Consider the following 56,093-nt stretch of genomic DNA (forward strand, 5'->3'; position numbering starts at 1 on the left):
GTTCCTGGGGACAGGAACAGTTTCCGGGCCAGCCTTGCGACGGGTTCCCCGCCCCGGGCCAGACTCAGCACCTCCTGTTCCCTGGCGGTCAAGGGGTTGGGGCCGCTGAACAGCAGATCGTTGGCGAGCTGCGGATCCACGGTACGAAGACCCGCGTGGGCACGCCGCACCACCTCTGCAAGCCGCGCCGCCGGGGTGGTCTTCACCACGAAACCGACGGCCCCCGCGTCCACTGCGCGCTTCAGATAACCGGGACGATCAAAAGTGGTCACCATCACCACCCGCACCCCGGGAAGCTGATCCCGGACCTGCCGGGCCGCTTCCACGCCATCGATACCTGGCATCTGAATGTCCAACAGACACACATCAACCCCGGTTTCCCGGGCCGCGGCAACCACCTCATCACCTCGCCCCACCTGAGCAACCACCTCAATGTCGGGTTCGAGGTCGAGCAGCGTTCCCATGGCCCCGCGGACGAGCGCCTGATCGTCAGCAAGCAGCACCCTGATCACCACATCGCCACCACCTCGAAGCCTCCGAGCGGGGATGAACCGCAGCGAAACTCACCGCCGGCCGCGGCCACTCGCTCCCGCATTCCAGCAAGGCCGTTGCCCTCTCCCCCGGCATATCCGTCACCGTCGTCGACGACCGAGAACCTTCCGGGGGCAAAGGAGATCTCGACGCGTGTGGCGTGCGCGTGGCGCAGCACGTTGGTGACTGCTTCCCGCAGCACCCAGCCGAGCACGAGCCCGACAGGCCCGGTCACCTCGTGCGGATCCCCGGTGACGGCGACCTCAAGACCACCCGAGAACAGCGCGTCGCGGACGCCGTCGAGTTCCTCCTCGATGGTTCGCCCGCGGTGGTCGGTAACGCTGCGCCGCAGTTCCTCCTGGGCCTCGCCCAGGAAGATCCGGGTCCGGGCCAGCTCGGCGCGGGCACGTTCCGGGTCGGAGTCGAACAGGCGTTCCGCCAGCTGAAGCTGGAGGTTCGCCACGGTCAGGGAGTGCGCGAGCAGGTCGTGGACGTCGCGGGCCATCCGTTCTCGCTGCTCCAAGGCGGCGCGCCGCCGGGCCTGGTCGGAGATGACGATCCCGCTCTCGATCGTCTTCACGGTGAGCAAGCCGAGAACGGCGACGAGCGCGGTGATGAGCATGTTGACGCTGTTGCCGACATCCGGTTCGTTCATCAGAGCCAGAATCAGGAAACCGGAACCGACCAGCACGACAACGGCAGGCAGGCGTACCGGGGGCCACAGGCCGTAGCTGGCGAAGGTGACCAGGAAGGGCAGCAGACTGATCGCGTCAAGGCCGATGGCCCAGCAGAGCACCCCCATCACCGCCAGCACGAAACCGCCCCGCAGCAGCTGCCAGCGCCTACCAGCCGCGTCGAGCTGGCTCCCCAGGTCTCGGAAACCCGCGAGGTAGACGGGAACGAAGAGGACCAACGCGAGCAGGCCCACGAAGCAGCGGACCCGGTCCTCCAGCGCCATCAGGGAATGAACCGGGAAAATGAGGCACACCAGCCAGACGGAGGCGATCAGGACCCCGACGCGGGGGCCCTTGACCGCCTCCAGCAGCCAGTTCCTGAAACGTTTCACTGGCGCTTCCTGGAGCGTCTCTGGCCAAGCACCGCCAACCCGGAGAAGACCAGCAGCCAGGCGAGATAGTTGGCGACCGGCAGCCAGATCGAGTCGGTCTGAAGCGGATCGGTCTGCTGGATCTCACCCTCGACTTGCGGGTACCTCACGAGGTTAACATAACCGTACATGGGGGTGAACCTGGCAATGTCGAGCATCGCGCCGGTGAGGGGCATGAACATGTTCCCGAGGAAGGCCAGGAAAACCACGGTTCCCGACGCCACGCCGGCGGCGCTCTCGGATTTGAGCAGCAATCCCATCGCCAGCCCGTAGACCCCGAACAGCCCCGCACCGAGGATGCCGATGGCCCAGGAAGCCACCCAGACCCACCAGGCATCGGCCTTGGCGCCGGTGAGGGCCCCGACGATGAACACCAGGCTGGAGGAAAGGGCCCCGAGCACGAGGGCGACCGCGACCTTGTTCGCGACGAAACCCAGCGGCTGCTGCTTGGTCAGGGCCAGCTGGCGGCCCCAGCCCAGCATCGACTCAGTGGCCGCCGTGGCGGCGATGGCGGTGGCGGCGATGACGGCACCGTATGCCCCCATGGACGACATGACGTAGAACCCGACCGTGCCCCGGCCCCACTGGACATCGGAGTACTGGGCCCTGCCGAACAGCAGGTACATGAACACCGGCATGGCGAAGGTGAACAGCAGGTTGGTGACGTCCCGGAAACAACGGACCAGGTCAATGCGGATGTAGGTGAGATTCACGTTGATCACCTCGTCTCCGTGAGGGCGAGGAAGGCGTCCTCCAGGCTGGGGGCGACCACCTCCAGGTCGTGGGCACCCCGCTGCAGCAGGGCCAGCGCCAAGGCGTCGGAATCGGGAACCATCACGCTGAGACGGGATCCTTCCAGAGTGGCGTTCCTGCCGAGGAGTGTCCGGAGTTCCGCCACCAGGGCATCTGCACGATCCACCGGCAGCAGGGCGGTGACATGGCGGTGGCTGGTCAGGGCACGGATCTGATCGACCGTACCGTCGGCGATGATGTTGCCCTTTGCGATGAGCACGATCCGGTCGGCGAAGTTCTGCGCCTCCTCCAGGTAGTGGGTGGCGAACACGATGGTGCGGCCCCTTTCCGCCTGCTGGTGCATGGCTTCCCAGAAGTCGCGCCGGGCGGTGACGTCGAGTCCCGCGGTGGGTTCGTCGAGGATCAGCACCTGGGGGTCGGTGAGCAGGGCCAGGGCGAACTTGATCCGTTGCTGTTCCCCGCCGGAGCAGCGGGAGACGCGTCTCAGGGCGATCTTCTCCAGCCCGGCAACCGACATCACCGCCCCGATCCGGGAGGTGGCATCCTGCAGGGCGGCGATCGCCCGGATGGTCTCGCCGACGCTCATGTCACGCAGCAGACCCCCCGTCTGCAGCACCGCCCCGACCATTCCCCGCCGGATGGCCTCCCGGGGTTTCAGATCGCAGACCCGAGCCGTTCCCGAGGTGGGGCCGGTCAGCCCCAGCACCATGTCGAGGGTGGTGGTTTTCCCGGCCCCGTTGGGACCGAGGAAGGCGACGACCTCCCCCGGCTCTATGACCACGTCGATTCCGGACACGGCCTCGACGAGGCCGCTGGGGCTGCGGAAGGTCTTTCGCAGCTGCTGCAACTCAATGGCGTTCATGTACTCAGGATCACAACCGGCCAGGCCCCGGACCCGGGGCGGCAATCACGATTCCGGCATGACAAATATCACGCCCGGTCTTGCGAACAAGGGTTCAGGCTCCCCGCCCGATACCCTTGGGCAGCAGCGCCCGGTCCCAGCCGAGCAGGCGTTCTGCGTGGTCAAAGGCGAACCGATCGGTCATGCCCCCGACGTAGGTCACGGCCCCGCGCACAGCGTTCTCGGTGCGGTACTCGGCAGGCAGTTGCTCGGGGTGTTCCAGGAAGTACTCGACCAGCCCACGCAGCACATCCACCACCGTGCGGGACTGCGCCACCGACTCGGGACGGGTGTAGATGCGTTCGTAGTTGAAACGGCGGAGCTCCCCCAAGGCCTCGGCGGTCAGCGGGTCCATGCCGACGGTGCCGGTGGTCATGGTGGTCTCGATCACGGCCCCGATGAACCGTGCCAACTGGATGCGGCGCTCGGTGCCGACCACCTCGGTCACCGCCGGGGGCAGCTCGGCGGTGGTGACGATTCCCGCCGCGATGGCGTCCTCCAGGTCATGGGCGCAGTAGGCGATCCGGTCGGCCCAGCTGACGATCTCCCCCTCCAGGGTGGCGGGTGCGGGTCGTGACCAGGAGTGGTTGCGGATGCCGTCGAGGGTCTGGGAGGTCAGGTTCAGGCTTTTGAGTACCACGTCGGCACCCCACGGGCCGTGGTCGTAGCCCTCCGGCAGGAAGGCGTCGAAGGCATCCTCGGAGGCGTGACCGCCGGGGCCGTGACCACAGTCGTGGCCGAGCGCCATGGCATCGGTGAGGACCGGGTTCGCCCCGATCCCGCGGGCGATGGCGACGGCGCACTGCGCCACCTCTATGGCGTGGGTCAGCCGGGTGCGCTGGTGATCGGTCGGGTGGACGACCACCTGGGTCTTGCCCGCCAGCCTCCGGAAAGAGGCCGAGTGGACGATGCGGTCCCGGTCACGTTCGAAACAGGTGCGGAACTCGCAGGGTTCCTCCTCCCGCTGCCGCTGCCCCGCGCCGGAGGCGAAGGTTGCCGCCGAGTTGAGGCTGAGCCTTTCCAGTTCCTCCCTTTCCTCCCTGCGCCTGGGTGGGTAGGGCATGACCCGGGCCTCGGAGTCGCGGTGGGCCACCACCACGTCATCGCCGTGGCCGTGCATGGTCCTGGCCCATTCGCGGGCTCTGGGGAGCGGTTCGTTCATCGGGGAAAGCCTACGAGGTCCCGGAAAGCCGCACCTCGTACACTCACCGGTTCGGGCGGATTCAGCGTTCGTCGCGGGGCAGCCATTTCGTGAGCTCGTTGCCGGTGTAGAGCTGACGCGGCCGGCCGATCCGCTGAGCGGGATCGTCGTTGACCTCTTTCCAGTGCGCTATCCATCCCGCGGTGCGCCCGATGGCGAACAGCACCGTGAACATGTCGAGGGGAATCCCGATGGCCCGCAGAATGATGCCCGAGTAGAAGTCGACGTTCGGGTAGAGACGACGCTCCGCGAAGTAGTCGTCGGCCAGTGCCGCATCCTCCACCTCCCGGGCGATGTCGAGCAGCGGATCGTCGATGTGCATCGACTCCAGGAGCTCGTGGGCGGCTTTCTTGAGGATCTTCGCGCGCGGATCGAAGTTTCGGTAGACGCGGTGCCCGAACCCCATCAGCCGGACCCCGGATTTCCGGTCCTTGACCCTCGCCAGGTAGGAATCCACCGACATGCCCTCGTTGCGGATCTGTTCCAGCATCTCGATCACACCCATGTTCGCACCACCGTGCAGCGGCCCCCAGAGGGCCGTGACCCCCGCTGACACGGCGGTGAACAGGTTCGCACCACTGGATGCGACCATCCGCACCGTGGAGGTTGAACAGTTCTGTTCGTGGTCGGCGTGGAGGACGAAGAACATGTTCAACGCGTGGGCCACCTCGGGGGTGACCTCGTACTCCCGGTAGGGCACGGTGAACATCATGTGGAGGAAGTTCTCCGCGTAGGGCAGGTCGTAGCGTGGATAGGCAATGGGCTGGCCGATGTGGCTCTTGTAGGAGGCCGCCGCGATGGTTCGGGTCTTGGCCAGCAGCAGCGCCGCAGCCCTGCGGAACCCGGCCTCCCCCGTGATGTGGATCTCGGGCAGGTCGTAGGCCTGGATGGCGTTGATCATCGCGGAGAGGATCGCCATGGGGTGCGCGTCGACGGGGAAACCGTCGAAGTGTTTGCGCATGTCGCGATGGAGGGAGGAGTTCTCGGTCAGCAGCTGGCGGAACTCGTCGCGTTCGTTGTCGTCGGGGAGATCACCGAAGATCAGCAGCTCCGCCACCTCGATGAAGGAGGAGCGGGCGGCGAGATCCTCGATGGGAACCCCGCGGTATCGCAGGATGCCGTTTTCACCGTCGATGAAGGTGATGGCCGAGCGGCAGGAGCCGGTGTTGCTGTAGGAGTCGTCGAGGGTGATCAGGCCGGTGGTGGAGCGCAGCTTCGAGATGTCCACCGCCCTCTCCCCCTCGGTTCCGGTGACAAGGGGCAATTCGTGGGGGATGCCGTCGACGATCAGGGTCACGGTATCGGACATCGTGGCTCCTTCGTTTCTCGGGGATTCGATCACCGTATCCAGGTTGTGTGACGTCCCTGTTACGAAACGGTGAAGGAAATCCGTCGCTTATCCCCCGCTGACACCATCCTCGGCATCCGTGAGGTCGAGTTCGCAACCTCTGGTGTCAGAATACCAGCCGTGGGGAAGGACGACCCTGCCTCTGGGACCTCCCTGCCGGCCCCTCGGGGTGCCGAGTTCCTGGACCGGGAAGGGCTGGTCGGCGTCGAGGAGACCGACCAGCGTGCGCAACTCGTCGAGCGAGGCGACCATGGCGAATCGCCGCCTGAGTTCCCCGACGGGGTATCCCTTGAAGTACCAGGCCATGTGCTTGCGCAGATCCACCACCCCGCGTTCCCCCCTCAGAGCGGTCAGCAGCTCGGCATGACGGATGATCATGGCGCCGACCTCCCCCAGCGTGGGCCGGGCGCGCCGGGGTTCCCCGGCGAAGGCGGCCGCCAGGTCGCCGAACAACCACGGCCTGCCGAGGCAACCGCGTCCTATGACCACCCCGTCGCAACCGGTTTCGGCCATCATCCGCAACGCGTCCTCGGCCTCCCACAGATCACCGTTGCCCAGCACGGGGATGCTCACCGCCTGTTTGAGTTCCGCGATCCTGGACCAGTCCGCCCTGCCGGAGTAGGCCTGCTGCACGGTCCGGGCGTGCAGCGCGATGGCGGCGGCCCCCTCCTGTTCCGCGATGGTACCTGCGTCGAGGAAGGTTTCGTGGGCCTCGTCTATGCCGATCCGGGTCTTGACCGTGACAGGAACTCCGAATTCGTCGGCGGCCCGCACCGCCGCACGGATGATGGCACGCAGCCGGTCGCGTTTGTAGGGCAGCACCCCTCCCCCGCCCTTCCGGGTGACCTTGGGGACGGGGCAGCCGAAATTGAGGTCGATGTGGTGGACGCCGTGCCCGGTGATCAAGATCCTTACTGCCCGGGCCACGATCTCAGGGTCCACGCCGTAGAGCTGCACCGAGCGGATGGTCTCGCTCGGGTCGAAGACCAGCATGGAATGGGTCTTGTGATCGCCTGCGACGATTCCCCTCGAGGTCATCATCTCGCACACGTACAAACCGGCCCCCTGCTCCAGGCAGAGCGCCCGATAGGCGGCGTTCGTGATCCCGGCCATCGGGGCCAGCACCACCGGGAGCCCCACCACGACGGCGTCGCGTCGACTGGGTGCGTGCAGGCGTAACGGCTCGGTCACTCCGGTTCCCCTTCCATCTTTCGGACCGGGAGATTCTACGCGTGGTTGGATGGGGCCATGAATCCGTTGCTGACCGCCTCGCCGTTGCCCTTTCAAATCCCCGACTACGCCAACCTGACCGATGCACAGTTCAAGGAGGCGATGGAGACCGGTCTTGCCGAGCAACGGGCCGCCCTGGAGGCGATCGCCACCAGCACCGAGCCACCCGATGTGGAAAACACCATCGCCGCCTGGGAGCTCAGCTCGATGACGCTGGACCGCGCCGGTTCGGCGTTCTGGGTGACGAAGGCCGCCGACGCCAACGAGCAGCGTGATGCCGTCGAGACGGCCCTGGCCCCAAAACTGGCCGAACACGGCAACGCAATCCTGCTGGACCGGCGCCTCTACGATCGCCTGGTGACGCTCCGCGCCCGGGCCGAGGCGGCGGAGGTGAACCTGGATGATCAGGACCGTTACTGGCTGGACGAACACATCCGCGAGTTCGAACGTTCCGGGATCCTGCTCGACGCCGACGCACAGCAGCGTCTGCGGAAGTTGAACGTGGAACTGGCGGGACTGTCCGTGGCCTTCGAACAGGCCCTGGTGGAGGGCCGGAACGCCGCGGCGGTGCTGGTCACCGACCCCACGGAACTGGCCGGACTCGATGAGGACGGGATCGCCGCCGCCAGGCAGGCGGCCCGGGCCCGCGGACAGGAGGGTTGGCTGATCGAGCTGACCAACACCACGGGCCAACCGGTCCTGGAGAACTTGACGAACCGTGACCTGCGCCGCCGCATCCTGGAGGCCTCCCTGGGGCGGGGGCTGGGAGGTGAACACGACACCCGGCAGCTGGTGCTGGGCATAGCAAGGCGCCGCGCCGAACGCGCCCGGCTCCTGGGCTACGAGCACCACGCGGCCTGGGTGGCCGCCGACGGCTGTGCCCGCACCACCGAGGCCGTCCTCGACCTGCTCGGGCGGGTGGCGCCGGGCGCAGTCGAACTCGCCGGCCGCGAGGCCGCCGAACTGCAGCGGGCGTTGGAACGGGACCACCCGGGGGCGAGGCTCGCCGCCTGGGACTGGGAACACTATGCCGCGAAGCAGTCCGCCGCCGAGGCCGTCGACCCGGCCGTGCTGCGTCCCTACCTGGAGTATCACCGGGTGCTGCACGAGGGGGTCTTCGCCGCCGCGACGGCTCTCTACGGCATCACCTTCCACGCGCGGCCCGATCTGCGCGGTTTCACCCCGGAGTCCGAGGTGTACGAGGTTCGTGAGGAAGACGGCACCCCGCTGGGTGCGGTGATCCTCGATCCGTTCACCAGAGCCACCAAGCGTGGCGGGGCGTGGATGACCTCCTTGGTGGACCAGTCGGAGCTGACCGGCGCCCTGCCCGTGGTGACGAACACCTGCAATTTCACCCGCCCCGTCGAGGGTGCTGCCTGCCTGCTGACCTGGGACAACGTGATCACGATGTTCCACGAGTTCGGTCACGCCCTCCACGGCCTGCTCTCCGAGGTCCGGTACCCATCGCGAGCCGGAACCGCGGTTCCCCGCGACTTCGTGGAGTTCCCCTCTCAGGTCAACGAGCTGTGGGCGTGGGACCAGGCCCTGGTTTCCCGGTTCGCGGTCCATCACGAAACCGGTGAGCCGTTGCCCCCCGAGCTGGCCACGAGGCTCCGGGTCTCCAGGTCCGCGGGTGAGGGGCACCACACCCTGGAACTGGTGGCCGCGATGCTGCTGGACCAGGCCTGGCACACCACCGCCCTGGAGGAGCTGCCCGCCTCCGTGGAGGAGGTGGAGTCCTTCGAGGCCGCGGCGTTGGAGCGGGCCGGGGTCGCCCATGAACTGGTTCCCCCGCGCTACCGCTCCTGCTATTTCAGTCACATCTTCGGCAGCGGCTACGCGGCCGCCTACTACGGATACCTGTGGGCCGAGGTCATGGACACCGACGCCTGTGCCTGGTTCGCGGAGAACGGCGGCCTGTGCCGGAAGGCCGGCGAGCACTTCCGTCGCGAACTGCTGGGACGTGGCGGCAGCATCGAACCCATGCAGGCGTGGCGCAATTTCCGCCGGGCAGACCCCGATGCGTCGCACCTGCTGCGCCGCAAGGGGCTTCCCGTGGCGCAGCGGTGAAGGACACGAAGACGCGGGAAAGGTTCCGGGCCGGGCCCGGGACCGGTGGGAGAAGACTCGGACCCGGTTGACGCGATTGCCCGCTCAGTAGGCGAGACTCAGCCGGGTCGCGAGGGCGGCGGCTCCGCGCGCCCAGGCGTGGAAATCCTGTTCCGCTACCACGAGTTCGGGTGGGTCGATGTCCTCGAAGCGCCGTTCCGCCACGACTCGGCGTACCAGTTCCATGCGGTTCTCGAAGTGAACGATGCCTTCCCCGGTCAGGAGGATCTTCTCCGGCCCCCAGAACTGTTTGACCAGCACCACCAGCTCCCCCAGGGCGGTGGCCGCTCGGTCCAGCACTGCCGAGACCGCGGGATCGTCGGTGAAACGCAGCTCCGCCAGGGCGACGTCCCGCCCCGCTGCTTCGCTGGCCGCCGCCCGGAGGGGTTCATCGGCCAGGACGTCGTGGAACTTCTGCCCCCACGTGGTCCACGCCTCCCCCACCATGCCGGTCGATCCCTGGTGCCCGACGAGCAGCTCATCGGCTATCACCGCCCCGGCCCCGACCCCCGCGCCGACCGTGATGACGGCGAAGTTGTGGGTGCGGCGCCCATGACCCACCCAGTGCTCGGCGAGTGTGAGGGCGTCGACGTCGTTGGCCGCCTTGCAGGGAAGCCCGCAGGTCTCGGTCACGAGCGCCGCCAGGTTGCCGTTCTCCCAGCCGAGCAGAGGCGAGGCACGCACCTCACCGAGCGGGTCCACCGCCGCCGCCAGTGCCACTCCGACCGCGCTGGGTTCGTGAGCGGAGAACTCCTCGACGATCCGGGCAACGGCCTCCGCGGTCGATTCGAGGGTGGATGTGTCGGCGGAGCGGACAGCCGTGGCCCGCACGTGACCGGCGAGCCCGGTGACCACCGCGTGCAGTTCCCCCGGTATCACCTTGACACCTACGAACCTCGCGGCGTCGTCGACCACCACCAGGGGAAGCGCGGGCCGTCCGAGCTGTTTCACCGGCACGGGTCTCTGCTCCTTGAGGATCCCCGCCGCGACGAGCGGCGTGGTCAACCTGGTCATCGAACCGGAACTCAGGCCGGTGCGTTGGGCGACGCCGACCCGGGCGATGGGGCCGTGGCGCAGAACCGTCTGCACCACTAGTCGCGACGTGGGATCGATGGAGTTGAGAATCACTGGCTGTTCCTTCTGGTGGTTGTCACTACGATGTTAGCGACAACAGCCGGTTGACTTGGTGGTTCACCTCAGTCAGGTGGCTCACGTCCTTCTGGCCGATGAAAACCGCCTCGAATCCGGGAGTGGTCAGGGCCGCCACGTCGGCAGCGTTCATGGTCACCGCCAGGTTCTGGGTGGTGCCCTCCTTCACGTGCGAGGTGAAGGCCGTGACATCCAGCCCGGATGCGTCGCGTACCTGGATGGAACGCTCCATCGCCTCGAACCTAGCGGGGAAGACCACCCCGGTGTCGGCGATCTTCATCTGGCATTCGGAGGAGCCCAGGTAGGCCGCCCATTTCCCCGCAGCCTCCTTGTCGTCGGCGAATCTGGTGACGGAGTCAGCCAGGCCGTTGAAGGGGCTCGAGCGATGTCCGGTGGGGCCGACCGGTGTCGGGGCGATCCTCAGGTCGATTCCGGGGATCGATGCGAAACTGGAGATCATCCAGGAGCCGTTCATGCCGAGCACGGCTTTGCCCTGGGCCACCTGCTGGTAGGAACCCGACTGTTTGCCGAAGGTTTCGTAGGAGGGCATGTAGCCCTTCTCCACCAGGCCGAAGTACCAGGCCATGGTCTTCTGGAAGTTGGGGTCGTCCAGGTTGAAATGGGTTCCCCAGGGGTTCTTGTCGAGGGGTTCCCAGCCGATGGAGCCGGTGTAGGCACCCCACTGGGTCTGCCCGAGATTCTCACCCCCGGCCCCCTCCGAGGCGAGTCCGTAGACCACGACGTTGTTCCTGTCAAATCCCGGTTCGTCGCCGCGGACACCGTTGGCGTCCACGCTCAGGTGGGCGATGATTTTCTCGAAACTGCCCCCGTCGTCGGGATTCCAGTTCATGTTCATCAGCTGTTCCCGGGTGACGCCTGCGGCATCGGTGACCTTCTGGTCATAGAAGTAGGCGATGGTGTCCCAGTCCTTGGGGACTCCGTATCGTTTGCCGTCGCGTCCCTTCCAGAGCCCTGCCAGACCTCCGACGTAGTCGGAATCGTTGACGTTGCGGGTCGCGTCGAGGTCGTCGAGCGGGACCAGGACCTCAAGGTCGACGAACTGTGCGTACTTGGTCAGGTGGTTGGTGAAAACATCGGGCGCCTGGTCCGCGATGAACCCGGCGGTCAGCTTGCCCCAGTAGTCATCCCAACCGTACTGGGTGATCCTGACCTTCAGTCCCGGGTTCGCCTCCTCGAAGGCGTCGGCGCAGGCCTGGTAGCCGGGTTGCTGGGTGGCGTCCCACAGCCAGTAGTCGATGACCCCGTCCGGACCACCGCCCTTCGCGGCGCAGCCGCCGGTGAGCAGTGTTCCCGCGGTCAGCAGGGACAGGACCGCTGCGGTTCGTTTCTTCATGGTGATCCTCACTTGATGCCGCTGAAACCGATGGAGTTGACGATGCGCTTGGCGCTCAGGGCGAAGAGCACGAGCATCGGGACCGCAGCCACGAGGGCAGCCGCCATGAGACCCGCCCAGTCGGGACCGGTGCTGGGGGTCTGGGAACGGAAAACCCCCAGCCCGACGGTGAGGACCCGCGAGTTCTCGGAGTAGGAGACCATCAACGGCCAGAAATAGTCGTTCCACGAACTGATGAAGGTCAGCAGGGAGATGGTCGCTATCGGCGCCGCCGACATCGGGAGGATGAGGCGGAAGAAATTGCCGATCTTGCTGGAGCCGTCGAGCAGGGCGGCCTCCTCCAGTTCAACGGGCACGTTCATGAAGAACTGCCTCAGGAAGAACACCGCGAACGGTGTCATGAGCATGGTCGGCAAGGAGATGCCGAGCAGGGTGTCGATCAGACCGAGTTGTTTGATGAGCACGAAGTTCGGCAGGAAGGTGAAGATGGCCGGCACCATCAGGCCTCCCAGGAAGAGGCCGTAAACCAGGTCCCTGCCCTTCCACTTCAGTCTCGAGAAGGCGTAGGCGGCGCAGGCGGAGAAGAACACCTGCCCGACCGTGACCAGGGTCGCGACGACGATGCTGTTGCCCAGGTATCGCCAGAAGTCGATGGACTGGCCGGAGCCTCCCTCCGCCAGCGCCTCCTTCCCGGCCTGGATCCCGAAGACCCGGGCGAAGCTGCCCGTGTTCCAGTCGGTCGGCAGCCACGATGTGGCGCCGCCGTAGAGGGAGGAGTTCGAGGACAGTGCGGTGCGCAGGATCCAGTAGAGAGGGAACAGGGTGATCAGCATGATGGCCCCCATCACCACCCAGGCGAGGATCCTTCCCCATGCGAGACGACGGTGCTCATTGGCCCGGACCGGGCCGGCGATTGCTGCTGTTGACATCTCGTGCTCCTCAGTTCAGGTCGGTCTCACCGGCGCGGGTCAGCCGGTACTGGAAGAAGGTGATCACCACGAGGATCAGCAGCAACGCCACGGACAGCGCGGACGCGTAGCCGAACTGGAACCTCCCGAAGGCCATGTCGTAGATGTAGAGCTGGAGCACCCGCGACGAGTTGACGGGCCCGCCCCGGGTGGCGATCGCCACCGTGTCGAAAACCTGGAACGAGCCGATGATCGTCATGATCAGCACCAGGGCCAGGATCGGGCGCAGCAGCGGTATTGTGATGCGCCAGAACATCTGCCATTCCGAGGCGCCGTCCACCCGCGCGGCCTCGTAGGCGGATTCGGGGATGGTCTGCAGTCCCGCGAAGATCAGCAGCGCCGTGTATCCCATGTGCCGCCACACGTTGATCAGCGCGATCGTGGGAATGACCGTCGATTCCTGGGACAGGAAGGGGATCGTGTTCAACCCCATCGAGGCGAGAACCTGGTTCCCGATTCCCAGCTGGGTGTCGAGGATCCACATGAACACGAGCGCAGCCACCACGTTGGAGACCAGGTACGGGGTCAGCACGATGGAGCGCACCCAGGTGGACTGGGTGAGCCTGTGCATCAACACCGCGATGAGCAGGGCCAGCACGGTCTGGACTCCGATGTTGACCACCACGTAGTAGATGGTGACGCCCGCCGCGTTCCAGAAAACTGGGTCCTCCAGCATGCGGAGATAGTTCTTGAACCCGACGAACTCGGGTTGCGTAAGCAGGTTGTAGTTGGTGAAGCTGAGCCAGATGCCGTTCAGCGTCGGCCACAGCAGGAAAACGATGAACCCGACGAACGCGGGCGCAATCATCGCCACGGCGAGGAGCAGATCGCTCCTACCCTTCTTGCCAGTGCCCACCCGGCCGGACACTGGTAATCCTGGACTGGTCATGACATACCTCCGTTGGTACGAATGACTTAATTCTGCAACAAAGATATGTCGTGGCGCAAGCCCTCTGGGCCAGATTTTCAGACCTTCGTGACGACGAACAGGACGGTTGTGGCCGGTCGGAGCACCGGGGCCCGCAGACCGACGTGCATCAGCTGCGCCCCTGTCAGTTCAAGGGGATGCCCGGCGTTGAGCCAGGGCACCTGGTGGGCCGGCGCCAGCGCGGGGCGTTCAATGACCCGGACCCGGTAGCGCGGCCCGGGTTCCAGGCCCGGGAATCTCAGCACGCCGAGGTTCACCGCGGGCGTCGCCTCGAGCATCGAGAGGGAGTAGATCCCCCCAAACTCGTTGACCACGCCCTTGAACCAAACCCCGGGGTCCGGCATGGCGACCCGCACCAGCCGCCCGGTCAGCAGCCGCCCACGGTGCTCCTTGTACCAGGCGATCCACCAGGCCAGCTCCGCGATTTCCTCCTCCGAGGCCCGGGCCAGGTCCCACTCGATCCCGAGGTGCCCGAAGACCGCCGTGGCGGCGCGATGGTTGAGGTCGTGCCAACGCCCCGTGACGTGGGAGCGCCCCGAGGCGATGTGCGATCCCAGCAGCTCCGCGGGCAGCAGCTGGGAGGTCCACCAGAGCATCCGCTGCCGGTCGTCAGGGTCGATGTTGTCGGAGACCCACACGCGTTCCGCACGTTCCATCACCTCCAGGTCGATCCGGGAACCACCCGAGGAGCAGGACTCGAACTCGACCTGCGGGAAGCGGCGGCGCAGTTCGTCGAGCAGCGCGTAGAAGGCGCGCGTCTGCGCCGCGACGGCCGGGCGCCCGTCAGGAGCGGTGCCCGCGTCGTTGAGGTCGCGGTTGTGATCCCACTTGACGTAGGAGATGGCGTACTCCTCCAGAATGGCCGACATCTGCCCCAGAACGTGCTCGTAGGCCCCGGGAATCGACAGGTTGAGCACCTGCTGGAACCGGCCCTCCAGGGGAAGGCGGTCGTCGAGCTGCATCAGCCATTCCGGGTGCGCCCGGGCCACGTCGGAGTCAGGGTTGACCATCTCGGGTTCGAACCAGAGGCCGAACTGCATGCCGAGCTCCGTCACCCGGTTCACCAGCGGATGCAGCCCGTCTGGCCACACCTCGGGGCTGACGACCCAGTCGCCGAGGCCGGCGTGATCGTCGCGGCGGGCACCGAACCAGCCGTCGTCGAGCACGTAACGCTCCACCCCGAGGGCGGCGGCGCGCTCCGCCAGGTCGATCAGGCGTGCGGGGTCGTGGTCGAAGTAGACCGCCTCCCAGACGTTCAGGCTCACCGGGCGCTCGGGCCCGGGGTGCACGGGCAGGGAACGCAGGTGCCGGTGGAAACGGTCGGCCTGGGCGTCCAGGCCGATGGCGTGGTTGAAATAGACCCAGGGCGAGGTGTATCCCTCCCCCACCGCCAGGCGCCCCTCCCCGGGCAGGAGCAGTTCACCGCCCCCGATGAGCTGGGTCCCCACGAAATCCCGTTCGGCGATGTGGACGTGGTTCCCGCTCCAGGCCACGTGACAGGCCCAGATCTCGCCATCCTGGTATCCGAACCCCTCCTCACCCAGGCTGAGCACGAAGGCCGCATCAGCGCCGGTCCTGCCGTGGCGGCCCTCCCTGCGGTGCGCCCCCATCGCGAACGGGCGGCGCTGCGGCATCCGCTCGGCAGCCCAGCGCCCCCCGAAATCCATGAGTTCGCGGGCCTGGCCGGGCACCGGCATCCGCAGGGTCAGCTCCGTCAGTTCGAAGACATCCTCCCCCGCGTTGGTCACAGTGGCACGCGACCTCACCAACCCGGTCGGCAGTAGCTCGACGGTCAGCAGCATCCGCAACCCGGCGGAAACCGCCTCCAACACGTACTCAACCGTCGCGGGTCCCGCGGATACGAAATCCCCGGCGGGTCTTCCATCAACGCGCACCTCGCTCACCCGCCAGTCGGGGCTCCAGGCCCTGCCCTCCCGGGAGCCGATCAGGCCCGGCGTCCCGGTCCAGCCGTAGCGGCCCTCCGGGATGATCCCCGGTCGCGGGCCAAGGTCGACAGAATTCCCCGGGATCATCCAGGCGAGCCCCAACCTCAGCTCCTCGAAACCGCCATCCGAGACCTCCCCCGGATCACCACCCCAGTGCACCACCTCGGGCATGCCCTCCGGACCGACCGCCAGCAGCAGCGCGACCCCGGCGGAACGAAGAACGATTCGCGAGCGCATGTCCCCTCCTGATAATTTTCGACATTGAAGTTATTCAACAGGGTAGCCGCCTTCCGAAAGCTTCAGGAACCACGGAGCCATGGATCGTCGCCCCCGATTAATTCACCGGGATCGAGATACGCGGAGGGCTCATCCACGGCACGCAACAGCACGGGGGTCAGCCGGAGCTTCGTCTCATTGCCGGAAAGCGCACGCCGATAGCTCCCAACATCGCTCCACCTACTCACCAAAGCCCACAAACTGGGTTCGTCAAGGTTGACCACAAGGTCCACACCGAGGCACCCCGGACGGGATCGCCAGACCTCGGCCACCATTCGCAGCCCCGCGGCAAGTTCCTCGTCGACTTCACGAAATCGGGAGATCGAAAGCACTGACCAAGGCTACCCATGGTTGGAATCACACCAGAAAGAATGTGATAATGATTCTCGTGAAGTTAAGAACCCTTGCACTCACGACTGTCGCGTTCCTGGCGCTCAGCGCTTGCTCATCAAACACCCCGAGCACCAGCACCTCGGCCTCCGGTGCTGCCAGCACCAGTTCAGGCAGCGCTGCTGCCCCGGGCGTCACCAAGGTCTCCGTCGCCTTCTATCCCCTCGAGTATGCCGCCACCAAAGCGGGCGGAGACAAGGTGAACGTGACAAACCTGACGCTGCCAGGCCAGGAACCGCATGATCTGGAACTGACCCCACAGCAGATCACCAGCTTGGAGGAGGCCGACCTGGTGGTCTACCTCAAGGGCTTTCAGCCCGCGGTCGACAAGGCGGTCGAACAGTCCGGGGCCAAGAACAAACTTGACCTCTCCCAGGTGATCCAGCTGCGCCCAGCAGCCGCCGACCACGACCACGATTCCGAGGCCGGTGAAACCGAGGACCACGACCACGGAACCACGGACCCCCACTTCTGGCTGGACCCCACCCTGGAGGCCAAGGCAGTCAGCGCTATCGCGGATGAGCTCTCGAAGATCGACGCACAGAACAAGAGCACCTACGAGATGAACGCGAAGAACGTCACCAACGACCTGACCGCCCTTGACGAGGAATACAAGTCGGGCCTGAAGAACTGCCAAGTCAAGACGATCATCACCACACATTCCGCCTTCGGCTACCTGACCGAGCGTTACGGCCTGGAGCAGATCGGCATCAGTGGACTCTCCCCGAACGAGCAGCCTTCCCCAGCACGCATCGCGAAGGTTCAGGAAGAAGCCAAGGAACACGGTGTGACCACGATCTTCTTCGAGACTCTGACCTCTGACGAGGTGGCGAAGGCGATCGCTGGGGACCTGGCACTCAAGACCGCCGTTCTGGACCCGATCGAAGGCATCACCACTGAATCCGCTGGGCAGGACTACCCATCGGTGATGAAGGCAAATCTCGACGCCATAAAGCAGGCCAATGGCTGTTCCTGAGGCCGAGCCGCTGGTGACCGCCGAGGGAGTTGACGTCTTTCTCGGCGGTCTGCCGATTCTCCGGGACATCAACCTGCATGTCCACGCCGGCGAGGCCGTAGCCATCGTCGGTCCGAACGGCTCCGGCAAGACCACCCTGCTTCGCACCTTGGCAGCGCTGACTCCTTTCCAGCAAGGTTCCATCGAATTGTTTGGAACCCCGCTCCGGCGATTCCGGGACTGGCACCGTGTCGGATATGTGCCACAACACGCCACCCTGAATGTCGAGAACGCCACCGTGCGGGAGGTAGTCACTTCCGGTCGGTTGGCGCATCGTGGAGCGTTTCGGTGGTTCACCCGCACCGACCGGGCGATCGTCGTTGAGGCCCTGGAACGCGTGGGCATGGCGAATCGGGCCCGGTGGCCCTTCACTCCACTGTCTGGTGGGCAGAAGCAACGGGTACTCATCGCGCGGGCCCTGGCAACCCAACCCGATCTACTGATCATGGATGAGCCCCTGGCCGGCGTCGACCTCGATGGCCAGGCGATCCTGGCCCGGCTACTTGGCGAACTCCGCGACGACGGCCTCGGGGTGATCCTGGTGCTTCATGAGCTCGAGGCCATGGCGACTGTGTTGGATCGGCTCATCCGGCTGCGTGATGGGCAAGTGGCGCCCCACACCGATGACCTCATGCAGAGCCCACACGCTCCTTCTTTCCCCCCCACTCCTTCCGAACTCAAGGACCCGTTCGAGGACAACTCATGAACATCTTCGCGTATCCCTTCATGCAACGCGCGATGCTCGCGGCCCTCCTCAGCGGCCTGGTGGCGCCGGCGATCGGCATGTACATCGTGCAACGACGCCTGTCGTTGCTGGGCGACGGACTGGGGCACGTCGCAATCATGGGGGTGGGGCTAGCCCTGTTGACCGGAACTGCTCCCCTGCCGATGGCTGTGATCACCTGCGTTGCCGGTTCTGTCGCCGTTGAGTTGCTCCGGCAATCCGGCAAAACCTCGGGAGATCTGGGGCTGGCTGTGCTGTTCTACGGTGGCATCGCCTCGGGCGTGATGATGGCCGGGATCGCTGGGCAGGGCCCGGCCGGTCTGTCCGCCTACCTGTTCGGCGCCCTCACCTCGGTGAGTGAATCCGATCTCTGGATCATCACAGCATTGGCGGTGGTGGTGTTGGTCTTCTCGCTGGGCTTGATGCCTCGCTTGTTTGCGGTCTGCGCTGATGAGGATTTCGCCCGGGTGCTCGGTATCCGGGTGAAACTGTTGAACCTTCTCGTCGTGGTTGTCGCCTCTGTGACCGTAACACTCTCGATGCGCACAGTTGGCCTACTTCTGATCAGCGCGCTCATGGTGATCCCGGTCGCCACCTCCCAGCAGCTCTTCATCGGTTTCCGCGCCACTCTACTGGGCGCGATGGGATGTGGTGTTGCATCGGCGGTCGGGGGCACTTTTGGCTCCTATCAGTGGAACACCGCGACAGGAGCCACAATCGTCGTGGTGGCCATCGTTCTGCTGGGAATCGCCACCCTGGTCGGATTCCTCCTACCCCCAGGACGGCGTCTCGTCGATCGCGGACAGGAAAAACGCACGCGACCCTGAACAACCCGCCGGGCCTGGCCTCTCTTCGGGTAGTGTGGTTTTCATTCAGCATGGTGATCCTCTCGGCCGCGTGGTGAGAAATCGTCACCATGCCCTGCTTGGAGACCACTATGACGAGCACTAGCACCCGCAACACTTGGCAGCGCGCCGCTGTGCGGGCTCTCTTGGCGAACACGGAAGAGTTCCGCACCGCCGCACAGATCCATTCCGAACTCCGTCAGGTAGGCGACAAGGTCGGACTCGCAACGGTGTATCGAGCGCTTCAGACGATGAGCGAGTCAGGCGACCTGGACGTGCTTCGCACTCCGGACGGAGAGTCTGCTTATCGCATGTGTTCCAACACTCACCACCACCATCTGGTCTGCCGGTCTTGCGGCTTGGCAGTGGAAATCTCCGCGGACACCGTCGAGTCATGGGCGGCCCAGGTGGCGAGCGAACACGGCTTTACCGAAGCGGGACACAACCTGGAAATCTTCGGGTTGTGTCGCACCTGTTCGTCCTGAGACCTGTCCGCGCTCACCTCAGCTGGTCATTTCACGGCGTCAGCCGGCGTTGCGCACAGAACAGGAACACGCGGACCACAAGGTTCGTCACCTTAACTTGTCCTGAGGAAAGGCAGAGACCTTAAGGAACGATCGAGATGCCATGTGGCATAGGCCGACACCACCCCGTGGGCCCGGCTGCGCAATGGCTCCTCGGTGAGCTGGACGTCCTCCCACCGCCCGGCGAGCAACGCCCCGAGCAGAGCGAGCAGTTCCGGGCTCGCGGACACCGAGCCAGAAGCCCGGCAGGCAGGGCACACTGCGCCACCAAGTTGCGGCGAGAACCAGCGCAGATTTTCAGTGGTCCCACAGCTCGCGCAGGCATCCATCATCGCGGCCCAGCCGGCGGCTGCCAGGCCACGCAGCAGGTAGGAGTCCACAACCGCAGTCATGGGAAGTTCTCCTCGCCCAAGAGCCAGCAACCCACCAAGTAGCAACCGGTATTGGGGCAACGACGGCACCCCATCCTCGGCAACCAGTCTGTCAGCAGCCTCCACCAACACCTGCGCCGCGCAGAAACGTTCGTACACGGCTCCGAGCATGGGTGGGTGCAATGATTCAACCTGGATGACCGTCTCCAGCGATCCGCGCCCCTCGGCCAGCTGCACGTCAACATGACCGAATGGCTCCAGCCGGGCGCCAAATTTTGAGCCGGTCCGACGGATTCCCTTCGCCACGGCCCTCACCTTGCCGTGGCCGCGGGTGAACAAGCTGATGATTCGGTCCGCTTCTCCCAACTTCCATGTACGCAAAACCACAGCCTCGTCTCGGTAAGTGCGCACCTCACCATGCTATCCGCCTCACCCGGTTAGGCTTCAGGAATGCCCTATCGCTCCCCTACGCCCCATCCTTCCGGTGCCCGCCCACCCGTGATCCCAGCAGCGAAACTACCTCGGCACGTGGCCATCGTGATGGACGGCAACGGTCGCTGGGCGAAACAGCGGGGACTGAAACGCACCGAGGGACACGCTCGTGGTGAAGCAGCCCTACTGGACGTCATCCACGGGGCTTTGGAGATCGGAATCCCCTACCTCTCCGCCTACGCCTTCTCTACCGAGAACTGGAAGCGTTCCCCCGATGAGGTTCGCTGGCTGATGGGCTTCAACCGCGAGGTCATCCACCGTCGCCGTGATGAACTGGACGCGATGGGGGTACGGATCCGCTGGGCTGGACGTAGACCACGGCTGTGGGGTTCCGTTATCCGGGAGCTGGAGCAGGCCGAGCAGCAGAGCTGCCGGAACAACAAATTGGTTCTTCAGTTCTGCGTCAACTACGGGGGCCGGGCGGAGATCGTGGACGCCGCACGTGAAGTGGCCCGCCTTGCCAAGGAAGGAAAACTGGATCCCAGTCGCCTCAACGAGGATCGTTTCCGCCGTTTCCTGGACGAGCCCGAAATCCCGGATGTTGATCTGTTCCTACGCTCATCTGGCGAGCAGCGCACCTCGAATTTCCTGCTCTGGCAGTCAGCCTACGCAGAGTTCATCTTCCTCGACCGGCTGTGGCCCGACTTCGACCGTCGCGATCTCTGGGCTGCCATCGAGCAGTACGCCACACGCGAACGCCGCTTCGGAACCGCCTGAGGAAGAAGAGAACCCGTTTCCCTGCTGCTTACTCGTGGAGGCCTCGCAAGCAGCATGCTTCAGACTTCTGGATTTAAGGCCTGAAGACGTGCAGGACGATCTGTGACTGCACCAGGAACCTCAGCTTCATTCCCGAAACGCCGATTCCCGAATCGATGTACAGCGTCGCCCTTCCCGCTTGGTAGCGACCGCGACTGTACTTCGGGAAGAGTCCCTGCCCCGGTACGTAGATCGCACCGACAAACGGCATCGCGACCTGTCCCCCGTGGGTGTGACCGCACACGGCGTAGTCGATGTCCGCCTTCTCCAGCTGGGGCAGGATCTCCGGGGAATGGGTCAGCAGGAACCTGAAGCCCTCCGGTGCCCCTTTCAACGCCTGGTCGAGGTGGGCGTGATCGGTGTAGGCATCACCCGCCCCCACCAGGGTGAAGCTTCCGAACTTCCCGGTGATCACCTCGTGTTCGTTGTCGATCAGTTTGATCCCGTGGCGGGCGTACAGCTCGACCAGCTGCGGCAGGTCCTCCGACCAGTGGTCGTGGTTTCCCAGGACCGCGTACATCGGGATGCCGAGCTCCGAGAGCCGGGAGAACAGTTCTTTGAGCGGGTCGAGGGTTTCGTTGCGGGTGTTCAGGGTGTCCCCCGCGATGACGATCAGGTGCGGTCCGGCGTCGCGCACCTGGGTCACGATGCTCGCAAGCTGGGCGGGATCGTCGCGCATGTGGATGTCGCTGAGCTGCATGATCCGCAACTCCCCGGCCAGCCTGTCCGTGACGGTGGTCTCGGTGACCAGCCGGGTGATGTGCACCTCCCGGTACACCTCGGCGGCGACGGCGGCAGCCGCGCACACGGTGACGACGAGCATCCACGCCAGCCGCCTCCGCCAAGGTTTCCTGCGTTCAGGCACGGGCAGCCCGGTTGAGCGCCGAGAGAATGGCCTTCATGGACGCGCTGGTGATCGACGGATCCACACCGACTCCCCAGAACACCTGCGCGTCGTCCCCGGTGCCGAGTTCGCACTCCACATAAGCCACGGCCTTCGCATCTCCCCCGGATTCGAGGGCGTGTTCCGAATAGTCGAGAACCCGGACCCGGGCTCCCGTTTCCGCCAGGGCGTCGACGAAAGCGGACACAGGTCCGTTGCCCTCGCCCTCGAGGTTGATGTCACGGCCCGCGGGGTCGTTGACGGTAGCAGTGATATGGAAATGCCCGTTCTGCGATGACGAACCCGCGGAGGTCAGCGCCCAAACCCCCTCGGACAGATACTCGGTCACGAAAATCCCGACGATCTCCTTCGAGGAGAGTTCACCACCCTCGACATCAGTGCGTTGCTGCACCACGCGACTGAACTCCATCTGGAGGCGACGTGGCAGCTCCATCTTCGCCTCGGTCTTCATCAGGTAGGCCACACCACCCTTGCCGGACTGCGAGTTCACCCGGATCACCGCCTCATAGTTCCGACCGACATCGTGGGGGTCGATGGGCAGGTAGGGTGCCTCCCACTCGATATCAGCGACGGTTTTTCCTTCAGCAGCGGCTTGCTTCTCCAGGGACTCCAGACCCTTCTTGATGGCGTCCTGGTGGGATCCGGAAAAAGCGGTGTACACCAGGTCCCCCGCATACGGTTGACGGGGATGCACGGGCAGGCCGGTGCAGTACTCGACGGTGCGGCGCACATGATCGATGTCGTGGAAGTTCAGCTGTGGGTCAACGCCCTGGGTGTAGAGGTTCAGGGCCAGCGTCACCAGATCAACGTTGCCGGTACGTTCTCCATGCCCGAACAGGCAGCCCTCCACCCGGTCGGCCCCGGCCATCTGTCCCAGTTCCGCGGCGGCGACAGCGGTTCCCCGGTCGTTGTGCGGGTGCAGCGAGACCGCCACGAACTCTCGGTTCTTGACATTGCGGCAGAAGTACTCGATCTGGTCGGCGTAGGTGTTCGGGGTGGAGCGCTCGACCGTGGCAGGCAGGTTGAAGATGATCTCGCGATTGTGGTCCGGCTGCCAAACCTCCGCGACGGCATTGCATACCTCGACGGCGAAATCTGTCGGGGTCTGGGTGAAGATCTCAGGGCTGTATTGATATCCGAACTCGACCTCCCCCAAGTGCTTTTCCGCGTATTTCATGACCATTTCGGTGCCTCGCGCGGCCAGGTTCACGCACTCGACCTCGTCGATGCCGAAAACCACCCGCCGGAATAGCTCAGCGGTCGCGTTGTACATGTGGATGGTGGCGCGATGCGCCCCGATCAGGGACTCGGCGGTCCTGGCGATCAGGTCCTCCCTGGCCTGGGTCAGCACCGAAATGGTTACATCCTCAGGCACGTGGCCACCAGTGATGAGCTGTCGGACGAAGTCGAAATCGGTCTGGGAGGCCGACGGGAACCCGATCTCGATCTCCTTGTAGCCCAGCTCAACGAGCAGCTCGAACATCCGCATCTTGCGGTTTGGGGTCATCGGATCGACGAGAGCCTGGTTTCCGTCGCGCAGGTCGGTGGACAACCAGCGGGGCGCTTTGGTGATGCGTTTGGCGGGCCAGGTGCGATCCGGAACCACCACCGGTTCGAAGGCGCGGTAGCGCCCCACGGGCATGGTGGTGGGGGTCTGCACGGGTTTGGGCTGGATGCGGGTCATTTGTTTTCTCCTTGCTGGATGACAGCCAGGCACACGAAGGCTCCGCAGCGAGGAGGCTGGCCGGTTTAGAACTGGGCCTCGCCGCGGCGGCGAAGGAGAAGGAATCGCTCTGCCATGCCCGAAAGCCTACTAGAAACCGAGCCTGTTCAGGTATTTCGTGTCGCGCTGCCACTCGCGCAGCACCTTGACGTGCAGACTCAGGTGCACCGGGGTGCCCAGTAGCCGATTGATCTGGAGGCGGGCGGCGGTCCCGATCTCCCGCAATCGGCTTCCCTTGTGCCCGATGATGATCCCTTTCTGGGAGTCACGCTCCACAACAATGGATGCGAACACGTCCAAGAGGGGTTTGTCTTCGGGTCGGTCGGGACGTGGCAGGATCTCGTCGATCACCACCGCTATGGAGTGCGGAAGTTCATCACGCACCCCTTCGAGGGCGGCCTCCCGGATCAGTTCGGCGATCAGCGTCTCCTCCGGCTCGTCGGTGACCTCCCCGTCGGGGTAGTACATCGGTCCTTCCGGCAGTAGACGAAGCAGCACGTCACGAACCGTGTCTACCTGGTCGTTGTTGAGCGCGGAGCAGGGAACCACCTCGGCCCACTGAATGCCGAGTTCATCCGCAAGCGCTGAGATGTCGACCAGATGGGAGAGCACACGTTCTTTGCTGGCCAGGTCGGTCTTAGTCGCCAGAGCCACCAATAGGGGCCGGTTCGACAACTCGGCGATCTGCGAGACAATGTAGCGGTCACCGGGGCCGATCCGCTGATCGCAGGGTAGACAGACGCCGACGACGTCCACCTCGGACCAGGTTTCGCGGACCAGCTCATTGAGACGCTCCCCCAGCAGGGTACGGGGACGGTGCAGACCGGGCGTGTCGATCAGCACAAGCTGTCCCGAGTCACAGGTGATGATGCCTCGCACCGCATGCCGAGTGGTCTGGGGTTTTGAGGAGGCGATCGCGATCTTCTGACCCACCAAGGCATTGGTCAGAGTAGATTTTCCCGCATTGGGCCGCCCGACGAAACAGGCGAAGCCAGAGTGGAAAGGCTGCTGGTCATTCATCGGTTTCCTCCTTGTTCTCCTGGGGCTCCTCGGGGCTGAGACGAACCAGGACAGTCCCTATCTGGTGGCGACGTCCCACAGCACGGTCGGCCACCATCTCAATGCCTTCATAGGTGACACTGGAGCCCGGGATGGGAACCACATTGAGGAGTTTTGCCATCAAACCGCCGACGGTGTCGACCTCCTCGTCCTGCAATGGGATACCGAACAGCTCACCCAACTCATCCACAGGCAGCCGGGAGCTGACCCGGTAATGCCCGGGCTCCGGGAGTTCTGCGATGGCAGGGATCTCGTGGTCGTACTCGTCGACGATCTCCCCCACAATTTCCTCAACGATGTCCTCCATCGTGCACAGACCCGCGGTGCCACCGAATTCGTCAATGACGATGACCAGGTGTGAATGACGAAGCTGCATGTCTCGCAGCAGTTCCGAGGCAGGTTTGGAGTCAGGCACGAAACTGGCCGGACGCATTAGGTCGCCAACGGTTTCGGTGCGTTCCGCGTCAGGGTAGTCGTAGACGCGCTTGGTGACGTCCTTCAGGTAGACCACACCAAGCACGTCGTCGATGCCTCCCTCCCCCACTACAGGGATCCGTGAAAAACCGGATCGCAGGGCCAGCGACAGGAGCTGCCTGAGGGTGCGATTCCTGGGAACCCAGACCATGTCGGTACGCGGAACCATCACTTCCTTGACGAGAGTGTCACCCAGCTCGAACACCGAGTGGATCATTTTCGACTCGCGCGCCTCGATCACCTCGTTGGCCTCAGCAATGTCGACGAGGTCCCTAAGCTCGGCCTCTGAGGCGAAAGGACCATCCGAGAATCCACGACCGGGGGTGAGCGCGTTCCCGAGCAGGATCATCAGCTGCGCAACCGGCCCCAGCACTGTGGTCAGCAGCGAAACCAGGGGGGCGAACACTCTCATGATCCGCTCCGGATGCTGCCTGCCGATTGTTCTCGGGGCCACTCCCCACAGTATGAAAAACACCACCAGCAAGATCGCCACGAGCGTCACCAGCCGAGGAGCCGTGCCCTCGATATTCTGGAAAACCGCCAAGGCGACGAGTGCCATGGCTGTCGCCTCGAAGGACATCCGGGTGAACATCACGGCATTGATGGAAGGGGCCGGGTCCTGGGCTATCAACCGGACCCGTTCCGCTCCGCGTACCCCCGATTCAGCCAGTTTCTCAGCCCTTCCGCGGGAGAACCCCGCGAGGGCGGTCTCGACAGCGACGAGCAGGGATGCGACAACAGCACAGACGAGTGCACCCGTCAGTTCTATCCACTCGAACTGGAACATGTGGAGGTGATCAACCAACCTTTGAAAGGAAACGCTTGAGCAGCCAGTTTAGTGGTGCCCTACGACGAAACGACCCGACGCACCGTCAGCCGTTGCCTGGCCGGTCGCTCCGACGGTTGTTGCGGGCGACCTCCCAGGCAGCGATGATCCTGTCGTTCAGCCCGAACATGACTGCCTTTTCCTCAGGTTCGGCGTGGTCGTGCCCCAGCAGGTGGAGCAGACCGTGGATCAGAAGGTATTCAGCCTCAGCCGCCGGTTCCCGACCGTTCTCTGCCGCCTGCCGTGCAGTCACCTGCGGGCAGAGCACGATGTCACCGAGAAGCCCGAGGGGCGGTTCCTCGTCTTCGGCGGGTTCCCGCAGCTCGTCCATCGGGAAACTCATTACGTCGGTCGGGCCGGGCAGGTCCATGAAACGCTGGTGATACTCAGCCATGGTGGCCTCATCCACCAGGAGGATCGACAGATCCGCCTGAGGATGGATCCGCAGGCGGCTGAGGGCGAACCGGGCCAGGGCCACCAGTCCCAGTTCGTCGGCCTGAACCCCGGATTCGTTGTTGATGTCAATCATCTGCCGCCCCTGCCCTGTTGGATGCTGTCATAGGAATCGTAGGCGGCGACGATTCTGCCGACCAGTCTGTGACGCACCACGTCACGGGCGGTCAGGGTGCAGAAGGCGATGTCCTCGACGCCATCGAGAATCTGGGTGACCTGTCGCAACCCGCTGCGCACCCCACCGGGAAGGTCGATCTGGGTGATGTCACCGGTCACCACCACCTTGGATCCGAACCCGAGCCGGGTGAGGAACATCTTCATCTGCTCCGAGGAGGTGTTCTGGGCCTCGTCCAGGATGATGAAGGCGTCGTTGAGGGTGCGGCCGCGCATGTAGGCCAGGGGCGCCACCTCAATGGTGCCGGAGGTCAGGAGCTTCGGCACCGAGTCGGCCTCAACCATGTCGTGCAACGCGTCGTAGAGGGGGCGCAGATAGGGATCGATCTTGTCGTTCAGGGTGCCCGGCAGGAATCCCAGCCGCTCCCCCGCCTCGATCGCGGGGCGGGTCAGGATGATGCGGCTCACCTGTTTGGACTGCAGGGCCTGCACCGCCTTCGCCATGGCCAGGTAGGTCTTTCCGGTGCCCGCCGGACCGATGCCGAAAACCACCGTGTGCCGATCGATAGCGTCCACGTAGCGTTTCTGGTTGAGGGTCTTGGGCCGCACGGTCCTGCCGCGAGCGGAGATGATGTCGGCGGTGAGGATCTCGGAAGGTTTCAGGTCCTCGACAGCCAGGTTGATCACCCGCTCCACGGTTTCCTCGCTCAACCCCTGGCCGGTACGGATTATGGTGATGAGTTCCGTCAGGATCTCGACGGCGGAGGCCACGTCCTCCGGTTCCCCGGTCACCGTCACCTGGCTGCCACGAACGTGGATGTCCGCGGCGAGCCGATCCTCCAAAACCCGCAGGAAGGCGTCCCGGGGACCGAGCAGCGTCACCATATCGATGGAGGCCGGAACCGTGACAACCCGGCTTGCCCGCTGAACTTCGTCTCCCACAAGTTCCCTTTCACGACCCGGACGACCCGGGCTCATGGTGATCCAGCTTAGATGCTACGGACGGAAACCGAACGACCAGGTCCAGTTGACCCCGGTTCACCCGGCTTGAAATGCCGACCAGGCCGCTTTCAGTACATCGGCCGCCACCTGGAGGCCTTCGATGCGTCCGAGTTCGGTGTCCTCGTGCTCGATGTTGAGGCACATGTCAGGATCCACGTCGTGAAGGGCCCGTATGAAATCGGCCCAGTAGGCCACGTCATGTCCCTTGCCCAGCGCGACGAAGTCCCACGATGAATCTTTCGGCCATTCGTTGACCCATTCATCGCCGCCAAGATTGACGCGTGGTTCGTCCGAAGACAACCGGCGGAAACCATTGTCCAGGACGCCATTCAACCTGGCGTTCTCGACATTGATCCGAACGTCCTTCGCTGCGGCGTGGAGGATCAGTGGCCCGAGTTCACGAACCACAGCAATCGGATCGGCCTGCTGCCAGAACAGGTGCGAGGCATCCATCTCGACACCAATGTTCGTTGCACCGGTCAACTCCACCAGCTTGCGAATGTCGCGAGCATTGAACACCAGGTTCTGGGGGTGCAGCTCAAGCGCCACCTTGACCCCATGATCCCCGGCGAGCTGGTCGATCTCGCTCCAGAACCTCGTGGCGATCTCCCACTGATAGTCGAGCACGTCGAGCGCAGCCGAGTTCCAAGCGTTGACGATCCAGTTCGGATGCAGGGTTCCGGGCTCGCCACCGGGCAACCCGGACATGGTCACCACTCGTTTCTGCCCGAGCGCGGCCGCCGCGCGAATGGAACGGCGGACATCCTCGGCGTGCTTCTCCCCGATGACAGGGTTGGGATGGAGAGGATTGCCGTTGCAGTTGAGGCCCGCGATCTCCACACCGGTGCCGTCGAAGCGCGCCAGATAGACCTTCGCCGCCGCCGGGTCGGTGATGATCTCGTCGATCTCGGGAATGTGCACCGGGGGCAGGAAACCACCTGAGTTGATCTCAATGCCATTCAACCCGAGGTCGGCGATCACCTTGATCGCGTCCTCCAGTGGGCGGTCGTGCAGAATCGCGTTGTAGACGCCGAGTTTCACAGGTTCACCTGCTTTCCGTTGCCTGCGGCCGACTGGGCGACTGCCGCAAGGATTTCCATATTGTGAACCCCCTCGTCGAAGGATGCGTTGCGAGGCAAGGACTCCTCCTCTGAGATTCCCGCGACCTCCTCCAGAAAGGCCCGTGCCTGGTAGGCGAAGCCTTCGTTCTGACCGAAACCAACACCGGAGACATCGATCGGCATACCGTCGGCCACATAGGGGTGGTCCGCCCCGAGATTCACGGTGCGATAGCCGTTTGTACCGGTTGTACCGGGGTGGTCGTCGTTGAGGTACAGACGGACCTGCGAAGGGGTGTCCTGGTGGAAGCTGGCGGCACCGTTTTCGCAGAACACCTCGAAATCAAGGCCGTTGGGATAACCGGCCGCAACTCGGGAGACCTCGAGGCTTCCCCGAATCTCCCCGAAGAACGCGGTGAAGGTGGCGTAGTCGTCGTTCTCCACGGTCTCCTTCCGATCGGAGATGGCAGCCAGTCCGTGCCCAACCACGGACCCCAGGGGCACGGGGCGTTCCTTGATCGCGGTGGCGAAGGCCCCTCCGGAGACGGCCGTGATCTCCCCGCAGAGGAACTCGGACAGGTAGGTCAGGTGACTGCCGAGGTCTGCGAGCGCGCCGGAGCCCATCGGGCCCTTGTAGCGCCAGCTCATCGGCGCCATCGGGTTGCAGCCGTAGTCACACCAGTAGCGGCCCGAGAAGTGCAGCACCCTGCCGAGGGTTCCGTCCTGGATCCAGTCCCTGATCGCCGCGACACCGGGCTGGCGGCGGTAGGTGAGGCCGATGCGAACGACGGAGGAGGCCTCCCGGGCCAGGTCGGCCATCTTCCGCGCCGAAGCCAGGATGTCGGAGAGCGGTTTCTCACACAGCACGTGCTTTCCGGCCTCGATGAGCCCCCTGACCACCTCGAGGTGCAGGCTGTTCGCAATGACGACGCTGACCACCTGAATGTCGGGATCCTCGGCGATGGCCCGCCAGTCCGTGTCGCTGCGCTCATAGCCGTAGCGGCGGGCGGCCGCCCGCCCGACCTCGGCGTTCATGTCTCCGATGGAGACGTAGCGCAGGTCCGGGAGCGTGGATTCGTAGAGTGTTGGTGCGACCCGGTAGGCGGCGGCATGGGCTTTGCCCGCCATACCGGCTCCGATGACGGCGATTCCTATGGTCATGCATCCTCCTCGATCCTTATTTGGAGCGCTCCAAGTGTTTTCACTGTAGAATCCGGCAAGCGCTTCGTCAACACTTGGATAGGAGAAAGATGACTCCGCCATCGTCCACGCCCAGACCGACCATCTACGACGTGGCGCGTGAGGCCGGGGTCTCGAAGTCGCTGGTCTCCCTGGTACTGAATGACTCCCCTCTGGTGGCCGAGTCGAAACGGGAAGCGGTCCGGGATGCGATCCGGAAACTTGGTTACCGGCGCAGCCAGGCGGCTTCCTCCCTAGCGAGCAATCGGACACGGACCATTGGCCTGGTAATCGATGATTTCCGCAACCCGTGGTTCGTCGAGCTGTTGAACGGTCTGCGCACCACGATGGGTCCGCACGGCTTCCATGTCGCGGTCAGGGAACACTTCGCACTGAAAGGCACCATCATGAATGCCATCGACGGGTTTCGTGATACCCAGGTCGATGCCTTGGTTGTGGCGGCGGAGCCGGGACAGGACTTCGAGAGCCTGGGTATTCCCACAGTGTTGGAGGGCACGCGGCGCAACACCATCGAGGGGGCCGATCTGATCAGCAGCGATCAGGTCCAGGGAGTGAATCTCCTGATGGAGCACCTGTGTTCCCTGGGACACGAACGTATCGGCCACGTCACCGGCGCCGGCGGATCCGCCGACATCCGCCGCAAAGCGTATTCGGACTTCATGAAGTCGGCGGGCTTGGATCCCCTGGTGGAAGGGTTCGCAAACCCAACCAACGAGGAAGGAGGGTATCTGGGAACGGTGGAGTTGTTGCGGAAGTCCCCTGGGCTGACTGCAGTCTTTGCGGCCAACGACACCATGGCTCTGGGAGCACGCGCTGCGCTGCGCGAAATCGGATATGAGGTACCGGGTGATGTGTCACTGGTCGGCTTCGACAACTCACAGCTCGCCCAGAGTCGTTTCCTGGACCTCACCACCGTGGACAATCATGCCTTCGACATCGGCATGGCCTGCGCCGAGGCGTTGTTGCGCCGGATCACTGACCCCGGCGCATCCCCCAGACAGATCACCATTCCGACCGGTCTTGTGATCCGCACCTCGTCAGCAACCCCAGGACGTGGCAGGCCGGAGAACCAAGCCGCGGACGCACGGGATTCCGTGAAGCAATGAACAGCAGGGATCCCGAGGCCATCCCGAGGCCGAAATAACGACCGTGACCGTTCCCGATCAGAAATCGTCGTCCTCGTCCTGATCGTCGCGGATGATGTGCATGGCGGCCTCCTCAGCACTCGCCGCCCCGCCGGAGAATCCGACATCCACACCGAGGGTGTCCTCGCCGCCGGATCCCTGTACCCGCATCAATCGCCCCGCACGTTCCCGCCCAACCTGACGTTCCTCCCCGTCCGGGTTCCAGGGCGCGTCGTCATGGACAACTTCTGATTCTTCCTGGCGGATGCGCTGCTCGATGGTCTCCCCTTGGTGCATCTCTGCGAACGTGTTTCCAAATCCTTGGCCCACCGACCACCGTTCGGGGGTGGTGTAGCCCTCATCGAGCACATCGTCCACGCCGCGGTTGATCAGGGAGTCCCCCTCCTGCAACTGGTCGAGCTGCTCGGCTTCCTCGGGAACCTGGATGTTGAAGTCGACGATGTCTTCCATGAATCAATACTGCCACTACTACGCCTTCAAGACGTACACCACGCTTGAATTGTTCCCCCGGGAACGACGTAAAATTCCACGGTGACCCAGCCGGATACCTTCTCCCGCGCCCGCGGCAACTACGACCTGGTGGTGACGTTGTTCGTCGCACTGCTGCTGATCTCCAACGTAGCCGCCACCAAGCTGATCGCGTTTGGCCCCGAGTGGTCGCCGTTCGGGCTGCCGGTCCTACCGATCATCACCGACGGCGGCGCACTGCTGTTCCCGCTCACCTACGTTCTGGGCGACGTCCTGGCGGAGGTGTTCGGGATGCGAGGGGCCCGGCGCGCCATCCTCCTGGGTTTCGGGATCTCGCTGCTCGCGTCACTCACCTTCCTGGCCGTCGGCGCCGCCCCGGCGGCCCCCGGCTACGAGAACCAAGAAGCATTCGTCGCGGTCCTCGGCTTCGTTCCGCGCATCGTCGCCGCTTCCCTCGCCGGTTACCTGGTCGGGCAGTTCCTCAACGCCTGGGTGCTCGTGAAACTGAAGCAGTGGCGAGAGGGAAAGGGCATGTGGAAACGCCTGCTGGGCTCCACAGTGGTGGGTGAAGCTGCCGACACCACCATCTTTTGCCTGATCGCCTTCGGCGGGCAGATCGACGGCGGCACGATGCTGAACTACATCGTCGTCGGCTACCTGTTCAAGGTCAGTGTGGAGGCCGTTCTGCTGCCGGTCACCTACCGGGTGATCAGTCTGGTGCGCAGTCGCGAGCCCGAACTCATCAAGATTTGAGGAACCACCTCATCTCAGGACCTCGAGTTGCCGGAACTGCTCAGACCGGGCGCACAGATGTTCGATAGCACCCGGCTGAGCCCGTTCCAACGATCGCCGGACACGGTCCTGACATTCTCGGGGTTGCTCCTCCAAGGCTGCAACAAAACCGGGAATCAGCCTCATTCTTTCCCTGGAGGAGAGGAACAGATCGATCAGTCTGCGGATCCCACGCCAGTTCGGGCCATGGTCCAGTTCGAGGACCGCCAGGAGTGGACCATAGTCGGCAGGTTTCTGATCCAGCGCCCACCGCAGCAGTTGAAAATCACCGTCCTGCCGGAACAGCTCCACGGCCCATCTCCATTCCTCGAGCCAGCCCGTGGGAACCGGATCCAGGCAGACCTCCGTGATCTCACCGCCCAACGCAACGAACACCGTCTCCCAGTACTGACTCTCGTGGGACCAGAGACGCATCGTGTCAAGCACCAGTTCCCTCTGTTGCGATCGCCATTCCCCGGCCCATGTCGTGAACTCCCGACAGGCCAGATCGTCATAGGTCAGTCGTTCCAGGGCATCGGAAATATTCGGGTGATTCCCGTTGATTTCCAACCACTCAGGTAGCACCCGGGCCGCGACTCTTCCGAAATCGGCGGCAGGATACGTCGCCAGGTGTGAATAGATGGCTTCGTAGATTTCATAGTGTTCGATGGGATGAACCGCCAACAACAGACTTCGGATGGCGGCCGGCCCCTCTTTCCCGCTCAAGGAATCGACGATCTCGCACAGGCGCTGGTGTCCGGCCAGTTCCTCCGCCTCCTCCTCGGGGGATCTCGGTGGATCATCGTCCTGCGTGATCTTCCTGGCAAGTGCGATCAGCTCATCCTGCCAAGGTGGAGCAGCCCCAAACTCGTCCTCGGTGCACATGATCACTGCGTTTTCCGGGCGTTGTAGCGTCCCATGAACTCGTTGCGGAAGAGGTCGAACTCACCTGATTCCAGGCTGGCGCGGATCTCGTCCACCAGGCGCACCGTGAAACGTTCGTTGTGGATGGTGGCGAGGGTGGAGGCCAGCATCTCCTTCGCCTTGAACAGGTGGTGGAGATAGGCACGGGTGTAATGGGTGCAGGTGTAGCAGTCACAGTCCGCCTCCAACGGTTCGAAGGCGCGGCGGTTCCTGGCGGTGGTCACGTTGTACCGCCCATCGGCGGTGTAGATGGCAGCGTTGCGGGCCACCCTGGACGGATTGACGCAGTCGAAGGTGTCCGCCCCGAAGGCCACGGCCTCGAACAGGTCCTCTGGTTCGGAGATCCCGAGCAGGTGCCGGGGCCGATCCTCGGGAAGTTCATCGACCATCCAGCCGATGATGCGTCCCAGGTTTTCCTTCTCCAACGCCCCGCCGAGACCGAACCCATCGAACCGGAAACCATCCACTTCGAGAGCCGCCAGGTCTGCGGCCGCTTTTTTGCGCAGATCCTCGTACTGAGCGCCCTGAACAACTCCGAACAGGGCCTGGTAGGGCTTTCTGGAGCGTTCCTCCGTCAGAGTGGCATGGGCGCGCAGGCAACGGATTGCCCACCTGTGGGTGCGCGCCACAGATGCCTCCTGATAGTCGCGGGTATTCATCAGGGTGGTGAGTTCATCGAAGGCGAACATGATGTCCGCGCCGAGCTGGTGCTGGATGGTCATCGAGACCTCCGGGGTGAACCTGAGACGGCTTCCGTTGAGGTGATTGAAGAAGGTAACGCCGTCCTCGTCGACGTGCGCGCGCCGCTTCTTTCCCTCGGCGATGACATCGTCGCCGACAAGCCCCTTGGTGTCCATCGCCAGCACCTTCTTGAAACCGGCGCCGAGACTCATCACCTGGAATCCACCAGAATCCGTGAAAGTGGGGCCGGGCCAGTTCATGAAACGCCCGAGACCGCCGGCCTCATCCACCACATCAGAACCGGGTTGCAAATAGAGGTGATAGGCATTGGCCAGCAGCGCCTGGGCACCGAGATCGGCCATGATCTCCGGCAGCACCGCTTTCACGCTCGCCTTCGTTCCGACAGGTATGAAAGCCGGGGTACGGATATCGCCGTGGGGGGTGCGGATCGTGCCGGTACGTGCCCGCCCTCCGGAACACACAGCCACTTCAAAACCGAAACTCACCGGGCAAGGTTACCGTTGGTTCATGTCCTTCACCGCGCTGATCTTGAACCCGATCCATCCGGGCGCGGCGACGGCGGAACGAGAACTGGGAGCACTGGGTGAGGTCCGCACCTACGTGACAACCCCCGACTCCCCCGGACCCGAGCAAGTGGGACGGGCTTTGTCGGAGGGAGCTGGTTCCCTGGTCGTCGCGGGCGGGGACGGTACGCAACGGCTCGTCGCGGGGGCGCTCGCGGGCACCGGGATCCCCCTGGGGATCCTCGCGACTGGCACCGCGTGCGTCTATTCCAGGAATCTCGGACTTCCCCGCGGCCTGACGGGTGTTTCCCTGGCCATGACGGGCATTCCCCACTCCATGGATCTCGGATGGGCGAGCCTCGACGGCGGCCCCCCTGAGCCCTTCCTCGTGGCCACCGGCATGGGGCGGGACGCCGAGACCCTCTTTGGGGTACGGGACAATCTGAAAAAGCGGATCGGATGGCTGGCCTACCTCCGGGCCGGGCTCAGGACCATGGGACGTCCCAGGATTCCCCTGCGGGTCAACGGACAACCGATCGAGGCGTGGACCGTTCTGGCGGGCAATGTCGGGAAGGTTCCGACAGCTTCCCTCTTTCCCGGGGCACGCCCCGACGATGGAAGATTGCACGTCATGCACCTCGGGGTCGACGGCTGGCGGGACTGGTGGCCGGTTCTCTTCACAGGAGTGACCCGCTCCCGCCGCGACATCGGCAAACTGCTCCGCTGGGAGACGGCCCACGTGACCATCGAGTCTAAGGACCCGAGGGCCGTTCATCTGGACGGTGACCTGCGCTCGGAGGCCCGTTCACTGGAGGTGTGGATCGATCCCGGTGCCCTGCTGATTCGCTGCCGGGGAAGCATAAATTGATCTCACCTCGATCAGAATGCTTCCCCGGAAAGGACTTCCGGGGAAGCATGCTATCTCCGAATGCGACGGCCCGAGATGTCGAGCGACAGTTCTCGCGATAGAGGAATGAACTCTCAGCGCTCCCCCAGCGCCGTGAGCTGTCCAATGGCAATGGCTCCCGCCGTGGAGGTGCGCAACACACCATCACTGATCCGCACCGGAGCCGCCCCCGCCTGCTGGAAACGTTCCAGCTCCTCCGGACTGATCCCCCCTTCCGGCCCCACGATCAGCAGGATTTCTCCCGCCTCAGGGAGATTCATGCGGGCCAAAGGCTTCTCCGCTGACTCGTGCAGGACCAAGGCAAGCTCCGCCGCCCCGATCCGCTCCGCCACCTGGTTGGTGTTAGCGAACGAGACCTCAGGGATCCGAAATCTCCTGGACTGCTTGGTGGCCTCCCTGGCGGTGGCAGCCCAGCGACTCAAGGATTTCGCCCCACGTTCCCCCTGCCAGCGCACGATGGAACGCGATGCCTGCCAGGCAAGGATTTCGTCCACACCTACCTCGGTCATGATCTCCACCGCGAGTTCCGACCGATCGCCCTTGGCCAACGCCTGGGCGACCACGAAACGGTGAGCGCGAGGAAGGACTCCCAGGATCTCGGTCACCTCAACTGCCATGCGATTTCTCTCAGCGACGACAACGCGCCCGCGGATGGCCTGCCCTGCTCCGTCGGCCACCAGCACGTTCTCCCCCGGTATCGTACGTTTGACGACCACTGCGTGCCGGGCCTCGTCCCCGGTCACTTCCACGATCCCGCCGATCCGCACCATGTCGAAGCGCGCGAGGAAGAGTGGATCGCTCACCCGAAGGTTTCCTTGAACCAACCCCTGACACCCTTGTGTCCTGAATGTTTCGCCTCAACTGTGGTCTCGTCACGCAGCTCAGCAAGCTGGCGCAGTAGGTCGCGTTGCTTCTCGTCCAGTTTTCGCGGGGTTTCAACGATGATGGTGACCCCCAGGTCGCCCCTGCCTCCTCCACGCAGCCTGGGCACGCCTCGACCCTTGAGCGGTATCCGGGTGCCTGACTGTGTCCCTGCAGGAACGTCGACGGTGACTTTCCGCTCTGCCTCCTCAGAGCCCTCCCACTCGGCTTCCAGGGTGGTCAACTCGACACTGGTGCCGAGAGCAGCCGCAGTCATTGGCAGGGTCATCACCGCCTCCAGGTTGTCGCCGTCACGACGGAACCGTTCATGTTCGGCCACGATCAGTTCAACGTACAGGTCCCCAGCTGGGCCACCACCGCGCCCCACCTCGCCTCGGCCATCCAAGTGGATCCGGTTCCCCGTCGACACGCCTGCCGGGATACGCACGGAAATGTCACGGGAACTGCTCACCCGTCCCTCCCCGGAGCATTCCCCGCAAGGGTTGGGGATGATCGTCCCGAAGCCCTGACAGGTGGGGCACGGCTGCGCGGTACGGATGTCCCCGATGAAGCTGCGCTGCACCGTGGTCACCTCACCTTGCCCACGGCACGTGGTGCATGTCACGGGTTTGGAGCCAGGCTCCCCGCCCGCCCCCTGGCACTTGGGGCACACGACAGCGGTGTCGATCCTGATTGATTTTGTGCATCCGAAAACCGCTTCGTGAAGTTCCAGTCCAGCCCTGACGAGCGCATCGTGCCCTTGCTGGACCCGGGAGCGAGGGCCACGACCGGCGGCCTGCCCCCCGAACATGGCGTCCATGATGGTGGAGAAATCGAATCCACCGAACCCTGCTCCACCGAAACCACCTGCTCCTCCTGCGCCGCCGCGACCGAGCGGATCACCGCCCTGGTCGTAGATGGCTCGTTTGTTGGGGTCATTGAGCACCTCGTAGGCCTCACTGAGTTCTTTGAACTTCTCGGCTGCATCCTCTCCCTGCGCCACGTCAGGATGCACCTTCATGGCCTTGCGACGATAGGCCTTCTTAATCTGTTCTGTCGTAGCATCCTCGTCGACTCCGAGGATGTCGTAGTAGTTCTTGCTCAATGCTCAGCCTTCTGTGAGGATACGACTCACGTATCGCGCAACGGCGCGTACGGATGCGATGGTGGAGGGATAGTCCATGCGGGTGGGACCGACCACCCCGAGTGATGCGGCGCGCTCGCTGCCGACCGAGTAACCCGTGGCGACCAAGGACGTGGACTTGAAACCCTCCGCGGTGTTCTCAGCCCCGATTCGCACCGTGATGTCATCGCTGGTCGCCTCGTCAAGGAGACGAAGCAGCACCACCTGCTCCTCCAAGGCCTCCAAGAGGGGGCGAAGTCCCGTGGTGAAGGAGTGACCAGCAAGATTCGGCACGCCAGCCACCAAGACTTGGGCGGTCGGCTCTGCCCCGAGCAGTTCAAGGGCGACGGCGAACACTGGATTGATCTGAGAACGTCGGGCTGGATCAAGTTCGTCCAGGACGGTAACCATCCGATTCACCGCATCGGCCGCAGTGCGCCCGACCGCGGCTTCTCTAAACCTGAGGTTGGCCATGTGCACCACCTCTGGGTCCAGGCCTGGACATTCCAGTATCTGCTGATCCACCCGGCCCGTGGAGCTGACCACGATGACCAGGAGTCGTCCCGGGGCCAGCTGCACCAGTTCGGCGTGCGCGATGGTGCTGCGCTGCGCCGAGGGGTACTGGACGATCGCCACCTGATGGGTCAATTGAGCCAGTAGGCGCACGGTGCGTGTGACCAGGTCGTTGAGGTCCAGGGCCCCGGCCATAAAAGCGTTAATCGCCTTCCGCTCGGCTGCAGAGAGCGGTTTTATGGTGGCGAGCTTGTCGACGAAGAGCCTGTAGCCCTTGTCGGTGGGAATGCGCCCGGCGCTGGTGTGGGGCTGGGCGATATAGCCCTCCTCCTCGAGCACAGCCATGTCATTGCGTACCGTTGCCGGGGAAACCCCGAGCTGGTGTCTCTCCACGAGGGCCTTGGAACCAACGGGCTCACGGCTGGCTACGTAGTCCGTGACGATGGCTCGCAGAACCTGCATCTTCCTCTCGTCGAGCATGATCACCTCCTCATTGGCACTCGAAGCATGCGAGTGCCAGTGTAGAGCACGCCGGCAGATCCAACCCACAGCTGTACTCTCAGTCCATGAGCAAGTCGTCCATCGGAACGTGGCGATCCGTGACCCCGTCCATCCACCTCTGCGTCCTACACCCCTACGGGGTGACCATCGGGCTGGTCGCCGGCGAGCAGCAGGCCGCGCTCATCGACTGCGGCTCCACCCCCGAGCAGGGCGCAGTGTTACTGGAAAGGGCACGCGACCTGGTCGGGGTTCCGGTCAGCCGCGTGGTGGTCACCCACCCACATCATGACCACTGGTTCGGCCTGGCAGGGATGGTGGGGATCACCTCAATCGCCCACGAGGACCTGCTCCGTGACCCGGAGGCCGAGATACTGGATGCCGCGGCAGCCATCGAGCTCTCGCGGCTGCCGGCACCGGATGAGACGTTCTCCCTGGCGAAATTCCTGGACCTGGGGGGTGTTCGTCTCGAGATGCTCCATCTGGGTCCCGCACACACCCGGGCAGACATCGTCGTGGTGGTTCCCGGGGAGGATGTCATTTTCATGGGCGATCTCATCGAGAGCGCGGGCGACCCCCAGTTCGGGCCCGCCTCCGATATCGGCAACTGGCCGAAGGTCCTCGACGACGTGCTGGGGGTCTCCACCGAGGCGACGCGTTTCGTTCCCGGGCACGCCCCGCCCACCAGGGATGCGTTGACGGTGGACCGGGAGTTCTGTTTCCAGCAGCGGGCCGAGATCGCCATGGTCCAGGGCACGGTCGAGAACCTCGTGTACCGGGGTGTGGCGCTGGAGGATGCCCTTGGATCCGCGGACTGGCCCTTCGGTGAGGACACGATGCGGGTCGTGTTGCCCCTGGTCTACCGGGGGTTGGCCGAGAAGGGGATCGTGCCCAGGCGGCACCTGCCGCTGGTCTGATCAGCTGAACAACCCATCCAGACAACGGTGGGCGGTCTCCCAGATCTCGGGGTCGCGGGCCACCAGCAGCCCGTTGGCCTCGCTGGCCGCCGTGTAGTCGGCGCCATTCATGGTCCGGGAAACCCCGCCGTTCTCGACCACCATCAACGATCCCGCCAGGTGGTCCCACGGCATCACCTTGGTGTAGTGGATGAAGTCGAGTTCCCCGTGCAGCACCCTCGGGTAGTCGAACGCGCAGGCGAAGAGGGAACGGACCACCGGGGAAAGTTCACCGCCCCCGGTGAACCCCTGGACGTGGGTCTTGGACGAGGCCCCGAGAGGTGACCGGTCGTGTCGTTCCGGGGTGATCGGCTCGTCGTTGAGGCGCAACCCGGCACCCTTCTCAGCGACATATCCGCGCCCGGTCCGCGGCTGCCAGATCCATCCCCGAGTGGTTACCCCGCTCCGGGTCTCCGCCAGCATCACCCCGTGTTCCCGGCGTCCCTCGACGAAATTGCGGGTTCCGTCGATCGGGTCAATGACGAAGGCATGCTCGGCTCCGGGAAGTTTCCGGCGCAGCTCCGGGTTGGCGAACACCGCCTCCTCCCCGATCACCAGGGCGTCCGGGTGGATCCGGCGCAATGCGGAGGAGAGGAGGTTCTCGGCCTCTCTGTCCGCGATGGTGACCAGGTCATCCGGCGATGTCTTCGCCTCCACGTCCGCCCGCTCCAGCGCCCGGAACCGGGGATTGATGACCTCTTCGGCGGTCTCCTTGATCAACTCCAGGATGGCTGCGGTGTCCATGGGGCCACACTATCCAAGGTCGAGGTGATCCTGCGTGACGAAATCGATCAGCAGTTCCATGCGCTGGTTCAGCTGGGGTTCGAGATCGCGCCAGGTCCGCACCCGGGCGAGCATCGCCCGCCACGCCTGCGCGATGTCGGCCTGGTCGGTGTGCGGCAGGCCGAGAGCCTTGAGTGTCCCCTTCTTGAAGTCCTGGTCCCTGGGAACCTGGGGCCAAGCTTTGCGCCCGATGCGTTCGGGTTTGATGGCTTGCCAGATGTCTATGAACTCGTGTCCGGTGACGAACACGTGGTCGCGGTATCCAGCTCGAGCCACCTGCTTCGCAATCCGGGATTCCTTGCTGCCCGCCACCAGGTGGTCGACCAGCACCCCCAGCCTACGCCCCGGACCGGGGTTGAACTCGGCGACGATGGCGGGCAGATCGTCGATGCCACCCAGATATTCCACCACCACCCCCACGTGGCGCAGGTCATCACCCCAGACCTTCTCCACCAGTTCGGCGTCGTGCCGGCCCTCGACGTAGATGCGGGAAGGCAGCGCCTCTCTCGCCGGTTCCGGGGTTTCCGATGCCCGGGACCCGGATGCGGTGTAGCGGGGTTTCGTGGCCGCGGCCCGCAGGGGTGGGCGGAGGGCCACCGGTTCCCCCTCGAGCAGGAATCCCGGTCCGAGGGGGAAGCTGCGTTTCTTCCCCTTGCGGTCCTCCAGCACGACGATGCCGTTCTCCCAACCGACCACGGCCCCGCAGAAGTCGTCGAACTCGACCACGAGATCCTTCTCGACGGGAATGTCGCGGGTTTTCTTCAGGTGGGCCCTCTGCCAGCCGGGGCGCAGCACGTCGTCGCGGTACCGATCCATTTGCCACACGATAGACGCGACAAGCCCCGGTCGCGTTTGGACACGACCGGGGCCTGGGGTTCCGGGTTCACCGGAGAGAGATCCTGCGATTCCAGTTGTGGACCATCCACGGGAGGCAGGCCACAGCAAGCACCGCCATCGCGACCACCCAACCGAGGGGAATAATGGTGTTCTCCTGCATCTGGTAGGCGTGCAGCGTGTCCACGAGGCCGAGGTCCAGGCCTCCGCCCGCATATGTCAGGCCGACGGGGAGGAAGATCGCCCCGAGAAACAGGATGCTGGTCACCAGATAGCTGGCGATCCAGGTCAGAATCGGCCCCGCGACACCGAGCCGGGCCAGTTTCGGGTCGCTGCCGATCGTGGCGGCGAAGTAGAACATGACGAGGTAGAACCAGCCCAGGAACAGGGCCAGCAGCATCACCAGCGCCCATTGCCACCAGGGCAGCAGCTCACCCAGCGAGGCCAGGAACCGCGGGATCGCCTCCTCCATGGCCGGCCCGTCTCCCTGAAAGACCGGGCCGCCCAGGTAGACCATCGCGAGCGAGGCCAACACCGTCCATATCAGGGCGATCGCCTGGACCATGACACCCCAGACCAGTCGCGCGCCGAGGATCGCTGAGCCCCTGATCGGGAGGCTGTGGGTCAGGTATCCCATCCTCCCCCAGGATGTGCGCCAGAAGTCGACCGCAAGGACGAGCTGGATGAAGGGCCACATGCACCCGACGAGGAAGAGGCCGAAAACCCCGAACACCGCGGAAACCACGGGAACATTGAGATGGGTCAGAAATCCCGATCCCAGCAGCACCAGGGTGCCCACTCCGAATACCAGGCCCATCATGGGGCCGGTGCGGAGGATCTCGTGTTTGATCAGTGTGCGGACCATGAGTAGACCTTTCGGAAGAGCGCGTCGATGGACAGCCCGTGTTCGGCGCGGAGATCGTCCACCTGCCCGGTCAGCAGGACCTTGCCGTGGCGCATCATGACGACGGCGTCGAGGACCGTTTCGAGATCGTGGATGAGGTGGGTTGAGATGAGAACCAGGGCGTCTGACTCCAGGTTGCGCACGATTCCCTTGAGGATCACGTCTCGCGCAGCCGGGTCGACCCCGGAGATGGGTTCGTCGAGCAGGAAGACCTTGGCGTCGCGCGACATCGCCAGGGCGATCTGCGCCTTCTCACGCATGCCCTTGCTCATCTGCTTCAGCTTCATGTTCTCCGCGAGGCCGAAGAACTTGATCATGTCGCTGGCCTTGTCGGCCCGGAAATCCGAGAAGAAGTCCGAGAACATCCCGATGCACTGCGAGACGGTGGCCGAGTCCTTCAGATAACTGGCATCGGGCAGGAAACTCACACATGCCTTTGTTCCGGGACCCAGTCGCCTGCCCGCGATCCTCACATGCCCGGCGTGGTCCTGCATGACCCCGGCCAGTACCTTCAGCAGCGTGGTCTTGCCGCAACCGTTCTCCCCGAGCAGGCCGATCACCTGCCCGCCCGCGAGTTCCAGGTCCACGCCCGCGAGCGCCGGGATCGGCCCGAAGTTCTTGTTCAGGCCGCGGACCTCGATCAGTGGCCCGTTGCTCCTGGGGCCGGCCTCGTTCATTGCTGGTTCCACCTTTCTGTGATCAGTGCCACGGCTTCGGCCTCGGTCAGCCCGAAACCCTTCACCCGGGTTGTGAACTCGTCCGCCGCTCCCGCCGCCAGGTCGCGCCGGAGCCGGGAAATGCGTTCCGCGTCATCGGTGATGAACCGCCCCACCGCTCTCTCCGAGCGGCACAGGCCGTCGCGCTCCAGCTCGGCGAGGGTTCGCTGGACGGTGTTCGGGTTGACCCCGAGTTCGACCGCGAGCTCCCGGACCCCGGGGATCTGCTTGCCCGGAGGCCATCTCCCGATGACGATCCGTCTGGTGAACTCCTCTCGGAGCTGGAGCCAGATCGGGCGGCTGGCATCGAAATCCATGCATCCTCCGTCTTGCCGTATTAAGTACTTAATACAGTAGCACAGCGGCGTTGTGAGTCAAGTTACCGGGACCGCCGCACGGCGCCGCCCGGACAGGGGCGCGGCGAGCCCGGCTTAGGAAACGCTGGGGCGGATGCTCAGCTGCTCAACGGTGGCGTTGTCCGGGGTGTCTATGGCCAGCCGCACGGCAGCCGCCACCGATTCGGGCGCAACGTAGCGCGCACCGTCGTAGTGTTCGTTGCCCATTGCCGCCTGCAGCTCACGCTGCATGTCGGTGTCGGTCCGCCCCGGATGGATGGAGCAGACCCGCACCTTTCCGCGCATCTCCTCGCGAAGGGCGTCGGTCAGCGCCCGCAGGGCGAACTTGGAGCCGGCGTAGACTCCCCCGCCGGGGCTCGAGAAGAACCCGGCCCCGGAGTTGATGGCCACCACGATCCCCCGGGTGGCCTTGAGGGCGGGCAGGAGAAGACGGGTGAGATCGGCGACGGCGAACACGTTTGTCTCGAAGACCTCGCGCCAGAGCGCCCGAGAGGCGGTTCCGATGTCGTTCGAGCGCCCGATGCCGGCGGAGTGGACCAGCACGTCCAGCCGCCCGATCCCTGCACAGGCCGCGGCGACCGCGTCCTCGTCCGTCAGATCACAGGCGAAGGGCGCCGCGTCATCCAGTTCGGCGGCCAGTTCCCCGGCCCGGGCGGCGTCGCGACCGCCCACCAGGATCCGATGCGTCGAGGAGAGCTCGACGGCGATGGCGCGACCGATGCCGCGGGTTGCTCCGGTCACGAGGGCTACAGGGCGATTCATCATGGAGAGAATTTACTTCAGGCACATGAGCTTCAGGCCCCCCTCGGCCTTCCGCACGGTCAGCGCCTGTCCCCATTCGAGGCGCAGGAAGTCGCGTTCGATGCCGTCTCCGAAGACCACGAGGGCGGAGCGGGCCGAGAGCTCCAGCCCCTCCCCCTCCGCGAGCAGCCCTGCGGTGAGGGATGTGCCGGTGACATCCGACGGCCAGGCCTCCCGCACGAAATAGGCGAGCTCACCGGAGGTGGCCCCCGGCAGGCCGAAACCGGGGTGGCTCTGCCCCCACAGCGATGCCAGCCATCCGCCGGCACCGGTCCCGGTCCCCACCACCACCCCGGAGGAGGACTGCGTTTCTACATGTTTCCCGATCCTGAGGTCATAACGGGCCGATTGGTGACCACGATCCCCGGCGAAAATCTCGTTGAGAGCCCGGAGCCGCTGCCCGTCGTCGACGATCGCCTCGACCATCGTCCGAACCTCGGTTTCCGGTCTGGTTCGACCCGCCAGCAGATCCCGCAGATCCCCGGGCGAGTGACGGCACAGTACCCCCGGCGCGCCCGGGCCGATGCCGAGCACCGGCTGGTCGCGCAGGTACTTGCTGACATTGGGAATCAGCCCGTCCTGCCCGACCACGACCACCAGGTCATCGGGTTCGAAGAGGAACCGGGAGAGCTGCCCCCTCTCGACCTCCGCGTGACGCCACTGGGCCGGAACCGCGTTCGAGACGGCGTCAAGCGTTCGCCACTGCGCCTCGTCGGCGGCCCGCAGGGCCTCGATCCCCAGCCCACGGCCGCTCAGGAAGAACTCGACGGCACCGAGCGTCGAGTGAACCTCGAGCAGCTCGGCCAGCCAGGTCCGTCGATGCACGACGACGAGACGCGGCGCGCTCATCCCCGGACCTCCTCCAGGAGCCTGGAGACCCCGCCTGCGAGCAGGTCGGGGGTGAGCGTGAGCGAGTTGATCTCCGGCAATGCAGACAGCACACCCGGAGCCGCTGCCGCCAGCACCGCTGCCGGTTCCCCTGCAGAGAATGCTTCCAGCCTGGCTTGGAGGGCAGCATTTTCCGCTTCTGCCATTCGGGCCACCTCGCCCGCCCTGGCCTCCGCCATCAGGGTGACCTCATCAGCTTCGGCCTCCATTCGTAGTCGCCTGTTCGCCGCCTCTGCTTCATTGCGGAGCCGGTCGCGTTCCAGTTCCTGCTCAGTGCGGCGGCGTTCGTTCATTCCCTGGAGTTCCACAAGATCAGCCTCGCGGCGGGCCAGTTCGGTGCGATTATTCAGTTCGTTCTCCTTGATGGCCCGCTCCCGGTCCACCGCCTGCGCCCGTCGATCGTAGGTGGCACGATCCGCATCGGCTTGCGCCTCCTCACGGATACGGGTCTGGAGCGCCCTTTCAAGTTCCTCGTCGGCCCTGACGGCGACGACCCGGACCCCCAGCACCTCGATGCCCGCGCTACTGAGTTGGCTTTCCCCGGACAGACCCTCGATGATCGCGTCACGAACCAGCCGCAATCCGTCGTCGAGAACTGTCCCGAGGGACTCCCGAGCCACCACTTCCGCCGCGAACTGTTTCGCAGATTCAGCGAGGCGGTTCTGCAGGTTCTGCAGGGGCTGGCCGGTCCATTCGCCGGTTCGCTGGTCGATCTCAAAATCCACCCTCCGGGCGGCCAGCTCGGGGGCGACGATACGAACAGTGAGGGCCGTCTGGACGCTGACCTCCTGACGGTCGGATGTGGTGACACGGAAAATATTCCCGAACTCCTGGTCGTCGACCGGCACCTCGGAGAGGTTGGTGTCGAGCGGGCGGAACCAGAACGAGGCCCCGGCACCTCGGTTGATCAGCCTTCCGCGCCTTCCCTGGAAGAGCGCCCTGGTGGCCGAACTGGTGGCGTGGGAGAAGAACGGGTAGCGATGAATGGTGGCCATTGGAACCTCCTAATTAATGTTTAATTGACGTTAAAGCCTTCTGGAGATTCTGTCAAATCGACGTTAATCTTGGCGCATGAGACTTCCCGTCATGACCGTCGCCGTCGACATCGTCGTACTTACCATCGCGGATGCCCGTCTGCAGGTGGCCTTGGTGGAACGAGGCATCCCCCCACACGAAGGGAAACAGGCCCTGCCAGGCGGTTTCGTTCTAGCCGAGGAGTCAGTAATGGACGCGGCCCGACGCGAACTGGTGGAAGAAACCGGCCTGGATCTCGGCGCAACCCATCTGGAGCAGCTCGCCACCTTCGGTGAACCCGGGCGCGACCCGCGAGGACGCGTGGTCTCGGTCGCCCATCTCGCCCTGGCCGCTTCCCTCGGCGGCCTGACCTCCGGGTCGGATGCCTGCGAGGCCCGTTGGTGTCCGGTCGACGACCTGCCCTCTCTGGCCTTCGATCATGACGAAATTCTCCGAGCAGGGATCGAACGCGCCAGGGCGAAACTGGAATACACGACAGTGGCAACCCGTTTTTGCGGGCCCCGGTTCACCATGACCGAGCTGCGGCAGGTCTACGAGGCAGCCTGGGGCGTCGAGGTAGATCCCCGGAACTTTTCACGCAAGGTTCTGGGATCGCCGGGATTCGTCATCGAGTGCGGAACCCGCAGCGGCGGTCGCGGGAGGCCCGCAGCCCTCTATCAAGCAGGAACCGCGAGTAGCCTTCACCCCCCGATCATGCGTGAAGGGTGACGGGACGCGTTCACACAGCCCTCTGGAAGTGCCTGTTGGAGTTCGATCCCGTCCCGATCCGTGACCACTGGGCCGAGCCGGAACTGCAGCATGGTTGGGGAGGCCGGGAATCCGCCTCCCCAACCAGTCCATGTCATTTCTTCCAGGGCGTGACGAATTTGTTGGCGGGCCGGCCCTCCACGGTCGCGTTGAGTTCTGCGGCCTTGGCGCCGTCGATCTGCTCCCGGATGATGTCCGCATGTCCGGCATGCCGGGCGAACTCCTCTAGGTCATGGACGATGAGGTAGCGCATGGTCGTATCAGCGGGCTCGTTGCGTCCGTACCAAGGTGCGGGTGGGACTTGTATCACCTGATCCAGATCGGTCTCCTCCACCAGCTTCAGATACTGCTCACAGAGCCTGTCGTGGTTCTCGAGGAGTGTGGCGAGATCCTCGTCCTCGCCGGGGGTGAAACTGGCCATGAAATCCTCGTAGCCGGGCTTCGCATCCAGGACACCGGCCGCTGCGAGCCGGCTGCGCAGGACGTAGGAGCAGTGCTTGATCACCCCGGAGACGGAGAACACCGAGGCCAGGGGTTGCCGCCGGGCCTGTGCGTCGGTCAGCCCGTAGGCGGCGTCCCGGATGGCCTGGAGCTGCACCTGCATGTAGTTTCGCAGCGTGGTGCGTTCATCGTGGATGGCCGGGAAGTACATGTTTCCTCCTGTTTGATTCGGTCGACACCAACGTTGCCGCACAATCCGGACAGATCCTGTCCGCTACCCGTACGAGGCTTGGATTCATGAGCGAGATCACCCACCGTGTGCTGCGGCTGCTCGGGCTGCTCGAGTCCCGCTCCACGTGGACTGGATCTGAGCTGGCGGAAAGGCTTGGGGTCACGCAGCGAACCATCCGACGTGACGTCATCAGGCTCCGGGAGCTCGGCTACCAGGTGGATAGCGTGCAGGGTCTAGACGGTGGATACCGCATGTCGGGTGGTCAAGCCCTGCCCCCGCTGGTGCTCGACGACGACGAAGCCATCGCCCTGACGGCCTGCCTGAGGATGGCCGCCATGGACGGCAGCGACCAGATCGGTGAAGCTGCGCTGCGGGCCCTGGCGAAACTCGACCAGGTATTGCCCACGCAGATTCGCCCCGAGGTCGCGGCGGTGTCGGAGGCCGTGGCGACGTTGCCATCCACCCGCCCCGGGATTTCCTGGCAGTCCTTGGCGGCACTGGCGAAGGCCAAACGCGACCACCGCCTGGCGCGAATCGATTACGTACGCAGCGACGGGGAGGAATCCGAGCGGGACGTGGAACCCGCCCAGCTGCTTACTCAGGCCGGGAAGTGGTACCTGATCGCCTTCGACCGATTGCGTTCCGACTGGCGGATCTTCCGTCTGGATCGCATGAACCGGGTGCAGGTCCTCACCTTCACTTTCACCCCCCGTACACCGCCCAATCCTCGCGACATGCTGCTGGGTCGCAACCCGGAACGCTGGCCTCACGAGGCGGTGGTGACGCTCACTTGTCCCTCACGTTCCCTGGAGGGAAGGATTCCGAGACGCCATTGTGAGTTGCTGGAGGAACACGATGGGCTCTCGATGCTGCGAGTGGGAGCCGACGATCCTGAACACATGGCCTGGCACCTCATCGGCCTTGCACGCTCGCTGGGAGCGAAGTTGCGCGTTGTGCGTGGCAACTCTCTGCGAAACGCCCTGGCTGACCTGGCTACAGAATTCGCCGAGGCCGCTCAATCAAGCAGCCGCAGCACCACACCATCAGCCAGGAGCCGACCGCGCAGGGTGAGCGAGAGCCGCCCCTCCTCCACTACTCCCAATCCTTCAGCAACAATCCCTTCAACCCGGGCAGATTCGGTTTCGGTGAGCACCCCCAGCGGCAGCCCTTCGGCCAGCCGGAGTTCGAGCATCACCCGTTCCACCCGGCGATCCTCTAAGGACAGCACTTCCCTGCCCTGAGCCGGGGTGTGGCCGTCGGCCAGGGTGGCCGCGTAGCTGCGCGGGTGTTTGCGGTTCCAGAACCTGACGCCTCCGATGTGGCTGTGGGCACCCGGCCCGATACCCCACCAGTTCCCGCCCCGCCAGTAGGCCAGGTTGTGTCGGCAGCGCGCCGCCTGGCCATGTGCCCAGTTGCTGGTCTCGTAGTTGCTGAATCCTAGCGCTGTCAAGTGGTGCTCGGCCATCAGGTATTTCTCGGCGAGTTCATCGTCATCCGGCATTGACACCTCACCTCTGCGAACCCGCATTGCCAGACGTGTTCCTTGCTCCACGATGAGGGAATAGGCAGAGACGTGATCAACGGGTGCCGCGGCCACCGCTTCGAGGCTCTCCTTCCAGTCGGCCGTGGATTCACCCGGGGCCCCGAAGATCAGATCCAGGCTGATGTGTTCGAAACCGGCTTGCCGGGCCCAAAGCGCTGCATCGATGCCGTGTCCAGGGGTGTGCGCCCGTTCCAGGACTTCCAGAACGTGTGGCACCGCTGACTGCATTCCCAGCGATATCCGCGTGAAACCGGCTTCCCGAAGTCGTCGAAGGTATTCCGGGGTCACGGTCTCGGGGTTGGCCTCGGTGGTGATCTCAGCGTCGTGGACTAGTCCGAAGCACTCCCGGACAGCATCCAGGAGCCGCGACAATTCCCCGGCCTGAAGCATGGTAGGAGTGCCGCCACCAACAAAGACCGTGGTCACCTCAGGCGCCTCGCTGCCAAGCACCCGAGCGGCAAGGGTGATCTCCTGCAACACCGCGGCGAGGTAGTCGCCCGTGGACATGCCCCGCAGCTCGGAGGCTGTGTAGGTGTTGAAATCGCAGTAGCCGCAGCGGCTGCGGCAGAAGGGAACGTGCAGATAGATGGACAATGACTGTTGCGACAGCCCGGCCAGCGCGGAGCTGGGCAAGGTCCCGTCGAAAGGCACTGGGTCTCCGGCAGGCAGCTGATTGGCCACTGGAAGAAATATACGCTCAAATTCCCGCCCCAGGCCCGCGCGGTAAACGTTTTGGTGAAAGACTCTGGACATGAACCTGACTCGTCGAAACGTCCTAGGACTTGGCGGCCTCGCAGCTGCGGCCACACTCAGCGCCTGCGGCTCCAACACCGGGCTCGGCGGCAAAGAGTCGTCGGGCGGTGGCCCAGCCCTGACCCAGTGGTACCACCAATACGGAGAGGAGGGGGTGAAAGAGGCTGTCGAACGCTACGCTGCCGAGTACACCGCCGCGAAAGTCGATGTGAAATGGAATCCCGGTGACTACGGAAGTATTCTCGCTGCCCAGTTGCTCACTGATGATGTTCCCGATGTGTTCGAGGTGGAGCAAGGCGGCTCACTCGACATGATCCGTTCCGGGCAGCTGGAGGACCTGACCGCACTCATCGCACCGGTTCGTGATGATTTCAACGAGGCCGTCATCAAACGTTTCACCTTCGACGGGAAGATCCACGGCATCCCGCAGACCATCGATATGCAGCTTCTCTACTATCGACCCTCCCTACTGCAGGCCGCGGGAGTGGCTGCCCCAGCAACCTTCGAGGACTTGGTGAAGGCGGCAAATGCCGTTGCCACCTCGGACATGGGTGGGTTCTTCGCCGGCAACAAGGGCGGGGTGGACGTTTTGGGAACCCTGCTGATCTGGGCCTCGGGCCACGACCAGCTCGATGCGGATCGCACCGCAGCGGCCTTCCTCACCGATGATTTCTATGCAGCCCTTTCCGCCTACAGAGACTTCCACCAGTCCAACGGGCTGCTGAAGGCCGCCTCAGCCGACTGGTTCTCTGGTGCCGCCTTCGTCAACGGCGAGACGGCGATGCAGTGGGGTGGTTTGTGGTCACTACCCGAGATCATCGCCGCCCACGGCGACGACGTCGGCGTGCTGCCGTTCCCCGCCATCGGCGCGAAGGGACGAGTCGCGGTGCCATTCGGTGCTTTCGGTTCCTGCATCGCCGCCAAGGGCAAGAACGTCGCGGCCGCCAAGGAGTTCGTGAAATGGCTCTGGATCGATCAGACTGACAAGCAGGTGGACTTCTCCGATTCCTACGGCACCCACATCCCGGCCCGCAAGTCGCTCGTGGCCACAGCCAAGAAATTGCAGTCCGGTCCCGGGGCCAAGGCCGCCGAGTTCGTCGGGAACCACGGCTTCGCCAACGACATCATGTGGTCGGGTTCCCTGGGAGACACCTATTCAGCGGCCGTCAGCAATGTCGTAGTGCAGGGTCAGGACCCGGTTCAGGCCTTCGCCGGTTTCGCGGACCTGGCCGCCACCGAACTCGCGAAGCTGAAAGGGTGAGCCTGACTCGACGCCGGGAACGCTGGTTCCCGGTTTTCGTGGGACCGTTCGCCCTGGGACTGCTGGTGTTCGTCTACATCCCGATCCTGTGGAGCGCCTGGCTGTCCCTCCACGAGGCCCACCAAACACTCACCCCGACGCGTTTCGTCGGTTTCGACAACTATGCGCAGCTGCTGGGTGATCCCCTGTTCCGGGATTCGTTGCTGGTATTCGCGGCGTTCGCTGTGTTCATCGTGCCGCTCACCTACGTGTGCTCGCTGGGGTTGGCACTGCTGCTGAATGGGCTGAGGTGGGGGCAGGCCTTCTTCCGTTCCGCCTTCTTCATCCCGACCGCTGTCTCCTACGTGGTCGCGGCCCTGGTGTGGCGGTTCGGGTTCTTCTCCGGAACCCGTTTCGGTTTGTTGAACTCCCTAATCCGGACCTTCGGCGGGGATGCGGTGAACTGGCTCGGCGGTGGCGACAACCTGTACTGGCTCGCTTTAGTCACGGTGCGCTTGTGGCTGCAGGTCGGGTTCTACATGATCCTGTTCATCGCAGGCCTGCAACGCATCCCGCCCGAAACCTACGAGGCGGCCGCGCTCGACGGGGCGCACGGCTGGCGGATGCTGCGTCACATCACCCTCCCTCAGCTGCGCGCCACCTCGGCAGCGGTGATCATGCTTCTGCTGATCGGGGCCTTCCAGGCTTTCGATGAGTTCTACAACCTGCTGGGTTCCATCGGTTCCTACCCGCCCTACGGTCGTCCACCACTGGTGCACCTGTACCTGACCGCCCTGGGAGGCGGGCAGCAGGACCTGGGGGTTGGGGGCGCCGGGACGATGATCCTGGCGAGCATCATCGTGATTTTCGGTCTGTTGCAGAACTGGGTTCTGGGGAGGCAGCGTAGATGAGATCCTCCCGGCTCGTCACAGCGCTGCGTTACGGAGTGGCTACGGCGCTGGCTCTGCTCTTCCTGCTGCCGTTCTACGTGATCGTCCGGAACGCCTTTTCTACGAACCAGAACATCACCTCTCCCCGCTGGAACTGGCTACCGGACCAACTCAACCTGGCCAATCTGGACTCCATGCTGTCCTCCGATTCGACGGGCGTGTTGAGGGGGTTGCTGAACTCGGCGATCATGACCATTCTGCAGACGGTGGGCACCGTGGTGGTCTCCTTGATGGCCGGATATGGGCTGGCACGTTTCACCCACCGGTTGTCGAAGGTGGTGCTGGGTCTGACGGTATTCACCCTCATGGTGCCTGCGGCCACCACGTTCGTCCCGATGTTCATCATCACGGCTCAGTTCGGTTGGATCGACTCGTTCCGCGGACTGGTGATCCCGGGCATGTTCTCCGCCTTCGCCACCTACCTGTTCCGGCAGGCTTTCCTGGATTTCCCATCCGAGCTGGAGGACGCGGCGCTGATGGACGGGTGCAACCCATTCACAGCTTTCTGGCGAATCGTGGTGCCCAATTCCACAGGTACCGTCGCAGCGGTCGGGACGATCGTGCTGATCGGTTCGTGGAACGCTTTCCTGTGGCCCTCGCTGGTTGGCCGCGAGGCGACGCGCACCGTCCAGGTGGCGCTCAGCCAGTACATGACCAGCCAGACCGTGCGCTACCCGGAGCTTTTCATGGGTTCGCTGATCGCGATCCTGCCGATGCTGGTGGTCTTCTTGTTCCTGCAGCGTTTCCTGGTCCAGGGGCTGACCACTTCCGGACTGCGCTGAACCGACCTCACCCGCCAGAACCACCGTCACACCAGTCGGTATTACCCCTGGGCGTCGGCAACCATCATCCCGGGCAGGGCATCCCGCGGCACGCTGTCGTGTTCCGTGAGCAGCTCCAAGGTCAGTCCTGCATCGATCACAGCCATCACGATCTCGGAGAGCACATGGTTCCACTCCGCTGATCCCGGGGAAGCGACGACCTCACCTCCGGTGTAGAAATAAAAGCAATCACTTGGAAGATCCACGAGGGATCCGCCATCTTGTCCAGGGCGTAACCTCTCGCGCTGACATGAAAATCAGCACGAGAGTCCTAGTCGCCCCCGGCTGATCACCTGCTGGTCCACGAGCCCTGCGCCCTACTTCTTGGTGGTCTCCGATGTGGACAGGGCGGCCACGAAGGCCTCCTGCGGCACCTCGACACGACCCACCATCTTCATCCGCTTCTTGCCTTCCTTCTGTTTCTCCAGGAGCTTGCGTTTGCGGGAGATGTCACCGCCGTAGCACTTCGCCAAGACGTCCTTGCGCATTGCCCGAATGGTTTCCCGGGCTATGACACGCGACCCGATAGCCGCCTGGATCGGCACCTCGAACTGTTGGCGTGGAATGAGTTCCTTCAGTTTACCCGCCATCATCAGGCCGTAGGAGTAAGCCTTGTCCCTGTGGACGATCGCGGAAAAAGCGTCGACAGGGTCGCCATGAAGGAGGATGTCCACCTTCACCAGATCGGCCACCTGCTCACCATCGGGTTCGTAGTCGAGGGAAGCGTAACCCTTGGTGCGGGACTTCAGCGCGTCGAAGAAATCAAAGACGATCTCGGCCAGCGGCAGGGCGTAACGGATTTCGACCCGATCCTCACTCAGGTAATCGAGCCCCTGCTGCACGCCACGCCGGGTCTGGCACAGCTCCAACACAGTGCCGATGTACTCGGACGGGGTGAGGATGGTGCCGCGCACCATCGGTTCATGAACCTCCGCAATCTTGCCCGCCGGGTATTCCGACGGGTTCGTGACGGTGTGTTCAGAACCGTCCTCCATGACGACGCGGTAGACAACGTTCGGCGCGGTGGAGATCAGGTCGAGATTGAACTCACGCTCCAAGCGTTCCCGGACGATCTCCATGTGCAGCAATCCCAGAAAGCCGACGCGGAACCCGAAACCAAGAGCTCCCGAGGTCTCGGGTTCAAAGGTGAGGGCTGCATCGTTGAGCTGAAGCTTCTCCAGCGCTTCGCGCAGCTCGTTGAAGTCATCGCCGTCAATCGGGTACAGGCCCGCGTAAACCATCGGGTTGGGATGCCGATAGCCTCCAAGATCCTGTGTGGCGGAACGTGCTGCCCCGGTGATGGTGTCACCCACCCGCGACTGCCGCACATCCTTGACGCCGGTGATCAGATATCCCACCTCACCCACACCGAGAGCGTCGGCCTTCTTCGGTTCTGGAGAGATCACCCCCACCTCGAGAAGGTCGTGTTCGGCTTTGGTGGACATCATGAGAATGCGTTCACGATGGCTGAGTTCCCCGTCGACCACACGGACATAGGTGACCACACCGCGGTAGGTGTCGTAGACGGAATCGAAGATCAGGGCCCTCGCAGCCCCTCCGGGCTCCCCGACCGGGGCGGGAATCTGGGCGACGATCTGGTCCAGCAGCTCAGCGACACCGACACCGGTTTTCGCTGAAACCTTGAGCACCTCTGACTCGTCGCAGCCGATGATGCCGGCAAGTTCGGCAGCGTATTTCTCCGGGTTCGCGCTGGGCAGGTCAATTTTGTTCAACACTGGGATGATGTGAAGGTCCGCCTCGAGCGCCAGGTACAGGTTGGCGAGAGTCTGCGCCTCGATTCCCTGGGCCGCGTCAACCAGCAGGATGGCTCCCTCGCAGGCTGCCAGGGAACGCGAGACCTCGTAAGTGAAATCGACGTGCCCAGGGGTGTCAATCATGTTGAGGACGTGTTCAACCCCATCGACGTTCCACGGCATCCGCACCGCCTGCGACTTGATGGTGATGCCCCGTTCGCGTTCAATGTCCATGCGGTCCAGGTACTGCGCCCGCATGGCGCGCTCATCCACCACTTTCGTCAGTTGCAGCATCCTGTCGGCCAGCGTCGATTTGCCGTGGTCGATGTGCGCGATGATGCAGAAATTGCGGATGATCGCCGGGTCGGTCCTGCCGGGAGCGGGCATTCATCCTCCTTAGGGGCCGGGAGCGGGACGAGTCATCTTCTCACGAGTAGGCCTTTGGGCACGAGCCCGACGCGACCAGGCCGGGAGGGACTGAGATTTTGCACCCACCCCGAGGCTCCGCTAGTCTGGACCGTCGCGTCATTACAACGCACCCACATACCGAGTAACCCAGACTAGTGAGGCAAGCCCAAGTGGCAAACATCAAGTCCCAGAAGAAGCGCGTGAAGACCAACGAGAAAGCACGCCAGCGCAACAAGGCCATCAAGTCAGAGCTGCGCACCCATGTGCGCAACTTCCGCGCCGCGGTCGCCGAGGGCGACAAGGCCAAGGCCGTCGAGCTCTCCCGGGTCGCCAACCGCGCCCTTGACAAGGCCGTCACCAAGGGCGTCATTCACGCGAACCAGGCGGCCAACCGCAAGTCGGCGATCAGCCTCACCGTCAACACCCTCGACTGAGCCCAGACATTACCGGCCAGTCCAGCGCCCGGACCCACTCGGTGGTCCGGGCGCTGTTTCGCGTATGCTTCGGCAGTCACAAACGAATGGGGAACAATGCATAAAGTTGGATTCGACAGGGAAAAGTACCTGACTCTCCAGGGGGAAAGCATCGAGGCCCGGCGACGACAGTTCGGGGGAAAGCTCTACCTAGAGTTCGGTGGGAAGCTCGTCGATGACATGCACGCATCCCGGGTACTGCCGGGTTTTACCCCCGACAACAAGATCGTGATGCTGGCCGGCCTCGCCGACGATGTGGAGATCGTGGTGGTGGTCAACGCCCAGGACTTCTCCCGCCACAAGGTCCGTGCCGACCTCGGAATCTCTTACGAGGACGACGTACTGCGTCATATCGATGCCTTCCGTTCCTACAGCCTCTACGTCGGGAGCGTGGTCATCTCTCACTGGTCCAACGACAACCGTCAGGCCGCTGCGTTCAAACGGAAACTGGAACGGCTCGGCATCAAGGTCTACAGACACTACGTGATCCCTGGTTACCCGCACGATGTGGCGCGCATCGTCTCGCCAGAGGGGTACGGGCACAACGAATACATCGAGACAGAACGCGACCTGGTAGTGGTGACCGCTCCCGGCCCGGGGTCGGGCAAGATGGCCACCTGCCTGTCGCAGCTCTACCACGACCACCAGCGGGGAATCCGCTCCGGCTACGCGAAATTCGAGACCTTCCCGATCTGGAATCTGCCCCTCGACCATCCCGTGAACATCGCCTATGAGGCCGCCACCGCGGACCTCGACGACGTGAACATGATCGACCACTTCCACCTGGCGGCCTACGGGGAACAGACGGTCAACTACAACCGCGACATCGAAATCTTCCCCGTACTGACGCGCCTGTTCGAACAGCTCCTCGACGAATCTCCGTACCAGTCACCCACCGACATGGGCGTCAACATGGCGGGCATGTGCATCAGCGATGACGAGGTGTGCCAGGAAGCCTCTCGGCAGGAAGTGATCCGTCGCTATTTCAAGGCCTTGGCAGCTGAACACCGGGACCAGTCGGAACCGATCCAGTCGGATCGCATCGCCTTGCTAATGAGCAAAATGCAGATCTCCCGTGAAGACCGTCCTGTGGTGTTGCCCGCGTTGGAGAAGCAGAGGATCACCAAGGGACCGGCCGCTGCCATCCAGCTTCCTGACGGCCAGATCATCGTGGGCAAAACCTCACCGCTTCTGGGGGCTTGTTCCGCGATGCTCCTGGATGCTCTGAAGGCTCTGGCCGGCATCGATCCGGATGTAAAACTGCTGGCCACCGAGACCATCGAACCCATCCAGACGCTGAAGACGAAGCATCTG

Annotated in this window: 56 protein-coding genes and 1 pseudogene (2 of these 57 only partly in view); 17 read left to right on the forward strand and 40 right to left on the reverse strand. The window is 64.2% G+C overall.

The features are described 5' to 3' along the window. From V7R84_RS02615 to dusB, 7 genes are all read right to left on the reverse strand, one after another. Positions 1–512, reverse strand: partial view of a response regulator transcription factor gene (locus V7R84_RS02615; RefSeq protein WP_338571734.1) — the 5' portion only. It extends 94 nt beyond the left edge of the window; only the first 512 of its 606 coding nucleotides appear in the window; it begins with the start codon at positions 510–512; its stop codon lies beyond the left edge, outside the window. Beyond that, complete coding sequence (locus V7R84_RS02620; RefSeq protein WP_338571736.1) at positions 509–1,597, reverse strand: sensor histidine kinase; 1,089 nt, start codon at positions 1,595–1,597, stop codon at positions 509–511. The genes V7R84_RS02615 and V7R84_RS02620 overlap by 4 nt, the downstream gene beginning before the upstream one ends. Next, entirely contained in the window at positions 1,594–2,349 is a 756-nt protein-coding gene (locus V7R84_RS02625; protein ID WP_338571738.1) for an ABC transporter permease, read from the reverse strand. The genes V7R84_RS02620 and V7R84_RS02625 overlap by 4 nt, the downstream gene beginning before the upstream one ends. A gap of 5 nt (positions 2,350–2,354) precedes the next feature. Continuing rightward, complete coding sequence (locus tag V7R84_RS02630; RefSeq protein WP_338571740.1) at positions 2,355–3,251, reverse strand: ABC transporter ATP-binding protein; 897 nt, start codon at positions 3,249–3,251, stop codon at positions 2,355–2,357. A 94-nt stretch (positions 3,252–3,345) separates the two neighbouring features. Further along, positions 3,346–4,452, reverse strand: a complete 1,107-nt coding sequence (locus V7R84_RS02635) for an HD domain-containing protein (protein ID WP_338571742.1) — start codon at positions 4,450–4,452, stop codon at positions 3,346–3,348. Between the two features lie 61 nt (positions 4,453–4,513). Next, positions 4,514–5,800, reverse strand: coding sequence for a citrate synthase (locus V7R84_RS02640; protein WP_338571744.1), 1,287 nt, complete (start codon positions 5,798–5,800; stop codon positions 4,514–4,516). 87 nt (positions 5,801–5,887) lie between these two features. Further along, positions 5,888–7,081, reverse strand: a complete 1,194-nt coding sequence (gene dusB, locus V7R84_RS02645; RefSeq protein WP_412728102.1) for a tRNA dihydrouridine synthase DusB — start codon at positions 7,079–7,081, stop codon at positions 5,888–5,890. Between the two features lie 6 nt (positions 7,082–7,087). Between dusB and V7R84_RS02650 the strand changes: the two genes are divergently transcribed. Continuing rightward, complete coding sequence (locus V7R84_RS02650; protein WP_338571747.1) at positions 7,088–9,139, forward strand: M3 family metallopeptidase; 2,052 nt, start codon at positions 7,088–7,090, stop codon at positions 9,137–9,139. 84 nt (positions 9,140–9,223) lie between these two features. On the opposite strand, the gene V7R84_RS02655 is transcribed toward V7R84_RS02650, so the two are convergent. The 6 genes from V7R84_RS02655 to V7R84_RS02680 form a co-directional block, all read right to left on the reverse strand. Then, the gene (locus V7R84_RS02655) at positions 9,224–10,306 is read right to left on the reverse strand and encodes an ROK family protein (RefSeq protein ID WP_338571750.1); all 1,083 of its coding nucleotides are present in this window, start codon (positions 10,304–10,306) and stop codon (positions 9,224–9,226) included. 25 nt (positions 10,307–10,331) lie between these two features. After that, complete coding sequence (locus V7R84_RS02660; protein WP_338571752.1) at positions 10,332–11,681, reverse strand: sugar ABC transporter substrate-binding protein; 1,350 nt, start codon at positions 11,679–11,681, stop codon at positions 10,332–10,334. Between the two features lie 8 nt (positions 11,682–11,689). Further along, entirely contained in the window at positions 11,690–12,610 is a 921-nt protein-coding gene (locus tag V7R84_RS02665; RefSeq protein ID WP_126377751.1) for a carbohydrate ABC transporter permease, read from the reverse strand. 10 nt (positions 12,611–12,620) lie between these two features. Then, positions 12,621–13,538 (reverse strand): carbohydrate ABC transporter permease, encoded by a 918-nt coding sequence (locus tag V7R84_RS02670; RefSeq protein ID WP_126377749.1) that lies wholly within the window; start codon positions 13,536–13,538, stop codon positions 12,621–12,623. Between the two features lie 77 nt (positions 13,539–13,615). Continuing rightward, complete coding sequence (locus V7R84_RS02675) at positions 13,616–15,760, reverse strand: alpha-galactosidase (protein ID WP_338571760.1); 2,145 nt, start codon at positions 15,758–15,760, stop codon at positions 13,616–13,618. A 62-nt stretch (positions 15,761–15,822) separates the two neighbouring features. After that, positions 15,823–16,131, reverse strand: coding sequence for an antibiotic biosynthesis monooxygenase (locus V7R84_RS02680; protein ID WP_338571762.1), 309 nt, complete (start codon positions 16,129–16,131; stop codon positions 15,823–15,825). Positions 16,132–16,178: 47 nt separating this feature from the next. Between V7R84_RS02680 and V7R84_RS02685 the strand changes: the two genes are divergently transcribed. From V7R84_RS02685 to V7R84_RS02700, 4 genes are all read left to right on the forward strand, one after another. Next, complete coding sequence (locus tag V7R84_RS02685; protein WP_338571764.1) at positions 16,179–17,165, forward strand: metal ABC transporter substrate-binding protein; 987 nt, start codon at positions 16,179–16,181, stop codon at positions 17,163–17,165. Then, complete coding sequence (locus V7R84_RS02690; protein WP_338571766.1) at positions 17,152–17,910, forward strand: metal ABC transporter ATP-binding protein; 759 nt, start codon at positions 17,152–17,154, stop codon at positions 17,908–17,910. Before V7R84_RS02685 ends, V7R84_RS02690 begins: the two co-directional genes overlap by 14 nt. Beyond that, positions 17,907–18,755, forward strand: coding sequence for a metal ABC transporter permease (locus V7R84_RS02695; protein WP_338571769.1), 849 nt, complete (start codon positions 17,907–17,909; stop codon positions 18,753–18,755). The genes V7R84_RS02690 and V7R84_RS02695 overlap by 4 nt, the downstream gene beginning before the upstream one ends. A 110-nt stretch (positions 18,756–18,865) precedes the next feature. Next, entirely contained in the window at positions 18,866–19,258 is a 393-nt protein-coding gene (locus tag V7R84_RS02700) for a transcriptional repressor (RefSeq protein WP_338571772.1), read from the forward strand. Between the two features lie 92 nt (positions 19,259–19,350). On the opposite strand, the gene recO is transcribed toward V7R84_RS02700, so the two are convergent. Then, positions 19,351–20,079 carry a DNA repair protein RecO gene (recO, locus tag V7R84_RS02705; protein WP_338571774.1) on the reverse strand — a complete coding sequence of 243 codons (729 nt, stop codon included), beginning with the start codon at positions 20,077–20,079 and terminating at the stop codon, positions 19,351–19,353. A gap of 39 nt (positions 20,080–20,118) precedes the next feature. Here recO and V7R84_RS02710 point away from each other — a divergent pair, with 39 nt between their 5' ends. Then, positions 20,119–20,877 (forward strand): isoprenyl transferase, encoded by a 759-nt coding sequence (locus V7R84_RS02710; protein WP_338571776.1) that lies wholly within the window; start codon positions 20,119–20,121, stop codon positions 20,875–20,877. Positions 20,878–20,950: 73 nt separating this feature from the next. On the opposite strand, the gene V7R84_RS02715 is transcribed toward V7R84_RS02710, so the two are convergent. From V7R84_RS02715 to V7R84_RS02750, 8 genes are all read right to left on the reverse strand, one after another. Continuing rightward, positions 20,951–21,781, reverse strand: a complete 831-nt coding sequence (locus tag V7R84_RS02715) for a metallophosphoesterase (protein ID WP_338571777.1) — start codon at positions 21,779–21,781, stop codon at positions 20,951–20,953. Continuing rightward, positions 21,774–23,504 carry a 2-isopropylmalate synthase gene (gene leuA / locus V7R84_RS02720; RefSeq protein WP_338571779.1) on the reverse strand — a complete coding sequence of 577 codons (1,731 nt, stop codon included), beginning with the start codon at positions 23,502–23,504 and terminating at the stop codon, positions 21,774–21,776. The genes V7R84_RS02715 and leuA overlap by 8 nt, the downstream gene beginning before the upstream one ends. 129 nt (positions 23,505–23,633) lie before the next feature. Next, positions 23,634–24,563 (reverse strand): GTPase Era, encoded by a 930-nt coding sequence (gene era / locus V7R84_RS02725; RefSeq protein WP_338571782.1) that lies wholly within the window; start codon positions 24,561–24,563, stop codon positions 23,634–23,636. Continuing rightward, the gene (locus V7R84_RS02730; RefSeq protein WP_338571785.1) at positions 24,556–25,863 is read right to left on the reverse strand and encodes a hemolysin family protein; all 1,308 of its coding nucleotides are present in this window, start codon (positions 25,861–25,863) and stop codon (positions 24,556–24,558) included. Before V7R84_RS02730 ends, era begins: the two co-directional genes overlap by 8 nt. An 85-nt stretch (positions 25,864–25,948) precedes the next feature. Next, on the reverse strand, positions 25,949–26,431 hold the full coding sequence (gene ybeY / locus V7R84_RS02735; RefSeq protein ID WP_338571788.1) for an rRNA maturation RNase YbeY: 483 nt from the start codon (positions 26,429–26,431) through the stop codon (positions 25,949–25,951). Further along, positions 26,428–27,354, reverse strand: coding sequence for a PhoH family protein (locus V7R84_RS02740; protein ID WP_338573800.1), 927 nt, complete (start codon positions 27,352–27,354; stop codon positions 26,428–26,430). The genes ybeY and V7R84_RS02740 overlap by 4 nt, the downstream gene beginning before the upstream one ends. 153 nt (positions 27,355–27,507) lie before the next feature. Further along, a complete protein-coding gene (locus tag V7R84_RS02745) occupies positions 27,508–28,512 on the reverse strand; it encodes a sugar phosphate isomerase/epimerase (protein ID WP_338571790.1) in 1,005 nt (334 codons plus the stop codon). Then, complete coding sequence (locus tag V7R84_RS02750) at positions 28,509–29,690, reverse strand: Gfo/Idh/MocA family oxidoreductase (protein WP_338571792.1); 1,182 nt, start codon at positions 29,688–29,690, stop codon at positions 28,509–28,511. Before V7R84_RS02750 ends, V7R84_RS02745 begins: the two co-directional genes overlap by 4 nt. Before the next feature lie 89 nt (positions 29,691–29,779). On the opposite strand from V7R84_RS02750, the gene V7R84_RS02755 reads away from it, so the two are divergent. Then, entirely contained in the window at positions 29,780–30,835 is a 1,056-nt protein-coding gene (locus V7R84_RS02755) for a LacI family DNA-binding transcriptional regulator (RefSeq protein WP_338571795.1), read from the forward strand. Between the two features lie 57 nt (positions 30,836–30,892). On the opposite strand, the gene V7R84_RS02760 is transcribed toward V7R84_RS02755, so the two are convergent. Beyond that, positions 30,893–31,324 carry a DUF5709 domain-containing protein gene (locus tag V7R84_RS02760; protein WP_338571798.1) on the reverse strand — a complete coding sequence of 144 codons (432 nt, stop codon included), beginning with the start codon at positions 31,322–31,324 and terminating at the stop codon, positions 30,893–30,895. 81 nt (positions 31,325–31,405) lie between these two features. On the opposite strand from V7R84_RS02760, the gene V7R84_RS02765 reads away from it, so the two are divergent. Next, positions 31,406–32,095 (forward strand): queuosine precursor transporter, encoded by a 690-nt coding sequence (locus tag V7R84_RS02765; RefSeq protein WP_338571800.1) that lies wholly within the window; start codon positions 31,406–31,408, stop codon positions 32,093–32,095. Positions 32,096–32,104: 9 nt separating this feature from the next. Here V7R84_RS02765 and V7R84_RS02770 read toward each other — a convergent pair whose 3' ends face one another. Continuing rightward, entirely contained in the window at positions 32,105–32,998 is an 894-nt protein-coding gene (locus V7R84_RS02770; RefSeq protein WP_338571802.1) for a hypothetical protein, read from the reverse strand. A gap of 2 nt (positions 32,999–33,000) precedes the next feature. Further along, entirely contained in the window at positions 33,001–34,224 is a 1,224-nt protein-coding gene (tgt, locus tag V7R84_RS02775) for a tRNA guanosine(34) transglycosylase Tgt (protein WP_338571803.1), read from the reverse strand. A gap of 22 nt (positions 34,225–34,246) precedes the next feature. Between tgt and V7R84_RS02780 the strand changes: the two genes are divergently transcribed. Continuing rightward, on the forward strand, positions 34,247–35,110 hold the full coding sequence (locus V7R84_RS02780; RefSeq protein ID WP_338571804.1) for a diacylglycerol/lipid kinase family protein: 864 nt from the start codon (positions 34,247–34,249) through the stop codon (positions 35,108–35,110). Positions 35,111–35,223: 113 nt separating this feature from the next. Here V7R84_RS02780 and V7R84_RS02785 read toward each other — a convergent pair whose 3' ends face one another. Genes V7R84_RS02785 through hrcA form a run of 3 tightly spaced genes read right to left on the reverse strand, consistent with a single transcriptional unit; the run spans position 35,224 to position 38,126 of the window. Continuing rightward, on the reverse strand, positions 35,224–35,952 hold the full coding sequence (locus tag V7R84_RS02785; RefSeq protein ID WP_338571806.1) for a 16S rRNA (uracil(1498)-N(3))-methyltransferase: 729 nt from the start codon (positions 35,950–35,952) through the stop codon (positions 35,224–35,226). Continuing rightward, positions 35,949–37,115, reverse strand: a complete 1,167-nt coding sequence (gene dnaJ / locus V7R84_RS02790; protein WP_338571807.1) for a molecular chaperone DnaJ — start codon at positions 37,113–37,115, stop codon at positions 35,949–35,951. The genes V7R84_RS02785 and dnaJ overlap by 4 nt, the downstream gene beginning before the upstream one ends. Positions 37,116–37,118: 3 nt before the next feature. Continuing rightward, complete coding sequence (hrcA, locus tag V7R84_RS02795; protein ID WP_338571810.1) at positions 37,119–38,126, reverse strand: heat-inducible transcriptional repressor HrcA; 1,008 nt, start codon at positions 38,124–38,126, stop codon at positions 37,119–37,121. An 86-nt stretch (positions 38,127–38,212) separates the two neighbouring features. Between hrcA and V7R84_RS02800 the strand changes: the two genes are divergently transcribed. Beyond that, entirely contained in the window at positions 38,213–39,061 is an 849-nt protein-coding gene (locus V7R84_RS02800; protein WP_338571813.1) for an MBL fold metallo-hydrolase, read from the forward strand. On the opposite strand, the gene V7R84_RS02805 is transcribed toward V7R84_RS02800, so the two are convergent. The 8 genes from V7R84_RS02805 to V7R84_RS02840 form a co-directional block, all read right to left on the reverse strand. Next, a complete protein-coding gene (locus V7R84_RS02805) occupies positions 39,062–39,844 on the reverse strand; it encodes an inositol monophosphatase (protein WP_338571815.1) in 783 nt (260 codons plus the stop codon). Positions 39,845–39,853: 9 nt separating this feature from the next. Then, complete coding sequence (locus V7R84_RS02810) at positions 39,854–40,711, reverse strand: DUF3097 domain-containing protein (RefSeq protein WP_338573802.1); 858 nt, start codon at positions 40,709–40,711, stop codon at positions 39,854–39,856. Positions 40,712–40,766: 55 nt separating this feature from the next. Continuing rightward, positions 40,767–41,582: a hypothetical protein gene (locus V7R84_RS02815; RefSeq protein ID WP_338571817.1), complete on the reverse strand. Its 816-nt coding sequence runs from the start codon at positions 41,580–41,582 to the stop codon at positions 40,767–40,769. Continuing rightward, positions 41,567–42,298 carry an ABC transporter ATP-binding protein gene (locus V7R84_RS02820; protein ID WP_338571819.1) on the reverse strand — a complete coding sequence of 244 codons (732 nt, stop codon included), beginning with the start codon at positions 42,296–42,298 and terminating at the stop codon, positions 41,567–41,569. Before V7R84_RS02820 ends, V7R84_RS02815 begins: the two co-directional genes overlap by 16 nt. After that, positions 42,295–42,654 (reverse strand): GntR family transcriptional regulator, encoded by a 360-nt coding sequence (locus V7R84_RS02825; RefSeq protein WP_338571820.1) that lies wholly within the window; start codon positions 42,652–42,654, stop codon positions 42,295–42,297. The genes V7R84_RS02820 and V7R84_RS02825 overlap by 4 nt, the downstream gene beginning before the upstream one ends. A gap of 114 nt (positions 42,655–42,768) precedes the next feature. After that, positions 42,769–43,458, reverse strand: coding sequence for an SDR family oxidoreductase (locus V7R84_RS02830; protein ID WP_338571822.1), 690 nt, complete (start codon positions 43,456–43,458; stop codon positions 42,769–42,771). 9 nt (positions 43,459–43,467) lie between these two features. Further along, positions 43,468–44,343: a hypothetical protein gene (locus V7R84_RS02835; protein ID WP_338571824.1), complete on the reverse strand. Its 876-nt coding sequence runs from the start codon at positions 44,341–44,343 to the stop codon at positions 43,468–43,470. After that, positions 44,340–45,377, reverse strand: a complete 1,038-nt coding sequence (locus V7R84_RS02840; protein ID WP_338571826.1) for an SPFH domain-containing protein — start codon at positions 45,375–45,377, stop codon at positions 44,340–44,342. Before V7R84_RS02840 ends, V7R84_RS02835 begins: the two co-directional genes overlap by 4 nt. A 76-nt stretch (positions 45,378–45,453) precedes the next feature. Here V7R84_RS02840 and V7R84_RS02845 point away from each other — a divergent pair, with 76 nt between their 5' ends. Then, on the forward strand, positions 45,454–46,125 hold the full coding sequence (locus V7R84_RS02845; protein ID WP_338571827.1) for an NUDIX hydrolase: 672 nt from the start codon (positions 45,454–45,456) through the stop codon (positions 46,123–46,125). A gap of 133 nt (positions 46,126–46,258) precedes the next feature. Here the strand turns inward: V7R84_RS02845 and V7R84_RS02850 are convergent, their stop codons facing one another. Continuing rightward, entirely contained in the window at positions 46,259–46,816 is a 558-nt protein-coding gene (locus tag V7R84_RS02850) for a DinB family protein (protein ID WP_338571829.1), read from the reverse strand. Between the two features lie 86 nt (positions 46,817–46,902). On the opposite strand from V7R84_RS02850, the pseudogene V7R84_RS02855 reads away from it, so the two are divergent. Continuing rightward, positions 46,903–47,826: pseudogene (locus V7R84_RS02855) on the forward strand (helix-turn-helix transcriptional regulator); the annotation flags it as partial. Between the two features lie 26 nt (positions 47,827–47,852). Here V7R84_RS02855 and hemW read toward each other — a convergent pair. After that, positions 47,853–49,061, reverse strand: coding sequence for a radical SAM family heme chaperone HemW (hemW, locus tag V7R84_RS02860; protein WP_338571830.1), 1,209 nt, complete (start codon positions 49,059–49,061; stop codon positions 47,853–47,855). Between the two features lie 70 nt (positions 49,062–49,131). Between hemW and V7R84_RS02865 the strand changes: the two genes are divergently transcribed. The 3 genes from V7R84_RS02865 to V7R84_RS02875 are packed head-to-tail and all read left to right on the forward strand — an operon-like array spanning position 49,132 to position 52,105. Continuing rightward, on the forward strand, positions 49,132–50,394 hold the full coding sequence (locus V7R84_RS02865; protein WP_338571831.1) for an ABC transporter substrate-binding protein: 1,263 nt from the start codon (positions 49,132–49,134) through the stop codon (positions 50,392–50,394). Then, positions 50,391–51,284, forward strand: a complete 894-nt coding sequence (locus V7R84_RS02870) for a sugar ABC transporter permease (RefSeq protein WP_338571832.1) — start codon at positions 50,391–50,393, stop codon at positions 51,282–51,284. The genes V7R84_RS02865 and V7R84_RS02870 overlap by 4 nt, the downstream gene beginning before the upstream one ends. After that, positions 51,281–52,105, forward strand: a complete 825-nt coding sequence (locus V7R84_RS02875; protein WP_338571834.1) for a carbohydrate ABC transporter permease — start codon at positions 51,281–51,283, stop codon at positions 52,103–52,105. The genes V7R84_RS02870 and V7R84_RS02875 overlap by 4 nt, the downstream gene beginning before the upstream one ends. A gap of 41 nt (positions 52,106–52,146) precedes the next feature. On the opposite strand, the gene V7R84_RS02880 is transcribed toward V7R84_RS02875, so the two are convergent. Further along, entirely contained in the window at positions 52,147–52,350 is a 204-nt protein-coding gene (locus V7R84_RS02880; RefSeq protein ID WP_338571837.1) for a hypothetical protein, read from the reverse strand. A 111-nt stretch (positions 52,351–52,461) separates the two neighbouring features. Continuing rightward, positions 52,462–54,285 carry a translation elongation factor 4 gene (gene lepA, locus V7R84_RS02885; protein WP_338571840.1) on the reverse strand — a complete coding sequence of 608 codons (1,824 nt, stop codon included), beginning with the start codon at positions 54,283–54,285 and terminating at the stop codon, positions 52,462–52,464. Positions 54,286–54,476: 191 nt separating this feature from the next. Between lepA and rpsT the strand changes: the two genes are divergently transcribed. Both rpsT and V7R84_RS02895 read left to right on the forward strand, forming a co-directional pair. Then, the gene (gene rpsT / locus V7R84_RS02890; RefSeq protein WP_338571842.1) at positions 54,477–54,740 is read left to right on the forward strand and encodes a 30S ribosomal protein S20; all 264 of its coding nucleotides are present in this window, start codon (positions 54,477–54,479) and stop codon (positions 54,738–54,740) included. Positions 54,741–54,836: 96 nt separating this feature from the next. After that, positions 54,837–56,093, forward strand: partial view of a DUF1846 domain-containing protein gene (locus V7R84_RS02895; RefSeq protein ID WP_338571844.1) — the 5' portion only. It continues 234 nt past the right edge of the window; 1,257 of the gene's 1,491 nt are visible here — the first part of the coding sequence; its start codon is at positions 54,837–54,839; the stop codon falls past the right edge of the window.

Source organism: Arachnia propionica, from assembly GCF_037055325.1.
Lineage (GTDB): Bacteria > Actinomycetota > Actinomycetes > Propionibacteriales > Propionibacteriaceae > Arachnia.

Bases quoted from the DNA above. Each gene is read 5' to 3' on its own strand.
- V7R84_RS02675 (WP_338571760.1), bottom strand. From the start codon at position 15,760: ATGCGCTCGCGAATCGTTCTTCGTTCCGCCGGGGTCGCGCTGCTGCTG.
- V7R84_RS02835 (WP_338571824.1), bottom strand. From the start codon at position 44,343: ATGAGCGCGCCGCGTCTCGTCGTCGTGCATCGACGGACCTGGCTGGCC.
- era (WP_338571782.1), bottom strand. From the start codon at position 24,563: ATGAATGACCAGCAGCCTTTCCACTCTGGCTTCGCCTGTTTCGTCGGG.
- V7R84_RS02635 (WP_338571742.1), bottom strand. From the start codon at position 4,452: ATGAACGAACCGCTCCCCAGAGCCCGCGAATGGGCCAGGACCATGCAC.
- V7R84_RS02630 (WP_338571740.1), bottom strand. From the start codon at position 3,251: ATGAACGCCATTGAGTTGCAGCAGCTGCGAAAGACCTTCCGCAGCCCC.
- V7R84_RS02875 (WP_338571834.1), top strand. From the start codon at position 51,281: ATGAGATCCTCCCGGCTCGTCACAGCGCTGCGTTACGGAGTGGCTACG.
- lepA (WP_338571840.1), bottom strand. From the start codon at position 54,285: ATGCCCGCTCCCGGCAGGACCGACCCGGCGATCATCCGCAATTTCTGC.
- V7R84_RS02685 (WP_338571764.1), top strand. From the start codon at position 16,179: ATGATTCTCGTGAAGTTAAGAACCCTTGCACTCACGACTGTCGCGTTC.
- V7R84_RS02695 (WP_338571769.1), top strand. From the start codon at position 17,907: ATGAACATCTTCGCGTATCCCTTCATGCAACGCGCGATGCTCGCGGCC.
- V7R84_RS02760 (WP_338571798.1), bottom strand. From the start codon at position 31,324: ATGGAAGACATCGTCGACTTCAACATCCAGGTTCCCGAGGAAGCCGAG.
- ybeY (WP_338571788.1), bottom strand. From the start codon at position 26,431: ATGATTGACATCAACAACGAATCCGGGGTTCAGGCCGACGAACTGGGA.
- V7R84_RS02815 (WP_338571817.1), bottom strand. From the start codon at position 41,582: ATGGTCCGCACACTGATCAAACACGAGATCCTCCGCACCGGCCCCATG.
- V7R84_RS02780 (WP_338571804.1), top strand. From the start codon at position 34,247: ATGTCCTTCACCGCGCTGATCTTGAACCCGATCCATCCGGGCGCGGCG.
- V7R84_RS02755 (WP_338571795.1), top strand. From the start codon at position 29,780: ATGACTCCGCCATCGTCCACGCCCAGACCGACCATCTACGACGTGGCG.
- V7R84_RS02845 (WP_338571827.1), top strand. From the start codon at position 45,454: ATGAGACTTCCCGTCATGACCGTCGCCGTCGACATCGTCGTACTTACC.
- V7R84_RS02820 (WP_338571819.1), bottom strand. From the start codon at position 42,298: ATGAACGAGGCCGGCCCCAGGAGCAACGGGCCACTGATCGAGGTCCGC.
- V7R84_RS02640 (WP_338571744.1), bottom strand. From the start codon at position 5,800: ATGTCCGATACCGTGACCCTGATCGTCGACGGCATCCCCCACGAATTG.
- V7R84_RS02770 (WP_338571802.1), bottom strand. From the start codon at position 32,998: ATGTGCACCGAGGACGAGTTTGGGGCTGCTCCACCTTGGCAGGATGAG.
- V7R84_RS02805 (WP_338571815.1), bottom strand. From the start codon at position 39,844: ATGGACACCGCAGCCATCCTGGAGTTGATCAAGGAGACCGCCGAAGAG.
- V7R84_RS02670 (WP_126377749.1), bottom strand. From the start codon at position 13,538: ATGACCAGTCCAGGATTACCAGTGTCCGGCCGGGTGGGCACTGGCAAG.
- V7R84_RS02850 (WP_338571829.1), bottom strand. From the start codon at position 46,816: ATGTACTTCCCGGCCATCCACGATGAACGCACCACGCTGCGAAACTAC.
- V7R84_RS02750 (WP_338571792.1), bottom strand. From the start codon at position 29,690: ATGACCATAGGAATCGCCGTCATCGGAGCCGGTATGGCGGGCAAAGCC.
- V7R84_RS02690 (WP_338571766.1), top strand. From the start codon at position 17,152: ATGGCTGTTCCTGAGGCCGAGCCGCTGGTGACCGCCGAGGGAGTTGAC.
- V7R84_RS02825 (WP_338571820.1), bottom strand. From the start codon at position 42,654: ATGGATTTCGATGCCAGCCGCCCGATCTGGCTCCAGCTCCGAGAGGAG.
- V7R84_RS02865 (WP_338571831.1), top strand. From the start codon at position 49,132: ATGAACCTGACTCGTCGAAACGTCCTAGGACTTGGCGGCCTCGCAGCT.
- V7R84_RS02650 (WP_338571747.1), top strand. From the start codon at position 7,088: ATGAATCCGTTGCTGACCGCCTCGCCGTTGCCCTTTCAAATCCCCGAC.
- leuA (WP_338571779.1), bottom strand. From the start codon at position 23,504: ATGACCCGCATCCAGCCCAAACCCGTGCAGACCCCCACCACCATGCCC.
- V7R84_RS02730 (WP_338571785.1), bottom strand. From the start codon at position 25,863: ATGTTCCAGTTCGAGTGGATAGAACTGACGGGTGCACTCGTCTGTGCT.
- V7R84_RS02740 (WP_338573800.1), bottom strand. From the start codon at position 27,354: ATGGTGACGCTGCTCGGTCCCCGGGACGCCTTCCTGCGGGTTTTGGAG.
- V7R84_RS02700 (WP_338571772.1), top strand. From the start codon at position 18,866: ATGACGAGCACTAGCACCCGCAACACTTGGCAGCGCGCCGCTGTGCGG.
- V7R84_RS02840 (WP_338571826.1), bottom strand. From the start codon at position 45,377: ATGGCCACCATTCATCGCTACCCGTTCTTCTCCCACGCCACCAGTTCG.
- V7R84_RS02660 (WP_338571752.1), bottom strand. From the start codon at position 11,681: ATGAAGAAACGAACCGCAGCGGTCCTGTCCCTGCTGACCGCGGGAACA.
- V7R84_RS02830 (WP_338571822.1), bottom strand. From the start codon at position 43,458: ATGATGAATCGCCCTGTAGCCCTCGTGACCGGAGCAACCCGCGGCATC.
- V7R84_RS02710 (WP_338571776.1), top strand. From the start codon at position 20,119: ATGCCCTATCGCTCCCCTACGCCCCATCCTTCCGGTGCCCGCCCACCC.
- V7R84_RS02665 (WP_126377751.1), bottom strand. From the start codon at position 12,610: ATGTCAACAGCAGCAATCGCCGGCCCGGTCCGGGCCAATGAGCACCGT.
- V7R84_RS02800 (WP_338571813.1), top strand. From the start codon at position 38,213: ATGAGCAAGTCGTCCATCGGAACGTGGCGATCCGTGACCCCGTCCATC.
- hrcA (WP_338571810.1), bottom strand. From the start codon at position 38,126: ATGCTCGACGAGAGGAAGATGCAGGTTCTGCGAGCCATCGTCACGGAC.